Below are 56,601 nucleotides of genomic sequence, written 5' to 3'. Positions count from 1 at the left end.
CCGCAAACCGCCTTCGCGCTGCCGGACTCGATGAACAAGGTGACCGGCAACCTCGACAACGCCAATGACGTCGATTACTTCGACTTCAAGGCGGTGCGTGGCCAAAGCGTGAGCATGTACCTGGCGGGCGATGAGAGTGGCAGCCGTAACCAGTGGATCTTCGACCGCTTCGATGGCGTGAACTGGATCACCGTACCGGCCGGTTCCACCTCGACTTACCCGAGCGTCACGCCGGGCTCTACCGTCAAGGTGCGCGTACGCGCCAATCCGGCCGTGACACAGGACCCGACCAAACAGTACAGCCTTAGCCTGGGCTCTACGCCGCGGTTGAACAGCTCGGATGTGAAGGGCGACAACATCGTGCGGGTGCCGGCCTCGGTATTCTGGATGGCAACCCAGGCGGGGCGGACGTTGACCTGGAGCACCAACTGGTCCGATTCCACGGGCGCACCGCTGTTGGGTGTCACGCCGATCCTGCGCGTCGACAAGCACTTTGTAGGCACCGAGTACAACTGGACCGACTACAAGGCCACCACCAACAGTGCGGGCACGTCCCTGGCCAGTGCCGCGCTCGGTACCTGCTTCGGTGAAAACCGTGTGCGGTACCCGGATAGCAGCACCGGTGTGAAGTACAACTGGGAGACCACCTTCAACTTCGGTGGCTGGCGTATCGAGCTGGACGAATACCCAGGCGTGGGTGTCGGTGGTGACAATGTGTCCTATGTGACCTTCGGGCACATCTGCACCCAGGATATCGTTCACTGATCCATTGCTGCAGGCGTGAAGGGGCAGTCCATGCGGACTGCCCCTTTTTTATTCGCGGGTGTTATTCGTGGGCCAGTGCGAGCTTCAAGGGCAGGCGCGCCATGCTCGTGCTGTTCAGCGAACCCAGGTACAACCAGTCGCCATATTCGCGCGCGGTGGTGATGGGCGAGTAATTGCCCGCGCTGCCATCCTGCAAATTGGCGATGACCTTGCCGTCGGTGTCCAGCCCCAGCACGAAGGCTTTGCGCTCGATGGGCTTGGGCACCACCATCAGCGCGCGCACCATCACCTTGCGCATCAGCGGATAGCCGGCGAACCCATCCAGCAACGGGTTGCGCGGCGAATACAGGGCGACCCAAAAGCGCTCGTTGCCGTTGAAACTGAGGTTGTCCGGCAGGCCTGGCAGGTTGTCGATAAACAGGTCGTGGCTGCCGGTGCGCTCGCCTTTGAGCCAGTAGCGGCTGATGCGGTAGGCGCCGGTTTCATTCACCAACACGTAGCTTTCATCTGGGCCGAGCGCCACGCCGTTGGCGAACTGCAGGTGGTTCAGCAACACCTCGGTGGTGCGGGTTTTGAAGTCGTAGCGCAACAGCCGGCCATCGCCGCCGTGCTCGATCACGGCTTCGCCATCCTGGCCGTAGCCCCAGCGGCTGGAGGCGTCACTGAAATAGGCAAAGCGCCCACTGGCATCGATGGTCACGTCATTGGTAAAACCAAAGGGCAGGCCGTTCGCGCTGCTGCTCAACGGCGTGAGTTGGCGATGGGCATCCAGTGCGAGCAAGCCCTTGACGCCGTCGGCGATGATCAAGCGCCCATCCGGGTGCAGTGCCAGGCCGAGTGGGCGCCCACCGGTATTGGCGAGCACCTCCAGGCTGTGGCTGTCGGGCGATGTGCGGATGATGCGCCCGTCCTGCAGGCCGCTGACCAGAAAGCCCTGGGCATCCAATAACAACGCCTCAGGCCCGGCGATGTCCGGTGCGCCAATGCGTTGTACCGCCTGAAGCCGCTGGTTCTCGGCGTAGGTGCCGTGTTTCAGCGAGGGCGCCTCGGGCGGGGCCCAGTTCACCGGTTGTACGTGGGTGGGCATCAGCAGCAGAAAGGCAATCAGCGCCAGTGACAGTACAAACAGCCCATGGCGAAGATTTTTGCGGCGGTGGTTCATGACTATTCCTGGTTGTCGTGGGCGTTAGGTTCCCAATGCAGAGTGCCGAACAGGTAATCCATCAGCGGAAGAACGATATTGAAATTGCGCCCCTGCATCAGCTCACGGCGATGATGCAAAGCGTGCAGTTGGTGCATCTGGCGAATCCAGGGCAGGCGCGCCACGGGGTGATTGGCGGGCAGGTGCTCGCAGGCGTGAAACACTTCGTAAAGTAAATAACCGAGGATCATGCAGCCGGCAAATAGCCCGGCGATGTTCGGGCTCAGGTGCGCGAGCAGCCACCAGGCGGGCAGGGTGATGGCCAGGCTGTGCAGCACGATCAGCCACGCCGGGAACAGGATCACGCGCCAGTCCCGTGGGCTGTCGTAGGTCATGTGACCGGGCGTGAAGAAACTGTGGTGGTCGCCGGTGTGGCGTGCATAAAACAGCTTGGCGAGGCTGTGTTTGTGATGGCCCAGGTGGCGGTGGACGAGGTAGATGCACAGGTTGAAGAACACCAGCGTCAGCGGCACCGTCAGCCACTGCAGCGGGGTGATGGCCGCGGTGGTGGACCAGGCCAGGGTGATGCAGAAAATACCGTAGGCAAGGACGAAACCGGCGTGCAGCCATGGGTGGTAATGGCGGCTTATGGCGGCGCGATAGCGGGCGCGGAAGGTCTCGGTAGGGTCGGCCATGGCGGTTAGCTCGGTATTTTTGTTGGAGGCTGAGCTTAGTTGGTGGCGGGGAATGTGCGAGTTTTTGTGCAGTACACAGATCAAATGTGGGAACTGGCTTGCCTGCGATGCAAACACCTCGGTACATCAGGCACACCGGGTTGATGCCATCGCAGGCAAGCCAGCTCCCACATGCGCCGCGTAACCCGAGGCGACCAGCGGGGGCTTGCACAGCCCCGATTTACTTGCTAGCTTCTCGCAAAATGTTAACGATAACATTTGCTCTAAAAATAAAAACAAAACAGAGAATCACGCCATGAAAATGCTCCCGAAAACCCTGTGTTTACTGGCTGTCAGCATCACCCTCGGCGCCGCGGCCCCAGCCTTTGCCGATGCCGCCAAGCCCATCCGCATCGGCGCCTCCTTCCAGGAAATCAACAACCCCTATTTCGTCACCATGAAAAACGCCCTGGAAGAAGCCGGCGCGACCATCGGTGCCAAACTGATCATCACCGACGCCCGCCATGACGTGTCCAAGCAGGTCAGCGACGTCGAAGACATGCTGCAAAAAGGCATCGATATCCTGCTGATCAACCCCACCGACTCGGTCGGCGTGCAATCGGCGGTCAAATCCGCCCACGCCGCCGGTGTCGTCGTAGTCGCGGTAGACGCCCAGGCTGACGGCCCGCTGGACTCCTTCGTCGGTTCGAAGAACTTCGACGCCGGCTTCCAGGCCTGTGAATTCCTGGCCAAGAACATTGGCGACAAAGGCAATATCGCGATCCTCGACGGCATCGCCGTGGTGCCGATCCTTGAGCGTGTGCGCGGCTGCAAAGAGGCCGTGGCCAAGCACCCGGACATCAAGATCGTGAGCATCCAGAACGGCAAGCAGGAGCGTGACCAGGCGCTGACCGTCACCGAAAACATGCTGCAGGCCCAGCCCACGCTCAAGGGCATTTTCAGCGTGAATGACAACGGCTCCCTCGGCGCACTCTCGGCCATCGAAGCCAGTGGCCTGGACGTGAAACTGGTCAGCGTCGACGGCGCGCCGGAAGCGATCAAGGCGATTCAGAAACCGGGCAGCAAGTTCATCGCCACTTCGGCGCAATACCCACGCGACCAGATCCGCCTGGCCCTGGGCATTGCCCTGGCCAAGAAGTGGGGCTCCCAAGTGCCGGCCACCATTCCGGTGGACATCACCTTGATCGATCAGGCCAAGGCCAAGGACTTCAGCTGGTAACTCGCCCGGGCCCCACCTAACCCGTGGGGCTTGAGCTCTCCTTCTGAATACGAGGTCGGCGGTATGAGCAGTCTTCTGAAGCTGGAAAATATCTGTAAGCGTTACCCAGGCGTACAGGCCCTCAAGTCCATCAACCTGCAAGTGGAGCGCGGCGAGATTCATGCCCTGCTCGGGGAAAATGGCGCGGGCAAGTCGACCCTGATGAAGATCCTCGGCGGTGTCGAGCATCAGGACGAAGGGCACATCCTGATCGATGGCCAGGCGCAGCAGTTCGCCACCTACCGCGACGCCATTGCCGCGGGTATCGGCATCGTGTTCCAGGAATTCAGCCTGATTCCCTACCTCACTGCGGTGGAAAATATCTTCCTCGGTCATGAACTGAGCAACCGTTTTGGCCTGTTGCGCAAACGCGCGATGGTCGAAGCCTCTGAGGCGTTGTTCAAGCGCCTGGGCGTGAGCATCGACCTGCAGTGCGCGGTCAAGCACTTGAGCGTGGCCGAGCAGCAGTTTGTCGAAATCGCCAAGGCGTTGGCCCTGGACGCACGCTTGCTGGTGCTCGATGAGCCGACCGCGACCTTGACGCCCAGCGAAGCCGAACTGCTGTTCGAGATCATGCGCGAGCTCAAGCGCCAGGGCGTGGCGGTGATTTTTATCTCGCACCACCTGGAGGAGATTTTCCAGGTCTGCGACCGCATCAGCGTGTTGCGTGACGGCGGTAATGTCGGCGTGACCGATGTGGCCGACAGTGACATCGACCGCCTCGTCGAGATGATGGTCGGTCGGCGCCTGGAAAGCAGTTTTCCACCCAAGCCGAGCAAAGCACGTGGCCCGCTGTTACTCGAGGTCAAGGACATCCAGTTGGTGCGCAACGGCCCGCGCAACAGCTTCCAACTGCACAAAGGCGAGATTCTCGGCTTTGCCGGGCTGGTCGGCTCAGGCCGCACCGAACTGGCGCTGGGCATGATGGGTGCGCTGCCGTCAGTGAGCAAAGAGGTGTGGCTGCGCGGTGAAAAAGTCACCCTCGATGATCCGGCCCAGGCGTTGGCCCACGGCATCGGCCTGCTGCCGGAAAGCCGCAAGAGCGAAGGGCTGATCACCGACTTCAGCATTCGCGAAAACATCTCCCTGAACAACCTGCCCAAATACCAGCACGCTTGCGGGTTGATCGACAAGGCCAAGGAATGCGCCAGCGTTGAAGACCTGATGCGCCAGCTGTCGATCAAGGCGCCCAGCGGCGAAAGCCGGGTGTTCAACTTAAGCGGCGGCAACCAGCAGAAGGTGGTGATTGCGCGCTGGATCAACCACCACTGCGACGTGCTGGTGTTCGACGAACCCACGCGCGGCATCGACGTCGGTGCCAAGGCGCAGATCTACGCACTCATGCGCAGCCTTACCGAACAGGGCTACGCGATCATCATGATTTCCTCCGAGCTGCCGGAAGTCATCGGCATGTGCGACCGCGTCGCCGTGTTCCACAAGGGCGCCATCGTCAAGCTGCTCGAAGCGTCCGCCGTCAACCCACAAGAGGTCATGCGCCATGCAACAGGGGGCTCAAGTGAATATGTCCATTAACACCGGCGACACCGGCCGGCTGCGCCTGAACCTGGCGCGGCTGGTGCGTTCGCCGGCGTTCTACCCCTTTGTGGGGTTGGTGGTGGTGACGCTGGTGATGATCTTCGCCAGCGATAACTTCCTCACTGCCAGCAACCTGTCGAATATTGCGCGCCAAGTGTCGATCAACGCGATTATCGCGGTGGGCATGACCTGCGTGATTCTCACCGGCGGCATCGACTTGTCGGTGGGCCCGGTGATGGCGTTGTCCGGCACCCTGACGGCGGGGTTGATGGTTGCGGGCCTGCCGCCCGGCCTGGCGATTGGCGCCGGGATGCTGATCGGCGTGGCCTTCGGCATCGGCAACGGGTTGTTCGTCGCCTACCTGCACATGCCGCCGATCATCGTCACCCTGGCGACCATGGGCATCGCCCGAGGCCTGGGCCTGATGTACACCGACGGCTACCCGATTTCCGGGTTGCCGGAATGGTTCGGTTTCTTCGGCCGCCAAAGCCTGTTCGGCATTGAAGTGCCGATCCTGATCATGCTGATCACCTATTTCGCCGCCTACGTGCTGCTGCAACACACGCGCATCGGGCGCTACATCTACGCCATCGGCGGCAATGAAGAAGCGGTGCGCTTGTCCGGCGTGCGCGCCGCGCGTTTCAAGCTGCTGGTGTATGGCATCAGCGGCCTCACGGCGGCGATTGCCGGGCTGGTGCTGACTTCACGCCTTATGAGCGGCCAGCCGAATGCCGGCGTGTCATTCGAGCTGGATGCGATTGCGGCCGTGGTACTCGGCGGCGCCTCGATTGCCGGTGGGCGCGGGGTCATCGTCGGCACCTTGCTCGGCGCCATGCTGCTCGGCGTGTTGAACAACGGCCTGAACATGCTTGGCGTTTCGCCCTACGTCCAGAGCGTGATCAAGGGCGGGATCATTTTGCTGGCGATTTTTATCAGCCGTCAGCGCCATAAATAAACTCCTACAAGACAGGACCGAACACCATGGACAAGCACACCGAAATGCAAGCCGTCGTCTGCCACGGCCCGAAAGACTACCGCCTGGAGCGCATCGGCAAACCCAAGGCGCGCCCTCATGAACTGGTGATTCGCATCGCCGCCTGCGGCATTTGCGCCAGTGACTGCAAATGCCATTCAGGCGCGGCGATGTTCTGGGGTGGCGACAACCCGTGGGTCAAGGCGCCAGTGGTGCCGGGCCATGAGTTTTTCGGCTACGTGGAGGAAGTGGGCGAGGGCGCCGAGGAACACTTTGAAGTCGCGGTTGGCGACAAGGTGATTGCCGAGCAGATCGTACCGTGCGGCAAGTGCCGCTTCTGCAAGTCGGGCAAATACTGGATGTGCGAGGTGCACAACATTTTCGGCTTCCAGCGTGAAGTGGCCGAAGGCGGCATGGCCCAGTACATGCGCATTCCGAAGACTGCCATCGTGCACAAGATTCCCGAGTCGGTGTCGCTGGAAGACTCGGCGCTGGTGGAACCGATGGCGTGCTCGATCCACACCGTCAACCGTGGCGAAATCCAGCTCGATGACGTGGTGGTGATTGCCGGCGCAGGCACCCTGGGCTTGTGCATGGTCCAGGTGGCCGCACTGAAAACCCCGAAAAAACTGGTGGTGATCGACATGGTCGACGCGCGCCTCGAACTGGCCAAGCAGTTCGGCGCCGACGTGGTGATCAACCCGTCCCGCGACAACGCCCGCGACATCATCAACGGCCTCACCGACAACTACGGCTGCGACGTGTACATCGAAACCACCGGCGTGCCGGCTGGCGTGACCCAGGGCCTGGACCTGATCCGCAAGCTCGGGCGCTTTGTCGAGTTCAGCGTGTTCGGCGCCGAGACCAGCGTCGATTGGTCGATCATTGGCGATCGCAAGGAACTCGATGTACGCGGCGCGCACCTTGGCCCGTATTGCTACCCGATTGCCATCGACCTGTTCGAACGCGGGCTGGTCACCTCCAAGGGCATCGTCACCCATGACTTCCCGCTGGATGACTTTGCCGAAGCGTTCGAGTTGGCCAATTCGACCAAGTCGATCAAGGTGCTGTTGAAGCCGGTGGTCTGAGCTATGAACTATGTAATGGGCGTCGACATTGGAACCCAGAGCACCAAGGCACTGCTGGTGGATGGTCAAGGCACGATCATCGCCCAGCACAGCCAGGGTTATCGCGTGGATACCCCGAAAGTGCGCTGGGCCGAGCAATGGCCGCAGGTCTGGCTGGACGCCGTCGAGGCCTGCGTCGCGCAGTGCATGGCCAAGGCTGGCGTCGCGGCCGCGCAGGTCAAGGCGCTGTGTATCAGCAGCCTGTACGGCGGCTCGGGGATTGCCGTGGATGCGCAGATCACGCCGCTGCACCCGTGCCTGATCTGGATGGACCGCCGCGCCGGTGAGCAAGTGGCGTGGGTGCGTGAGCATGTCGACCTGGAGCGTTTGTTCGCGGTCACCGGCAACTCGGTGGACAGCTACTACGGCTTCACCAAGATGCTCTGGCTCAAGCAGCACCAGCCGCAGGTGTGGGCCGAAACCCGCTACCTGCTGCCGCCCAACAGCTATATCAACTGGTGCCTGACCGGCGAGTTGGCGGTGGACCACAGCAGCGCCGGCAATATCGGCGGTGTCTACGATGTGGCGCAGCGCGGCTGGTCCGAAGAGATGCTCGCGGCACTGGGCATTCCCTTGGCGATGATGCCCGAGCGGCTGGTGTATTCCGGCGACGTGGTGGGCGGGCTGTTGGACAGCTGGGCCGCGCGCCTGGGCCTGCAGGCGGGCACGCCGATTCTTGCCGGTGGCGTGGACGCCGCCATGGCGACGTTGGCAGCGGGTGTCACGCAACCGGGCAACCATGTGGCGATGATTGGCACCAGCATGTGCTGGGGCTACTTGAACCAGCACGTCGATGCACGCCATGGCTTGGTGAGCATGCCGCACGTCTACAACGGCCAGCGCGACCTGTACATCTTCGGCGGGGCGATCACCGCCGGCGCGTCGGTCAGCTGGTTTCGCGAGCAGTTCTGCCAGGCCGAGGAACAGCAGGCCAAGGCCACCGGGCAGGACAGCCTGGTGTTGCTGGAGCAGAGCGCGATGACGATCCCCGCAGGCAGCGAAGGCTTGTTGTTCCTGCCGTACTTGATGGGCGAGCGCAGCCCGGTGTGGGATGACCGCGCCAGCGGCAGTTTTGTCGGGCTGAACCTGTATCACAGCCGTATACACCTGTACCGCGCGGTGCTGGAAGGGGTGAGTTTTGCCCTGCGCCACAACATCGAAGCCGGAACCCAGGGCGCACACTCGCTGGACCCGCGCTTGATTGTGGTGGGTGGCGCGAGCCATTCGGATTTGTGGATGCAGATTATTGCGGATGTCACGCGGTATCCGGTCTACACCATCGTGCAGGAGGTGGAAGCGGCACTGGGCGCGGCGTTGCTGGCGGCGCACACGGTGGGGTTGGTGAGTGATGGGGAAATGGAAAAGGGCTGGGTGCAATTGGCGTTGAGGGCGCAGCCCAAGCGCGAGAATGTCGCGGTGTACGACCAGGCGTTTGGCGAGTACTTGAAGTTGTATCCCGCGTTGAAACCCATCATGCACACCCTGCAAACCAACTGATTCAATTCGGTCCGGAAATGTGGGAGCTGGCTTGCCTGCGATAGCGGTGGGTCAGCCAGCTCATTTGTCATTGACCCACCGCTATCGCAGGCAAGCCAGCTCCCACAGGGATCTTCTCATTGTTTTTGGAATAGTGACCATGAACGCAGCCTTCAACTTCACCCACCAACGCATCCTCGTCACCGGCGCCAGCAGCGGTATCGGTCGTGAGATCGCGCTGCAACTGATCGCCAGCGGCGCCGAAGTATTCGCGCTGGGCCGCGACGCGCAGGCATTGGCAACGTTGGGCTGCCACAGCCTTTGCCTGGACATCGCCGACAGCCTCGCCCTCGACAACGCCCTGCAAGACCTACCCCCGTTGCATGGCCTGGTCAACTGCGCCGGCATCTCGCGCCTGGAGCCCGCCGCCGCCATCAGCGCCGAGGCGTTCGACCAGGTGATGCAGGTCAACGCCCGCGCTGCCGCCCAGGTCGCCAGCCGTGTCGCGGCAAAGATGATCGAAGCGAAGATCGCCGGCAGCATCGTCAATGTCTCAAGCCAAGCCTCACTGGTTGCGCTGGATGATCACCTCGGCTACTGCGCCTCAAAGGCTGCACTCGATGCGATCACCCGCGTGCAATGCGCCGAGTGGGGCCGCTTTGGAATTCGTGTCAACAGCGTCAACCCCACGGTCACCCTCACGCCCATGGCCACCATGGCCTGGTCCGACCCGGCCAAGCGCGACCCGGCGCTGGCGGCGATTCCACTGGGGCGATTTGCTGAAACGGTGGAAGTCGCTTTGCCGGTGCTGTTCCTGCTCAGCGATGCCGCGAGCATGATCAGCGGCGTCAGCCTGCCGATTGATGGCGGTTACACCAGCCGCTAGCCGTTTTCCAATACGCCTGCGATCACCACTTTGTCGCGTGGCTTGTACGGGTCTTCCAGGCGATCCAGCAGCAGGCGCACCGCGCTGCTGCCGGCCAGGGAGGCGTCGTGGGCCACGCAGGCGATGGGCACGCCGAAGATATCGGCGAAGGGCAGGCGGTCGATGCCGCAGATGGTCAGGCTGTCGTGGGCGATGTTGTGCATGCGCAGCGCGCGCAACGCGCCGAGGGTGATCAACTGGTTAAAGCCCATGATCGCGTCCGGCGCCGAGTGCTCGGCCAGGTAGTCGAGGGTGTGCAGGTAAGACGGCATCAGCGTGTAGTCGCCGGCCTGCACTTCGACCTGGATGTGTGGGTGTTCGGCGAGCACTTCACGCAGACCCTTGAGGCGTTCCACGGTAATGCGTGAATGCTCGGGGCCGGTCAGCACCAGCAGGCGCTTGAGGTCCGGCGTTTGGCGCAGCAAGTAGTGCGCGGCCTGGATGCCGCTGTGATAGTTGTCGAGCACCACGCGGCTGAACGGGCTGTCGTGGATCGTGCGGTCAAGCAGCACCACCGGGGTTTTACCGTTGCCCAGGCGCTCCAGATAGTCGGGCTGGTAGCTCGGCTCGTCGGAGACCGGCGACAGGATGATCCCCGCCACGCGGTAGCCCAGCAAGGTATCGACGGCCTTGCTTTCCAGCTCTTCCAACTCATCGGTGTCGACCAGCATGATGGTGTAGCCGTGCTTTTTCGCCTCGCGGGAAATTGCCTTGATCATCTCGCTGTAGAACGGGTTGTCCACCGATGCTGTGATCACGCCGATGATCAGGCTTTCACTGCGCTTGAGCCCGCGCGCGAAGGCGTTGGGCACATAGTCCAGCTCCCGCGCCACTTCGAGAATGCGCGCCAGGGTGGCGGGCTTGACCAGGTCGGGTTTGCTCAGCGCGCGGGACACCGTGATGGTGGTCATGCCAACCCGTTTGGCGATGTCGCTGATGGTGACGGACTTTTTCTTGTTCATCGGTAAGGCTGCAAGAGGAAACACCCGCAGGCTAGCATGTGCGCAGGCGCAGGGTGATTCAAATCAGCGGGTCCCAGCGTTGCGACCAGTCACTTTCGGCCTTGACCACCTCGCGCAGCAACGCCAACGCCTGTTGCAACACCGCCGAATCCCGCGCCCGTGAATACACCAGGTACGTCGGGAAACTGAACTCCGGCGCCTTCGGCACGCGCTGCATCACGCCGCTGTCCAGGTAGCTCTGCACGACACGCGTGCGGAAATACCCGGCGCCGCCATTTTCCAGAATGTACTGCAACGCCAGCGGCCCGAGGTTGAAGCTCAGCGCGGCGCGGGCTTTGTCGGGCAGGGCGGCGTCATGCTGCTGGCGGAAACCTGGGCCCCAATCGATATACACGTAAGGGGCCGGCTTGCTCACCAGCTGCACCAGAATCAGCTTTTCTTCCAGCACCTGCTCCACTTGCAGCCCCGGCCAGTACTGCGGCTGGAACACCAGGGCGGCATCGAGCACACCCAATTCCAACTGGCGCAGCAGGTATTCGCCCTCGCGTATTTCAGTGCGCAAGGCGTGCCCGGGGATGTGTTCACGCAGGGCCTGGGCCCAACCGAGCATCAACGGGTTGCACAGGCTGACCTCACCGCCAATGTGCAGCACGTTGCGGTAGCCATCGGGCAGCGGCAGGTCACGTTTTGCGGCTTCCCAGGTTTGCAGCAACTGGTTGGCGTACACCACAAAGGCCTCGCCATCGGCGGTCAGGCGTGCACCTGCACGATTGCGGATGAACAGCGTGCTGCCCAGCTGGCTTTCGAGGTTTTTCACCCGGGCGGTGATGGCGGTCTGGGTGACGTGCAGTTTCTCGGCGGCGGCGGCCAGGCTGCCGCAGCGGGTGATTTCGAGGAAGGTGCGTGCCAGTTCGATGTCCATGAAGCCCCCAAGGATGATGGACGGGCATTGTAGACCAGAGGGTTTACTCCCCGGCCCCTGTTTAGCGAGAGGCGGTTTAGTCTTGTTACACAAACTGATGCAACTGGCGCTGGAAAAAGTCCACACAGGGTAAGTAAGACATCACCCTTAGACCTATCAAGAGACCATGATCCTTATGATAAATCCTTCAACGCACTCCCCAATCGACCTGGCCATGTCAGGGCCGCGTCTTGATGAGCAGCCTGCCTCTGAGTCACAAGTAAATACCGCAGGTGCGAACGAAAATGCAGGACCAGCAGCGTATGAGCAGGCCATTCAGAAATTTGTACGCGATGGTAAAAATCCCGAGCTGCTTCAATTAAGGGAGGGGCTCGTGGACGTGTTGGAACAATATAATAGGGTTATAAGGGATTATTTCAAATCGCCTGTGAATGATGAAGATGAAAATGGGCCCTTCTTACGTTTACTTATGAACAATGCAAGCGTGAATCTGGTGGAACCCAAAGTTTTGACCTACCTGGGCCGAGTTATACATTCTGAATCGGAAGTGGGCATTGCAGAGTTTATGGGTAAGGCAGGTTTGAAACCGCCTGTTAACAGACGCGAACTGCAGCAAGTAATCGACGCGTTGCCTTCAAAACCTGAATTACCTCCACGTACATCCGCGGGCGGCTTGCGCGCATTGATTCAGTTGGGAAATAAATCGGTGTGACTGCTTGGTAGTGGAATGCGATTAAAAACTGTGGGAGCGGGCTTGCTCGCGAATGCAGTGGGTCAGTTACAAATGAGCTGACTGAAGCACCGCCTTCGCGAGCAAGCCCGCTCCCACAGTAAAAGGCATTTCAGCTAAAGGTCGACTGACCGTTACTGAATCCCGATAGACCAACTGTGTGTCGTCTGGTCGTCGTGGCGCTGCTCCAGGTCATCTTCATACTGGCAGCGCGGGCCTTTACAGGTGTAGTCGAATGTCACCGGCGGCTTGGTCGTCACCGGGAATAACGATTTGGCCGTAGCCGGCGCAGCCTGAGGTACAGCCTCGGTAACAGGCGCTTCATAGGTCAAATCCAGCGCTGTAGCGAAGGCTACGGTCGGCAGGATGGCGAGCACTGCGCTCGCCAGAACGATCCTTATGAATAGCATTTGAGACAATCCGCGCAACAAAAATGAAGCGCGAATTATAAGCCAGGTGCGTGCGCAGATGCACAGCGCGATCCGCGGTCGAACGCCGCAGTTCAGAGCCCGCGCGGTGCTTCAAGGTGTTCGGTGGGGAACGCCTTGGCATACACCTGGCACACCCGCAGCACCTGCTCATCGGCAAACCGCGCGCCCACCACATGCAACCCCACCGGCAAGCCATTCGCCGCCAGCCCGCACGGCACCGACGCGGCGGGTTGCTGGGTGAGGTTGAAGGGATAGGTAAACGGCGTCCACTCCATCCACTCATTCATGCCCGAGCCCGGCGGCACGTTGTGCCCGGCCTCGAACGCGGTGATCGGCATCATCGGCGAGACCAGCACGTCGTAATGCTCATGGAATGCCGCCATCCGCGCGACCAGTGCAGCGCGGGCTTCGAGGGCGTCGTTGAAGTCGCGCAGGCTGAGTTGTTCGCCGCGTTGCGCAATGCGCAGCAGGCCCGGGTCGAGCAGCTGTTTTTGCGCCTCGCTCATCGAGCCGGTCAGGCGTGCGGCGCCCGCCGCCCACAAGGTGCTGAACACCTCCAGCGGATCGCTGAAACCCGGGTCGATTTCCTCGACCTGCGCGCCCAGTTGCACCAGACCGTCAACGGCTTGGGCGACGACTTTGGCGACCTGCGGGTCGACATTCACATAACCGAACGTGGGGCTGTAGGCCACGCGCAAGCCTTTCAAGTCCGTACCCGGCGTGAGCCATGGCGTGGTGCGTGGCGCACCGATCAGGCCATCGCGCGCATCCGCTTGTGCCACGGTTTGCAGCATCAGCACGGTGTCTTCCACCGTGCGTGTCATCGGCCCCAGGTGCGACAGAATCGTCATGGAACTGGCCGGCCATTGCGGCACATAACCGAAAGTCGGCTTGATGCCGAAGGTGCCGGTAAACGCACAGGGTATGCGGATCGAACCCCCGGCGTCGCTGCCCTGGTGCAACACGCCCAGGTTCAGCGCCGCCGCCGCGCCCGCGCCACCGGACGAGCCGCCCGCCGTGGTGCGGGTGTCCCACGGGTTGCGGGTGATGCCGTACAACGGGTTATCGGTGACGCCTTTCCAGCCGAATTCCGGCGTGGTGGTTTTGCCCAGCAGCACTGCGCCGGCCTTGCGCATCAAGGCCGAGAAGGGCGCGTCCACGTCCCACGGCCCTTCGGCAGATGAGGTGCGCGAGCCCTTGCGGGTCGGCATGCCGATGGTCAGCGTCAGGTCTTTTATCGACGACGGCACGCCATCCAGCGCGCCACAGGGTTGGCCTTTGAACCAGCGTTGTTCCGAGGCGCGTGCCGCGTTGAGTGCCCCTTGCGGATCGACATGGCAGTAGGCGTTCACCACCGGGTTGTAGCGCTCGATACGCAGCAGGGCGTCTTCGGTGACCTCCACCGGCGACAAGCTCTTGTCGCGAAAATGCTGCAGCAGTTGCACCGCTGTCAGTTGGCCGATCTCACTCATGCCTGTTCCCCCTGCGCCGCGTTGACCATGGCGCGCAGCAATACCGCGCAGCCCGCCGCCAGGTCATCCGGCGCGGCGTTTTCGATTTCGTTATGGCTGATGCCGCCTTCGCACGGCACGAAGATCATCCCGGCCGGGCCGAGTTCGGCGACGAAAATTGCGTCATGCCCGGCGCCGCTGACGATGTCCATATGGCTGAAGCCCAGGGCACTCGCGCCGTCGCGCACGGCGTTGACGCAGGCGGGGTTGAAGTCCAGCGGCGGGAAGTCGGCAGTCGGCGTCAATTCAAAACTCAGGCCGTGGCGCTTGGCGCTGGTCTCGATCACATCGCGTACTTCATCGACCATGGCCTGTAGCTTGTCGGCATGCAGGTGGCGCAAGTCGAGGGTCATGTGCACCTGGCCGGGAATCACATTGCGCGAGCCGGGGTGCAGGCTCAGGCAACCGACCGTGCCGCAGGCATGCGGCTGGTGCTGATGGGCGATACGGTTGACCGCGCTGACCACCTCGGCGGCGCCGACCAAGGCGTCCTTACGCAGGTGCATCGGCGTGGGGCCGGCGTGGGCTTCGACGCCGGTGAGGGTCAGGTCGAACCACTTCTGGCCCAGGCAACCCATGACCACGCCGATGGTGGTGGCCTGGTCTTCCAGCACCGGGCCTTGCTCGATATGCGCCTCGAAATATGCACCCACCGGGTGGCCGAGCACCGCACGCGTACCGGCGTAACCGATGCGCTGCAATTCAGCACCCACCGACAGGCCGTGCTCGTCCTGTTTGTCGAGGGTCTCCTGCAGGTCGAACTTACCGGCAAACACCCCGGAGCCCATCATGCACGGCGGGAAGCGCGAGCCTTCTTCGTTGGTCCACACCACCACTTCAATCGGCGCCTGGGTCTCAATGCCGAGGTCGTTCAAGGTGCGGATCACTTCCAGCCCGGCCATCACCCCGTAGCAACCGTCGAACTTGCCGCCCGTAGGCTGGGTGTCGATATGGCTGCCGGTCATCACCGGCGCCAAGGCGGGATTACGCCCGGCACGCCGGGCGAAAATATTGCCGATAGCGTCGACACTGACGCTGCACCCGGCCGCCTCGCACCATTGCACAAACAGGTCGCGGGCCTGACGGTCGAGGTCGGTGAGGGCCAGGCGGCACACACCGCCTTTGACGGTGGCGCCGAGTTGGGCCAGGTCCATCAGCGATTGCCACAGGCGGTCGCGGTTGATCAGCGGGGCGTTGCTCTGAAGCGGTTGCGCAAAGCTATTCATCTGCAATCTCCGGTCAGGCACTCAGGGCCAAATAACGGTTTTTGATGCTCGGGTCGGCGCGGAAAGCAGCGGCGCTGCCCTCATACACCACGCGGCCCTGTTCGAGCACGTAATGGCGGTCGGCGAGCTTGTCGCAGACCATCAGGTTCTGTTCCACCAGCAGCACCGGCAGGCCGTCGTCCTTGACCTTGCGCAGGATCTTCACCAACTCGTCGACGATCACCGGCGCGAGGCCTTCGGTAGGCTCATCGAGAATCAGCAGCTTGGGGTCGTTAAGCAGCGCACGGGCGATGGCGAGCATTTGCTGCTCGCCACCGGACAGCGTGTGGCCGGCGTTTTTGCGCCGCTCCTTGAGGCGCGGGAACATGCCGTACACGTCCTCCAGCTGCCAGCGGCTGGTCTTGCGCACGGCGATGCGCAGGTTTTCCTCGACCGTAAGCAGGCGGAAAATCCCACGATTTTCCGGCACCAGGGCCAGCCCCTGGCGAGCGATTTCAAAGATCTTCTGGCCCACCAACGCCTGGCCATTGAAGTGAATCTGGCCCTGGCGCGGGCAGATAATCCCGAGAATGCTGCGCAGCGTGGTGGTCTTGCCGGCGCCATTACGCCCGAGCAAGGTCACCAGCTCGCCAGGGTTGACGGTCAGCGACACGCCTTCGAGCACGTGGCTTTTGTCGTAGTAGGAATGGATGTTCTCGACGATCAGCATCAGGCAGCCTCCCCAAGGTATGCAGTGCGCACACGCTCATCGGCGCGCACGAGTTCCGGCGTGCCTTCCACCAGAATCTGCCCGTGGCTCATCACGGTGATGCGTTGGCTGATGGACATGACGATGCTCATGTTGTGTTCGATCAACAGCACCGTGTGGTCGCGGCCGAGGTCGCTGATCAGTTGGGTCATGATCGGAATATCATCGATGCCCATGCCCGAGGTGGGCTCGTCGAGCATCAACAGTTTGGGCTTGGAGCAGATCGACATGCCCACCTCCAGCACCCGCTGTTGGCCGTGGGACAGTTCGCCGGCAAGGGTGTTGGCGCGGGGCGTGAGTTGCAGGCGTTCGAGTACCTGGTCAGCCATCTCCAGGTGCTCGCGTTGGCTGTCGACACGGCGCCAGAAGTTGAGGGCGCGCGCGCCGTCGCGGCCTTGGGCGGCCAGGCGCAGGTTCTCGCGCACGCTGAGGTTCTGGAACAGGCTGGTGAGCTGGAACGAACGCGCCATACCCAGGCCGACGCGGGCGTGGGCGGGCTTGCGCATCAGGTTCTTGCCGTCGAAATGGATCGCCCCGGCCGTGGCCTGGCGCTCGCCGGTGAGGCAGTGAAACAGGCTGGTCTTGCCCGCGCCATTGGGGCCGATGATGGTGTGGATGGTGCCGGCTTCGACCTTGAGGTTGACGCCATTGACCGCATGGAACGCGCCGTAGGCCAGTTCCAGGTTTTGGGTTTCCAGCAGGATGCTCATAACACTTCCTCCTTGGCGACGACGGCAGTTTTACGGCTGCCGCGCAGGCGTTCGAACAGCGACGACAGCCCGCCCCACAAGCCACCGCGCATAAAGATCACCACGAAGATCAGGATGATTCCGAGCAACATCAGCCAGCGCGGCCACAGATCAGAGAGGAAATCCCCCAGCAGCACGATGGAGCCGGCGCCCAGCAACGAGCCGAACAGCGAGCCGGTGCCGCCGACGATGGTCATGATCAGAATGTTTTCGGACATTGCCAGGTCGATGTTCGACAGCGGCACAAAGTGCAGCAGCATCGCGTACAGCGCCCCGGCAATGCCGGTGACCGCGCCGGACAGCACGAACACCAGGATCTTGAAGTGGCGCGTGTCATAACCGATGGCCGAGGCGCGTGTTTCGTTTTCACGGATCGCCATCAAGGTGCTGCCGAACGGCGAGGCGATGACCCGGCGTGCGCCGATGAAGATCAGCAGGAACAGCACCGCGACAAACCCATAGAACGCACGGGCGTCGGCCAGCGACAGCAGCACGTTGTCACCGATGCGGATTTCCGGGCGCGGCACGCTGAGCAGGCCGTTATCGCCGCCGGTCCAGTCGCTCAAGGTGTAGGCGACGAAGTAGGCCATCTGGCTGAACGCCAGGGTCAGCATCACGAAGTAGATGCCGGTGCGCCGGATCGCCAGGGCGCCCACCAGCAGCGCCAGGAAACCACCGGCCACGGCGGCGCCGAGCAAGGCCGGGAACAGGCCCAGTTGCAGGTGGATCATCAACAACGCCGCGCAGTAGGCGCCGGCGCCGAAGAAGATGCCTTGGCCGAAGGACAGCAGCCCGGTGTAGCCCAGCAACAAATTGCAGGCCAGGGCCGCCATGGCGAAGATCAGGATCTCGGTGGCCAGGGTCGCCGAAGGCAGGATCAACGGCAAGCCGATCAGCACGGCCAGCACCCACAGCAACATCGCGCGCGATTGCGTCTTGGCAAACGGCAGGGGGTTTTTCTCGCTCATGTCAGGCTCTCCCAAACAGGCCGTAAGGGCGTACCAGAATCACCACGGCCATTGCGCCGTAGATCATCAGGCTCGCGCCTTGGGGCCAAAGTGTGGTCATCAGGCTTTGCACCACGCCCACCAGCAAACCGCCGACCAGCGCCCCACTGAACGAGCCCATGCCGCCGATCACCACCACCACGAAGGCCACGCCGAGAATCTCCGGGCCGACAAAGGGCTGCGCACCGCGCAACGGCGCGAACAACACGCCGGCGACACCGGCCAGGGCCACGCCGAGGGCGAAGGTCATGGAGAACAGGCGGAAGATATTGGTGCCCAGCAGCGACACGGTTTCAGTGCTTTCACTGCCGGCGCGCACCAGGGCGCCGAAGCGCGTGCGTTCCAGCAGCAGCCACAGGCCCAGGCCGACCAGCCCGGAAAACACAATGAGGAACAGGCGGTAATAGGGGTAGACGAAATCGCCGACCACCAGCACGCCGCGCAGCAGTTCCGGCACGGCGACGCTTTTGCCCACCGGGCCCCAGATCATCACGCTGGCTTCCTGGATGATCAGCGCGATCCCCAGGGTCACCAGAATCTGGAACATGTGCGGCAAGTGATAAATCCGCTGGATCAACAAGCGCTCGATCACCCACGCCAGTGCGGCCACCACCAGCGGCGCAATCAGCAGCGCGAGCCAGAAGTTGCCGGTAAGGCTGACGGCGGTGTAGCAGATGTAGGCGCCCAGCAGGAAGAACGCGCCGTGGGCGAAGTTGACGAAGTTGAGCAGGCCGAAAATGATCGTCAGCCCAACCGCGATCAGGAAATAGATCATCCCAAGCCCAAGGCCGTTGAGGATCTGGAACAGGTAAAGATTAAGCATGCAGAAGCCCTCGGCAGGAAGCTGCTCGCGCAGCCCTGCGGTGCACTGTTTCGGGGGATCAGGCGAGCGTGCAGCCCGTCGCCTCGACCGGCGGGAACGACTGGCCGGCGCTGAGCACCTTGGCCAGGTCATCCTTGTCGGCCATGTCGCCGCTGGCCTTGCCGATCATCAAGTAGTAATCCTTGATCACCTGGTGGTCGCCGGCGCGGATCGATTCCTTGCCGGTCGGGCCGTCGAAACTCAGGCCTTGCATGGCCTTGGCCACCGTCGGCCCGTCGAAGCTGCCGGTGGAGATGATGGTGTCGAGCATGACCTTGGTGCTGATGTAGTCGGCAGCCAGCGGGTAGGTGGGGTTGATGCCGTATTTGGCCTGGGTCAGCTTGACCAGCTCGCGGTTGAGCGGGCTGTCGACCTGGTGCCAGTACTGTGCGCCGAGGTACACGCCTTCGAGCACGTCGCTGCCCAGCTCCTGGAACTGGTCGAGGCCGGCGGACCACACCAGCAGCACTTTCATGCGCTCCTTGATGCCGAAGTTCACCGCCTGGCGCAGGGTGTTGGACGACTGGCTGCCGAAGTTGAGCAGCACCAGCACGTCGGGTTTGGCGGCGATGGCGTTGGTCAGGTAGCCGGAGAATTCCTGCTCCTGCAACGAGTGGTAGCTGTTGCCGACATGCTCCAGGCCGTTTTCCTTGAGCACGGTCTTGGCGCCTTCGAGCAAGGCTTCGCCGAACACATATTGCGGGGTGATGGTGTACCAGCGCTTGGCGTCCGGCAGCAGCTTGATCAGCGGCACCATGGTTTCGCGGATCGCGCCGTAGGTGGGCACCGACCAGCGGAAGGTGGCTTTGTTGCAGTCCTTACCGGTGACTTCATCGGCGCCGACCGGGGTCATGAACACGCCACTGACCTTGTCGACCTCCTTGGCCACCGCCAGCGCCGATGACGACAGCGTGCAGCCCTGGAAGAACCGTGCGCCGTCCTGTTGGATCGCCTCCTGCACTTTGCGCACCGCCTTGCCGGCGTTGCCTTCGGTGTCGATGACTTTGTAGTTCAGCGGGCGCCCGAGAATTTCGGGGTGTTGTTCCACCGCCAGGCGCGAACCCATGTCGGCAAACTTGCCATAGCTGGCAAAGGCGCCAGACATGGACTTGAGGCCGTAAAAGGTAAAGGGCTCGGCGGCGAATGCAGAGCGCACACTCAGCGGAAGGCTGAGCGCGGCGGCGGCGGTGAGACTGGCTTTCAACAACGTACGACGCTGCATGGGGTGACTCCCTGGTTTAGTTATTGGCAGGAGCGGCAATGGCGATACGGTGGAGCAAGGGCCTGTGGGCAGGCCTGTTATTGGATGGGGCAAACGCTGTCTAGCGGTTGGAACTGAATCTGAATGTGGGAGCGGGCTTGCTCGCGAATACGGTGGGTCAGCTATGCATTCGGTGACTGATACACCGTCTTCGCGAGCAAGCCCGCTCCCACATTAGATCTGTGGTGTTCATCAGCGATGATCGAACTCCAATAGGAAGTGCGGGCTGACTTCGCCTTCCAGTGCGGTCATATGGTGTTCGGCGTCGCACATGTGTTCATGCATCAAGCTGCGCACCGCACTTTCATCACCTGCACGAAAGGCCAGCAGCAACTGCTTGTGGTAGTCGAGGTTGGCCGCGTCGAACTGCTTGCGCTTGGGTTTGTAGGCTTTTTTCAGCACCACCAGGTCGCGCAGCAGGTCGTTGAGAAACTGCGCCATGAAGCTCAAGAGCGGGTTGGGGCAGGCCTTGGCCAGCAGGTTATGGAACTCCAGCTCCGCCAGGCGCTGTTCGCGCTGGCCGGCTTCGCTGTCTTCCGGCGCGCTGCAAAAATCCACGTTGTCTTGCAGGGCCTGGTAGTCGTCTTCGCTCAACCGCCCGAGCACCGACACCGCCAGTTCCACTTCGATGACCTTGCGCAGCTGGTACACCTGCTCGCCATCGAGGTGCTGGAAATGCAGGTAGTTACGCAATGCTCGGCTGGCCGGCTCGGTGCCCGCCTGGTTCAGGTAGGCGCCGCCGCTGGGGCCGGTGCGCGTACTCACCAGGCCTTCCACTTCCAGGGCCTTGAGCGCTTCGCGGGCCGAGCCCTTGGAACACTGAAAACTCTCCATCAGCTCACGCTCGGTGGGCAACCGGTCACCGGGCTTCAGCGCGTCGGTGACGATGGAGCGCTTGACCGACTCGACAATCACATCGGAGAGCTTCTGGCGTTTGCGTCGTAACGGGCGACTGAGCATGCTGGTCTATTGATCCTATTAATGCGGATTAATAGCACTTAATAACGATTGGGCAGGAGCGTCAACGCAGGGTGTCGTTTTCGACGCGAAGAGGTCGTAAACGTGCGGGTTATTCCCAACTGCCAAGGTCGACGCAGCGGGTGGCGGGGGGCGGTTGCTTGCCGCTGACCAGAAAGTCTGCGACCCAACGCTTGATGCACCCGGCACCGTCGGGCCGAGACGACTCTTTGAGCAACAGTTGCTCGACGCCGGTGTTGAACGCTTCACTGTGCCCGGCGTTGACTAAAACCATGCGTGCCACGTGCTCGGAAAACAATGCCGCATACCGGCTACCGATCCGGGTGGCTTCAGCGTTACCCAGGTAGTTGAGCTGTGCCTCACCCAGTTGTGCGCGCACAAACTCCATATCGCGCGCCGCCTGCTCGACGCCGTTCTCGTGGCTCAGGTCGCGCGGTGTCAGTTCGATGACGTCATAACGGTTGACCAACTGTTTGTAGGCTGGCGTGGCATAGGACTCCCAGCGGCTGACCAGGTGGACACCAAAGGTGGCACCTTGGCCCAGTTGCGGCTCGCCGGCCTGGATAAACACCACGCCTTCACGACTGAGCGGATCCCGGGCGCCGACACGGGTCAGGGCCAGGCGCACGTTGCCACGCTTGGGCGCGGCATAGTCGCGGGGCACGCTGACACTGGCGCATTGAGTACGCTCCAGTACCTCGGGGTCTGGTTGTTTGAAGGCGGGAAATGGGCAGTCCAGCAGCCAGTCAATCGCGGTGGGCGCGATCAGGGGCTCGGCAAAAGCCTGGCCTGCGAACAGCCATAGGCTGATGCACGCCAGGCGTTTTACAAGAACGCTGGGTTTCATCAAGAGATACCGGGCAGCCGTATGAAGGTGGCTTTTTTACCAAGTACCAGGGGTAGACGAATGTAGGTTTAATAAACGGAATGTGTAGGAGTTTTGAGTTTTGTTATCGGAAATCGGCATTCCAGCCGCCACCCAAGGCCTTGTACAAGGCGATACTGGCTTGCAGGCGTGACAGCCGCAATTGCACATTCAGGTCCTGCGCTGCGTATAAGGTGCGCTGGGTTTCCAGAACCGTCAGCAAGTCGGCGGCACCTGCCTGGTAGCGGCTTTCGGAGATCTGGAAGGCGGTTTGCGCCTGCCGCAGTTCCTCGCTCTGCCAATCGCGTTGCTCATCCAGGCGCGTGATGCTGCTGAGGGCTTTCTCCACGTCGGCAAAGCCGTTGATGATGGCGCCGCGGTAGGTTTGCAGCAGCTCATCCTGGCGGGCGCGGGCCTTGTCGCGTTCGGCGCTCAAGCGGCCATTGTTGAAAATCGGCGCCACCAGGCCGGAGGTCAGCGTGTAGAACGGGCTGCGCAAAATGTCTGCGGCCCTGTCGGAGCCCGAGCCCAGGGTCGCGCCCAAGGTGACCGTGGGCAGCATCGCCGCGCGTGCCACCGTGACGTCGGCACTGGCCGCCGCCAGCTGCGCTTCGGCCCGGGCCAGGTCGGGGCGGCGGCTCAGCAGTTGGCTGGGTACGCCCGGGCCAATGGCCGGCCAGGTCAGTGCCTGGAATGGCTCGTCGGTCAGGTTCAGGGCTTGCACCGGCTGGCCGAGGAGGGCCGCCAGGGTGATCAGCGACTCCTCAGCCACCTGCTGAATCTGCGGCAGTTGCCGTTGCTGGCTGGCCACCAGGCTTTTCTGCTGGGCCAGCTCCAGGGCAGTGGCGGAGCCGGCCTCGTAGCGGGCCTGGACCAGGTCGAGCACACTGCGCGCATTCGCCAGGTTCAGCTCGGCGATCTGTCGTTGTTGGCGCGCGGCGAGGGTTTGTGCATAGCGGTCGGCTACGTTGCTGAGCAGGGTCAGCTCCACGGTGGCCTGGTCGAACTCACTGGCGCGCAGGGTTTGCACGGCGCTGTCGCGGGAGGCGGCGCGGCCACCCCAGAAATCCACTTCATAGCTGGCGGTCAGGTTGGCGCCGAAGCTGTCGACGGTGTTGTCACTCTCCGTGGCGTCCAGTGTCGAGTTGCCGCTGCCGCGCAGCAGTTTTTGACGGCTGGCGGAGAGGTTGAAATTAACCTCAGGCAACAATGGCGCGCCGGCAATTACCGCGCTGGCCTGGGCCTGGCGCACCCGCGCCATGGCGGCGCCTACGTCATAACTGTCACGGCGCGCCTGGTCGATCAGGCGGTTGAGTTGCGGGCTGCCGAACTGCGTCCACCAGCGCTGGTTGGTGACTTGGGCGGCATCACGCTCGGCGTACTGCCAGGCGGCAGGCGCTGCGATGCCGCTGTCGACGGCGGGCGGGTTGCCGGTGCAGGCGTTGAGCAACAGACACAGGCTGAGCACCGACAGGCGCGGTGCGATGGATGGTTTATTCACTGGTCAACGCCTTAACCGGATCGAGCCGGGCAGCTTTACGGGCCGGCATAAAGCCGAATACGACACCGGTGACCAGCGCACAGCCAAACGCGCCAAGCACCGCCACCAGGGAGAACTGCACCGCCACCTCGGCCAACACCAGCACGCCGCCCACCAGCAGGGCCAGGGCAATACCGCACAGGCCACCGACTACCGAGAGCATCACCGCTTCCGTGAGGAACTGGCGCAGAATGTCGCGCTGGCGCGCCCCGGTGGCCATGCGGATACCGATTTCGCGGGTGCGTTCACGCACGGTCATCAGCATGATATTCATCACGCCGATCCCGCCCACCAGCAGGGAAATCGCCGCAATCGAACCGAGCATCAACGACAGCGTGTTCGCCGTGCGCGCCTCGGCCTGGATCATGGCGGCGTCGTTGGTCAGGTGGTAGTCGCGCTTGCCGTTGTGCAGCTTTTGCATGAGCTGATCGATGGCCTTTTCGGTTTCATTGACCTTGCGCGCATCGGCGGCGGCAATCACCACGTATTCGGGGTTATAGGTGCCGAACAGGCGCACGCTGGCGGCGGTGTAGGGGATCGCGACACGGTCGTCGCTGTCTTGCATGCCGGAGCTGGAGCCTTTTTCAGCCAACACGCCAATCACCTGGAAGGGCACGTTTTCTATCAGGATGTATTGGCCGATGGGGTCGACTTCGCCTTTGAACAACTTTTCGCTTACGCGATGACCGATCACCGCCACCGTGGCGCCCGCGCGTTCGTCGGCCTCGGTGAAGTAGCTGCCTCGGGCCACTGGCCAGTTGAAAATGGTCGGGAAGTTGGTGTCGTTACCGCCCACATAGGCCATGTAGTCGACGTTGCCGAAGCGTACACCGGCGTAGGTGCCGTTGACGGGCATGATGCGCTTGACCTGCGGCAGTGTGGCCAAGGCTGCGACGTCATTGGGGGTCACGATACCCTGCGGTGTACGCGGGTTGGGCGAGAAACCGCTGAGGTAGATGATGTTGGAGCCGAACGCTGCCATCTGCGCCATGACCTGGCGCTTGCTGCCTTCGCCCACCGCCAGCATGACCACCACCGACGCCACGCCGATGATGATCCCCAGCAGCGTCAGCGCGGTGCGAAAGCGATTGATCCACATCGCCCGCCAGGCCGCGAGCACCGCGTCCAGCAGTTCGGCTTTCCAGGCACCGTTGTGTTCGGCACCGTCGGCCAGGCGCTGGCGCAGGTCCACGGCTTGCAGTGCGTCACTGTTGGCCGTGACGGGCACGTGGGTGTCACTTTGTGCCGAGTCGCTGACGATCAGCCCGTCGCTGATCTCGATGATGCGGTTGGCGTGCGCGGCAACTGTGCGGTCGTGGGTAATCAGGATAACCACGTGGCCCTGGCTCGCCAGTTCATCCAGCAGCACCATCACCTCGGCACCGCTGTGGCTGTCGAGGGCACCGGTGGGTTCGTCGGCGAGGATGATATGCCCGCCGTTCATGAGTGCGCGGGCAATCGAGACACGCTGTTGCTGGCCACCGGAAAGCTGATGCGGACGGTTGGCGGTGCGGTCGGCCAGACCCAGCCGGGTGAGCAGGGCCTTGGCGCGGGCATGGCGTTCGGCGGCGCTGATACCGGCATAGATCGCTGGCATCTCGACGTTTTCCTGGGCCGAGCCGGACGGGATCAGGTGGTAGCCCTGGAACACGAACCCAAAGGCTTCGCGGCGCAACCAGGCCAGTTCGTCGCTGTCCAGGTGGGCAACGTTTTCTCCGGCGAACAGGTAGTCACCGACAGTGGGGCGGTCGAGGCAGCCGAGGATGTTCATCAGCGTGGACTTGCCGGAGCCCGATGCACCGACGATGGCGACGAATTCCCCGGCATGGATCGACAGGTCGATCCCGCGTAATACATCGACTTGCGGGCTGTCGCCGCCGCCGTAGGATTTGCGGATGTTCTTGAGTTCGATCAGCGGCGTGGTCAAATCAACCTCCGCTGCCATCGGTTGGGCCGATCAGCAGGTTATCGCCTTCGTTGAGACCGTCCAGCACTTCGACTCGCAGGCGGTCGCTGATCCCCAGGCGTACTTCACGTTCCTGGACGCTGCCATTTTTGGCCACAACCCGGGCCACCTGTTTATCGTGGCCTTGGCTGCCCATCAATGCTGCGACTGGAACGGTGAGGGCGTCCTTGACTTGGCTGGCGACGAAAAATACCTGGGTGGTCATTTCGGCCATCAGCGCGTTGTCGGTGTTGTCTACATCCAGCAGCACGGTGTACAGCACCACGCGGCCGCTGCCGGTTTTGCTTGTACTGCTGGGGCTGCCATTGCCCTGGCTGGTTTCATTCAGCGGCTTGGGCGGAATCGGCAGGATCTGGCGCACGGTGCTGGTCCAGCGCCGGCTGCCACCGGCGAGGGTGGTGAAATAGGCGGTCATGCCCGGTTTGACATGACTGATGTCGGCTTCGGAAACCTCGGCCCACACAGTCATCGGCGACAACTTGGCGATGCGCAGGATCAGCGGCGTCTGTTGCTGGGCGTTGAGGGTCTGGCCGACCCGTGCGTCCACCGCCACCACGGTGCCGCTCATGGGCGCATAGATGCGGGTGTAACCCAGTTCTGCCTCGTCACTGCGCAGGCTGGCCTGGGCCTGGCGAATCTGTGCCTGGAACATATTGACGCGGGCCTGGGTGGCACTCAGCTCGGCCTTGGCGGTTTGTACGTCTTCTTCGCGGGTGGCGTTGCCGGCGACCAGGCGCTGCTGGCGCTGGTACTTCTGACGGGCCAGTTCGTGCTGGGCTTTCTGCTCCTGCAACTGGGCCTGCAGGTTTTCGATGGCGTAGCGGCTGGCGTCGAGCTTGGCCTGCTGTGTGGCAGGGTCGATTTCCACCAGCAACTCGCCTTCCTTGACCTGATCACCGGCCTCCACGTGGATCTTGCGGATTTGCCCGGACGCCTGGGCACCCACATCGACGTACCGGCGCGGCTGCAGAGTGCCCAATGCGGTAACGCTGTTTTCTATGTTACCGCGCGTTACGGTGACAGTCGGCAGGCTATCGCGCCCAGGCTGCAGCAGTTGCCAGGCAGCCACCGCAAGGATGGGGATCAGGCACGCGACAGCAAGCAGGGCGCGTCGGGCGGGGCGTGGGCGTTTCATGCGTTGGTTCCAGCCAGAAGTTTGGGCCGCAGTTGCGGAGGGCTGACTGTTATACGAGAAAATTGCCCGAAGATTTAGACGTTTACATACGCCGTAACAGCTCTGTCGAATAAAAAAATCGTGCGTGGGTGCAAGACTTCTTTAAAAGTAGATGAGAATTACTATAAATTGCACGCACTCAAACTGCCATCACCGATGGCCTGTCTTCTTTAGCACTCAAGGATCTGATACCGCTTCCCCAGGCGGTCGGGAGTCATGTTGGAAAACTACTATCGCGAGCTGGTGTGTTTCCTCAACGCCAAGCTGGGCAACCGTCAGGTGGCCGAGGATGTGGTGCATGACGCTTATGTCCGGGTGCTGGAGCGCGCAAGCGACACGCCAATCGAACAGCCGCGGGCGTTTTTGTATCGCACGGCGCTGAACCTGGTGATCGACGGCCATCGGCGCAACGCCCTGCGCCAGTCCGAGCCCCTGGAGGTGCTGGACAGCGAAGAGCGTTTCGCCCCCAGTTCACCGCATGCCAGCCACGATCAGGGCCAGCGCCTGGAAATGCTCGAACGCGCCCTGGCCGAGTTGCCGACGGCCTGCCGCGACAGCTTCCTGCTGCGCAAACTCGATGGCCTTTCCCACCCGCAAATCGCCGAACGCCTGAGCATTTCCCGCAGTGTGGTGGAAAAACATATCGTCAACGCCATGAAGCATTGCCGGGTGCGCATGCGTGAGTGGGACGCGCACTGATCACTGATTAGTTAAATTTTATTTCACTGTCCTCGTTTCCTATCAACACATGACCTGTTGTTCAGGTCTTGAAAGGTATTCCCGCCCCACCGCCAAGGGGCTTATCCAGAGGACACTGGAATGACACAGGCAATTGCTTCGCCCGCGGTTCACGACCTGATCGGTATCGGTTTCGGCCCTTCGAACCTGGCGCTGGCCATCGCCCTGCAGGAGCGTGAGAAAGCCCAGGGCAAACTCGATGTGCTGTTTCTCGACAAGCAGGCCGACTACCGCTGGCACGGCAATACCCTGGTGACCCAGAGCGAACTGCAGATTTCGTTCCTCAAGGACCTGGTGACCTTGCGCAACCCCACCAGCCCGTATTCCTTCGTCAATTACCTCAAGGCCCACGACCGGCTGGTGGACTTCATCAACCTGGGCACTTTTTATCCGTGCCGCATGGAATACAACGACTACTTGCGCTGGGTCGCCGGGCAGTTCCAGGCCCAGGCGCGCTACGGTGAGGAAGTGCTGGCCATCGAGCCGATCCTGCAACAACAGCAGGTTGAAGCGTTGCGCGTGATCTCCCGTGATGCGTCTGGCGAACAGCATGTGCGCACCACCCGTTCGGTGGTGGTCAGTGCCGGTGGTACGCCACGCGTGCCGGAGGCGTTCAAGGCGCTCCGGGATGACGGCCGGGTGTTCCACCACTCCCAATACCTGGCGCGCATGGCCCAGCAGCCGTGTGTTGAAGGCAAGGCGATGCGCATTGCGATCATCGGCGGCGGCCAAAGCGCGGCGGAAGCCTTTATTGACTTGAACGACAGCTTCCCGTCGGTGCAGGTCGACATGATTCTGCGTGGTTCGGCGCTGAAGCCGGCCGATGACAGCCCGTTCGTCAACGAAGTGTTTTCACCGGCGTTTACCGACTTGGTATTCCAGCAAGTCGGCGCCGAGCGTGAGCGTCTGGTGGCCGAGTACCAGAACACCAACTATTCGGTGGTGGACCTGGACCTGATCGAGCGAATCTACGGGATTTTCTACCGCCAGAAAGTCTCCGGCGTCGCCCGCCAGGCCTTCCGCACCATGACCGTGGTCGAAAAAGCCAGCGCCAGCCCGCTGGGCATCGAACTGGTGCTGCGCAACAACGCCAACGGCGAAACCAGCGTCAGCCATTACGACGCGGTGATCCTGGCCACCGGGTACGAGCGCCAGATGCACCGCGAACTGCTTGCGCCGCTGGAAGCCTATATGGGCGACTTCGAGGTGGCGCGCGACTATCGCATCGTCACTGACGAGCGCTGCAAGGCCGGGATCTATATCCAGGGGTTCAGCCAGGCCAGCCATGGTTTGAGCGATACGCTGCTGTCGGTGCTGCCGATTCGCGCGGATGAGATTGCGGCGTCGCTGTATGAAAACGATCGCCATCGGGGCAAAGCGTGTTCGGTGCAGGATTTGCTACTCGCCACCGCGAGCTGACAAGCTGCACTTGTGACACGCAGGGCTGCCTGATACTGTACAAAAAACCAGTATCGGTAGCCCTTCATGCAGTTGATCGAAAAACTCAGCATCCTCGCCGACGCCGCCAAGTACGACGCTTCCTGCGCCAGCAGTGGCGCGCCCAAGCGCAGCTCCGAAGGCAAGGCCGGGCTGGGTTCTACCGATGGCATGGGCATCTGCCACAGCTACACCCCGGACGGCCGCTGCGTGTCGTTGCTCAAGGTGTTGCTGACCAACTTCTGCCTCTACGACTGCCAATACTGCGTCAACCGCCGCTCCAGCGACGTGCCCCGCGCGCGTTTCAGCCCGGAGGAGGTGGTCACCCTGACCCTGGATTTCTACCGGCGCAATTGCGTCAGCGGGCTGTTTCTCAGTTCCGGCATCATCCGTTCGGCCGATTACACCATGGAGCAACTGGTCCGGGTCGCCAAACTGCTGCGCGAAGAGCATGACTTTCGCGGCTATATCCACCTCAAGACCATTCCCGAAGCCGATCCGGCACTGATCGCCGAGGCCGGGCGTTACGCCGACCGGCTCAGCGTGAATATCGAACTGCCCACCGATGCCAGTCTGCAAACCCTGGCGCCGGAGAAGCAGATCGTCTCGATCAAGCAAGCCATGCAAACCATCTACACCGGTGAGCAAACCGTACTCAACGAGCCGCGCGCGCCGCGTTTCGCCCCGGCCGGGCAGAGTACACAGATGATCGTCGGCGCCGATGACACCGACGACAGCACCATCCTGCACGGCGCCGAGGCGCTGTATGGCAACTTCAAGTTGCGTCGCGTGTATTACTCCGCGTTCAGCCCCATCCCCAACAGCCCGAAAAGCGTGCCCCTGGCCGCGCCACCGCTGATGCGCGAACACCGTTTGTATCAGGCGGACTTCTTGCTGCGCAGCTACGGTTTCAGTGCCAACGAACTGTTTGAAGGCCCCGGCCACCTGGCGCTGGATATCGACCCCAAGCTGGCCTGGGCGCTGGAGCATCGCGAGGTGTTTCCGCTGGACTTGAATCGCGCCGAACCGACCCTGATTGCTCGCATCCCCGGCATCGGCCTGCGCACCACCCAGCGCCTGGTCGACCTGCGTCGCGAACGCAAGATCCGTTTCGAAGACCTCGCGCGTATGCGTTGCGTGCTGGCCAAGGCCAAGCCGTTTTTCATCACCAGCGACTACCACCCGCAACAGGCCGACAGCACCAGCGTGTTGCTGCGCGAGCAACTGCGCGACCGCCCTCAGCCGCAACAAATGGGGCTGTGGGGATGATCAGCCTGGAATGCGACAACCTGTTCAGCACCTGGCGCGAACAGGCGCGCTGGCTGCTCAGCCATCAGGTCGACCCCAGCCAGGTGAGTTGGGGCGAGGCCGAGGTGGCGGACCTGTTTGCGACCGACGAGCCGATTCCTGAGCAGCTTGGGCCGTTTCAGGCGCGAATTCCCAAGGCGCTGCTGGAGCTGCTGGAGTCGGCCGCCTGTTACCACGGTGACCAGCGCTGGAGCCTGTTATATGAGGTGTTGTGGCGAGTCAGCCATGGCGACCGCACCGCGATGCTTGCGGGCGACAAGCTGGGCAGCGAGTTGCAGCGGCGGATTAAACAGGTCAGTCGTGAAGCCCATCACCTGCATGCCTTTGTGCGGTTTATCGCGTTGCCGGCAGAGGCGGGCAGCGAGTTGCCGGAGTATGTGGCGTGGCACGAGCCGGCGCATGACATATTGAAATCAGCCAGCCAGCACTTCGTCGGGCGCATGGGCCGTCATCGCTGGATGATCGCCACGCCTCTGGACGGGGTTTATTACGACGGTGAGCAGTTGATTCATCAGCGCGAATGCCCCGAGGCGTGGCGGCAACTGGCGCAAAATGTCGAAGACCCGCACAGCGCCATGTGGCTGACCTACTACAGCCACATCTTCAACCCGGCGCGGTTGAACCCCAAGGTGATGGAAGGGCACTTGCCCAGCCGGTTCTGGAAGAATCTGCCGGAGGGCAAATTGATTCCGGGGCTGATCAGCGAGGCGCGCACGGGCAAGCAGAAGGATGGGCAGGCGAAGCTGATTGGCGCGCGGCCCGGGAAGACAATTTCAAGCCGGCACGGTTAAAAATGTGGGAGCGGGCTTGCTCGCGAATGCGGTCTGTCAGTGACAAATTAAGTGACTGATACGCCGCCTTCGCGAGCAAGCCCGCTCCCACATTGGATTTTCATTGTTGTGGCGGGCAGGGCTCAAACCAACTCAGTCGCAGTGCTTCACCACCGCCAACTCCGGGTGCGCCACCAATTTGATGCTCGTTCCCACGCTCCGCGTGGGAATGCTGCGCCGGACGCTCCGCGTCCGCTTTGAGGTCGTGACGCGGAGCGTCACAGGATGCATTCCCACGCGGAGCGTGGGAACGATCTGCGATCTGTCGATCGGTCTTTTGTGTTTGAGAAATCAGGCCAACTCAGTCGCAGTGTTCTTCACCACCGCCAACTCCGGGTGCGCCACCAACTTATCAATGTGCAACTCGTCGTTGTTCAACCAGGTCTCCGTCAGCACGCGGTAGTGTTCCATGTCCCGGCAGCGCATGCGCAGGCTGTAATCAAACGGCCCGCTGATCAGTTGGCATTCGAACACCTGCGGGCAGGCTTTGACGCAGGCTTCAAAGGCCTTTTGCGCCGAGCGCCCGCTTTGATTGGACAAGGCCACCAGCACCAGCAGTGACAGCCCCGGCGAGACCATCTGCACATCGATGATCGCCCCATACCCGCGAATCACGCCGCGTCGCTCCAGCTTGCGCACGCGCTCCAGGCAGGGCCTGGGTGTCAGGTGCACCAGCGACGAGAGTTTTTCGTAGGTGATACGCCCCTGGTGCCGCAACACGTCGATGATGGCCTCATCGATGCGATCCAGCGCAGGGGAAGAATGGGGTCCGTTGGCCTTGGTATCCATGAGTTCACTTCAAACGGTTGGAAAGAAATTGCTGCAAGCGTTCGCTGCTGGGGTGGTCGAGGATTTCGGCGCCGCCTTGCTCTTCGACCCGGCCCTGATGCAAAAACAGCACTTGGCTGGACACCTGGCGGGCAAAGCCCATTTCGTGGGTGACCATCAACATGGTACGACCTTCCTCGGCCAACGTCTGTATGACTTTGAGGACTTCTCCTACAAGTTCCGGGTCCAGCGCGGAGGTCGGTTCGTCGAACAAAATGATTTCCGGCTCCATCGCCAGCGCCCGTGCGATGGCCACGCGCTGTTGTTGGCCGCCGGACAGAAACGCCGGGTATTGATCTGCCACACGGCCCGGCAAACCGACTTTGTCCAGGTACATTCGTGCACGTTTTTCAGCCTCTGCCGCGCTCACATTCAGCACGCGGCGCGGGGCCATGGTGATGTTTTCCAACACGGTCATGTGGCTCCACAGGTTGAAGTGCTGGAACACCATGGCCAGGCGCGTGCGCAGGTTCTGCAGTTGCGCCTGGTGGGGCGCGCGGGTACCGGCGCGGCCTTGCTGCATCTCGATGCTGATGCCGTCGAGGGTGATTACTCCAGCGTCCGGCTGCTCGAGAAAGTTGATGCAACGCAGCATGGTGCTTTTGCCCGAGCCGCTGGCGCCGATCAGGCTGATCACATCGCCCTGGCGCGCATTGAGGGACACGCCCTTGAGCACTTCGTGGTCGCCGTAGCGTTTATGAATGCCTTCGACCTGGAGTTTGACGGCTGCCGTGACCGCCTTGGCGGAGGGCGCGGTGTTTACATCGGCGGGATAAGTGGCCAGGGCCTGCGCGGACTGATTCATGGGTTAGCCTCGGGTAGGAACAAGAAAACGCATCCAGCGACGTTCGGCCAGTCGAAACAGGCCCACCAGTGCAAAGGACAGCAGCATGTAGAGCAGGGCGGCGATACCGAAGGCCTGGAACGTCAGGAACGTTTCGGCGTTGGCATCGCGGGCCACCTTGAGGATGTCGGCGACGGTGGCGGTGAACGCCAGCGAGGTGGCGTGCAGCATCAGGATCATTTCGTTGCTGTAGGCCGGCAACGCGCGGCGCAGTGCGGCGGGCACCACCACAAACAGGTTGAGCTGCCAGCCGTGCAGGCCGTAGGCGCGCGCCGCTTCGATTTCGCCATGGGGAATAGTGCGGATCGCCCCGGCGAAGATTTCCACGGTGTAGGCGCATGTGTTGAGCACAAACGCCAGCAGGGTGCAGTTCAGCGCGTTACGGAAAAACTGGTTGAGCAGGGCGTTGTCCTGCACCACCTCCAGGCTGTACAGCCCGGTGTAGCAAATCAGCAGCTGGATATACAGCGGCGTGCCGCGAAACAGGTAGGTGTAGACCTCCACCGGCCAGCGCAGCCAGAAGTGCTCCGAGACGCGCGCCAGCGCCAGTGGGATCGACAGCACAAAACCCAGGACCACCGAGATGATAAACAGCCACAGCGTCATGGCGACCCCGGACAAGCCGGCGCCATCGCTGAACAGGTAGGCCAGGCCGTATTGCTGGAACAGTTCGATCATCGCGCCATCCCCTTGATGCCGAGGTTATAGCGCCGCTCGAGGCGCTTGAAGATGCGGTTGGAGAGGGTGGTGATCACCAGGTACACCACGCCGGCGAGGATCAGAAAATACAGTGGCTCGTTGGTGCTCTTGCCGGCGTTTTGCGCAGCCTTGACCAGGTCCGACAGGCCGATGATCGACACCAGCGCAGTGGACTTGAGCAGCACCAGCCAGTTATTGCCCAGGCCCGGCAGCGCAAAGCGCATCAACTGTGGGAACAGCACCAGGTGGAAGCGTTGCCAGCGGCTCAAGCCATAGGCGGTGGCGGCTTCAAGCTGCCCGGCCGGCACACTGAGAATTGCGCCGCGAAAGTTTTCGGTGAAATACGCACCGTAGATAAACCCCAGGGTGATCACCCCGGCGGTAAACGGGTCGATTTCGAAGTAGTCCCAGCCGAACACTTCGCTGAGGTCGTTCAGCCACAGTTGCAGGCTGTAGAAAATCAGCAGGATCAGCACCAGGTCCGGCACGCTGCGGATCAGCGTGGTGTATAGCGTGGCCGGCACCCGCAGCCATTTGACGCTGGAGAGCTTGGCGCCGGCCGCAATCAGGCCCAAGGCGAGGCTCAGGGCCAGCGCCAGGAACGCCAATTTGACCGTCATCCAGGCACCCTGGGCGAGCATGGGGCCGTAGCCTTGCAGGTTGAGGAATTCGTTCATGGGAAAGATCTCGATGGAGCACACAGATTTACTGTGGGAGCTGTTTATTTGTGGCGAGGGAGCTTGCTCCCGCTCGGGTGCGCAGCGCCCGAAAGCTTTTTAGGGCCGCTTCGCAGCCCAGCGGGAGCAAGCTCCCTCGCCACAAAAAGCCAGCTCCCACAGGGGACAAGGCGTTACTCGTTGTAGATATCCTGATCGCCGAAGTACTTCTTCTGGATCTTTGCGTAGGTGCCATCGGCCTGCACGGCGGCGATGCCTTTGTTGATCAGCGCGCGCAAGTCTGCGTCGTTTTTGCGCAGGCCCATAGCGATGTCCAGGGGCAGGGTCGGGTCCTTGAAGGCCGGGCCGGTCTTGAAGTCGGCGCCTTCAGGCTTGGACAGGAAGTTGAGCTGGGCTTCGAGCTTGTCGGTCAGGGTGGCGTCGAGGCGACCGTTTTGCAGGTCGGCGTAGTTCTGTTCCTGGGACTGGTACGCCTTGATCTGCGCGCCGAGCTTGGCCAGGTGGGCACGTGCGTAGGCTTCTTGCAGCGAACCTTGCAGCACGCCGACCTGTTTGCCTTTCAGGGATTCGGGGGTGTCGCCGAAGTCGGCGCTTTTGCGGGTGATCACCGAGGTCGGGCTGAGGAACAGGCGGTCGGTGAAGTCGATGACTTTTTCGCGCGCCGGCGTCACGGCCATTGACGACATGATCGCGTCGAACTTGCGTGCGCGCAGGGCCGGGATCATGCCGTCGAATTCGTTGTGCACCCAGGTGCATTTCACGTCGAGCTTGGCGCAGATCGCATTGCCCAATTCGATATCAAAGCCTTGCAGGCTGCCGTCGGCGGCCACGGATTCGAAGGGTGGGTATTCGGGGAATACGCCGAAGCGGATTTCTTTCCAGTCCTGGGCGTGGGCGGCGCTGGCGCACAGAGGCAACAGCAATGCAGCGAAGAGTGATCGCAGTGGAGTCATGGGGCGTCCCTATATTTTGTAATTGATGTCAGGGCAGTGAAAGGGTGCAGCGTGCATTCATTTGCTGACTCTTTGGTCGGGCTCAGAATGCTTCATGGTGGTGCGTTTTTTGTGTCGTTTACCCGGTGCATAAAGCGCGAATTGCGCTGTTAAAAAGCGCAATGCAGCGGAATCGGCTGCTGCACGCGCTAAATCGGCTTTTTACCGGTGAAGTTCAGGCCTGCCCTGGGCGCAAAGCGGCAGGCCAGAGCGGTCTCAGGCGCGCTTTTTCTGCTGTACGCGCGGCTGTTGGGCCAAGCGTGCAAACAGGTCTTTCGGGTCGGCCAGGTCTGGCACCAGTTCGAGTGTGCTGCCCACATCCAACGCGTTGGCCACATCGAACACATAGCGCAGTGCCGAGTAATCTTCGATGGCAAAACCCACCGAGTCGAACAGCGTCACTTGGCGTGCGTTTTCGCGGCCGGGCTTCTGGCCGTTGATGACCTGCCACAGTTCGGTGACCGGCGAATCTCCCGGCATGTGCTGGATTTCGCCTTCGATGCGGCTTTGCGGTTCGTACTCGACGATCACGCGGGCGCGTTCGACGATACGTCGGTCCAGCTCGGTCTTGCCGGGGCAGTCGCCGCCCACGGCATTCAGGTGCATGCCGGGCTCGATCATGTCGTCGGTGAGGATGGTCGCGTAGGCCTTGTCGGCCGTCACGGTGGTGACGATGTCCGCGCCTTTCACCGCTTCGGCGACGCTGCCGGCCAGGATCACTGTGATTGCCGGGAAGGCCTTGAGGTTGGCAGCCAGTTTGGCGGTGGCCTTGGCGTCGATGTCGAACAGGCGGATTTCGTTGATGCCGAGCATGGCGTGGAAGGCCAGGGCCTGGAACTCGCTTTGCGAGCCGTTGCCGATCAGCGCCATGCTGCGGCTGTTGTCGCGAGCGAGGTAACGAGCCACCAACGCCGAGGTGGCGGCAGTGCGGATGGCGGTGGTCAGGGTCATTTCCGCCAGCAATACGGGTTTGCCGGTGTCCACGTCGCCCAGCGCGCCGAAGGCCATCACCGTGAGCATACCGGCCAGGGTGTTCTTGGGGTGGCCATTCACATATTTGAACGCGTACAGCGAAGCGTCGGACACCGGCATCAGCTCGATCACGCCATCCGGCGAGTGGTTGGCCAGGCGTGCGCATTTTTCGAAATCCTGCCAGCGCAGGTAGTCGGCGCGGATGTACTCGGCCATTTCGGTGATGCAGGTTTGCAGGCCTTTTTGCGAGACCAGGTAGCTGAGATCGTTGACGTCGATATAACGGGTCATGGCAAGACTCCTTATTGAAATGAGGGGCGGGCAGGCAGGTGCACTTCCGCCAACATGCAGCGGGCACTGCCGCCGCCGATGCGTTCGATGTTGTCGATGTTCACCACCACCGGCCGGGTGTGGCGTTCCACCTGTTGGCGCTGGGCAGGGTGCAAGGCGCCCCAGGCGCTGGCGGACATCACCAGCAGCGGCTGGCCGTCGCGGTCGTGGACTTCGAGCATGTTGCCGGCGAAGGCTTCGAGCTGGTTGAAGTCGAGGGCGAGGATGTCTTTGCCGGTGTCGCGCAGTGAGCGTTCCAGGCCCAGGCGTTCGCTCGCGTCGGGCAAGGCTTGCAGGCACACCACCGAGAGGTCGCGGCCGACGCTCATCATTACGTTGCTGTGGTAGATCGGCGCGTGATGGCGGTCGACGGCGTGGAACACGCAGAGTTGGTAGTCGAGGCGTTCGGCGAACTGGCGCAGGGCGTCCTGGTGGGTGCGCCCGGAGTGGCAGGCGTAGCTGATGCGATGCTGGCGGTCGAGCACCATGCTGCCGGTGCCTTCGAGGAAGATGTTCTGTTGTTCGAGGTGGCTGAGGTCGATGGTGTGGTGGATCGCAAAGCGCTGCTCCAGCACTTGCAGAACGCCTTTGTCGCGCTCCAGGCGTCGGTTCTGGCCTTCCATCGGGTACAGCACCAGGCTGCCGTCGGCGTGGCTGCTCCACCAGTTGTTGGGGAAGATCGAGTCGGGGGTGTGCGGCGCGGGAGTGTCCTGCACTACCAGCACTTCGACGCCGTGTTGGCGCAGGGTGTCGACATAGCCGTCAAATTCTTCCAGCGCTTTGTGCTGCGCGCTGAGTGGGTCGAGGGGCGGGCGCTGGAAGCGGTTGTTGATCGCGGTATCCGGGTTGAAGGCAAAGCGCGCCGGGCGAATCATCAGGACAGTGTTTGTTGTTTGCATGGGTGCACGGGTCCATGGGGGGCTGAGCTGTGGGGGTATTTTGTGCGTTGTGGTGGGGGAATCCCGGCTGAAACAGAGGGGCGGCTCAGCCGGGAAAGCTGAAAAGTGGGGTGGGGCAGCCGAATCGGCTGGAGAGGTTGGAATGAGGTCAAACTGTGGGAGCGGGCTTGCTCGCGAAGGCGGTGGGTCAGGTTCAGATGCATTGACAGGAAGACTGCATTCGCGAGCAAGCCTGCTCCCACATTGGTATTGTTGCGTCTGTTGTAACGCCGTCAGCCAGGAGGAATCATGTCTACCGCTGTTCGTCTTGCCCAAACCACCGATGCCGAAGGGATCAGCCAGGTCATCCTGGCTGCCTTGCACAGCAGTAATGCGCGGGATTACCCGGCGGAGGTGATTGCTCGGGTCGCGAGTAATTTTACGCCTGACGCTGTGCTGGCTTTGCTCCAGCGGCGGGTGGTGCTGGTGGCGGTTCAGGAGCAGGTGATCGTCGCCACTGCGGCACTCGACGGCAATGTGGTGCGCTCGGTGTTCGTCAACCCGTCGCTGCAAGGGCAGGGGATTGGGCGGCTGTTGATGATCGAAATCGAACTGCGTGCCCGCGAAGCCGGGGTGACGGTCTTGAGCGTGCCGTCTTCGCTGACAGCCGAGCCGTTCTATACCAAGCTGGGGTTCAACGCGGTGCGCAATGTCTACCACGGCAACGAGCGCACGTTGGTGATGGAGAAGGCGTTGTTATCTCGCCATCCCATTGGGCCGTATCGCGACCGTCAGCACCGCGCGCAAGTGGTGGCCCTGTGGCAGGAGGCGTTTGGCTATGACACTGCGCACAACCTGCCGACGTTGGCGATTGATAAGAAACTGGCGGTCAACGATGGCTTGTTCTTTGTGGCGACGGATAAAAAAGCCGTGGTCGGCAGCATTCTCGCCGGCTACGACGGGCATCGTGGCTGGCTGTATTCGGTGGCGGTGCACAGCGATTATCGGCGGCAGGGTTTGGGCGCGTCGTTGGTGCGGCATGCCGAGCAGGCGTTGACGGCGCTGGGGTGCATGAAGATCAATTTGCAGATTACTGGCGGGAATGACGCGGTGGTGGGGTTTTATGAGGCGTTGGGGTATGGGGTGGAGCCGAGGATTAGTATGGGGAAGAAGATTGGTGTAAATATCCCGACTCAATCTTGAAAACACTGTAAATCAAATGTGGGAGCGGGCTTGCTCCCACATTGGGTTATGCGTTTTGGCTGTTAGACCTTGACGATCCAGCCTTCTGGCGCTTCGACGTCACCGGTTTGCACGCCGGTCAGCTCTTTGTAGAGCGCCTGGGTGATCGGGCCCACTTCGGTTTCGCTGTGGAACACGTGCAGTTTGCCGTTGTACTGGATGCCGCCGATCGGCGAGATCACCGCAGCCGTGCCGCAAGCACCGGCTTCCTTGAACTGATCCAGTTTGTCGATGAACACTTCGCCCTCGACCACTTTCAGGCCCAGGCGCGACTGGGCCAGTTCGATCAGCGACAGGCGGGTGATGCCTGGCAGCACCGAAGGCGACTTCGGCGTGATGAACTGGTTGTCGTGGGTGATACCGAAGAAGTTGGCCGAACCGACTTCTTCGATTTTCGAATGGGTCATCGGGTCCAGGTAGATCGCGTCGGCGAAACCGGATTTCTTCGCTTCAGCGCCCGGCATCAGGCTGGCGGCGTAGTTGCCACCGACCTTGGCGGCCCCGGTGCCTTGTGGCGCGGCGCGGTCGAAGGTGGAAATCTGGAAGTTGTGGGGCACCAGGCCGCCTTTGAAATAGGCGCCGACCGGGATGGCGAAGACCGAGAAGATGAACTCCGGCGCGGTCCGCACGCCGATGTTGTCACCGGTGCCGATCACGAACGGGCGCAGGTACAGCGCACCGCCGCTGCCGTACGGCGGGATGAACCGCTCGTTGGCCTTGACCACTTGTTTGCAGGCGTCGATGAAGTCTTCGGTCGACACGTGCGGCATCAGCAGGCGTGCACAACTGCGCTGCATGCGTGCGGCGTTCTGGTCCGGGCGGAACAGGTTGATCGAACCGTCTTTGCAACGGTAGGCCTTGAGGCCTTCAAAGCATTGCTGGCCATAGTGCAGGGCAGTCGAGCCCTCGCTGATGTGCAGCACGTTGTCGTCGGTCAGGGTGCCTGCTTGCCATTCGCCGTTTTTCCAGACTTGGAGAAACCGCTTGTCGGTCTTGATGTAGTCAAAACCCAGCTTGTCCCAATTGATGCTTTCGTTACCCATGACACCCTCTATCTCTGGTCAACCGCCTGGTCGAAGGCAGGCTTGTCGGTTTTTTTCTGGATGGGCGCAACAATACTTCATTCTTGCTTTGTGTGGGAGCGGCGGTGCGACGGTTCGACTTGCTCGCGAATGCAGGGTGTCAGTCAATACATCTGTGACTGATCCACCGCATTCGCGAGCAAGCCCGCTCCCACAGGGGATTTGCGTCAGTTTACATATGCAGCGCGTGGCCCAAAGCTCTTAAAGCGGCTTCCTGTACCGCTTCGCCGAGCGTCGGATGGGCGTGGACGGTGCCGGCCACGTCTTCCAGGCGCGAGCCCATTTCCAGGCTCAGGCCGAAGGCCGTGGACAGCTCGGACACGCCAACGCCCACCGCTTGCCAGCCGACGATCAGGTGGTTGTCACGCCGCGCCACCACGCGCACGAAGCCGGTTTTCGACTCCAGGGTCATCGCCCGGCCATTGGCCGCGAATGGGAAGCTCGACACGATGCAGTCCAGGCCGGCGGCCTTGGCTTCGTCCGGGGTCTTGCCGACCACCACCAGTTCCGGGTCGGTAAAGCACACCGCCGGGATCGCTGCCGGGTTGAATTCGCGGGACTTGCCGCTGATCAGTTCGGCAACCATCTCGCCCTGGGCCATGGCCCGGTGCGCCAGCATCGGCTCGCCACTCAGGTCACCAATGGCGTACACATTGCGCATGCTGGTCTGGCAACGGTTGTCGATCTTGATCGCCGAACCGTTCATGTCCAGGTTCAGTGCTTCGAGGTTCCAGCCCTGGGTGTTGGGTTTGCGGCCCACGGCCACCAGCACTTGATCGGTTTCCAGCGACAAGGTGTCGCCATTCGGTTCGCGCACTTGCAGGCAGTTGTTTTCAAAGCCAGTGACGCTGTGCTTGAGGTACAGCTTTACGCCCAATTGCTTGAGGGATTCGGCCACCGGCAATGTCAGCTCTGCGTCGTAGGCGGGCAGGATATGTTCCTGCGCCTCGACCACACTGACCTCGGCGCCGAGCTTGCGATAAGCAATGCCCAGCTCCAGGCCAATATAGCCGCCGCCGACCACAATCAGGCGCTTGGGCACACGGGTGGGCGCCAGCGCTTCGGTGGAGGAGATGATCGGCCCGCCAATCGGCAACATCGGCAGGTTGACGCTTTTCGAACCGGTGGCCAGCAGCAGGTGTTCGCATTGGATACGCTGGTCGCCAACGTCGACGGTCTTGCCGTCGACCACCTTGGCCCAGCCGTGGATCACTTGCACTTTGTGCTTCTTCAACAGCGCAGCGACGCCGGTGGTCAAGCGGTCGACGATGCCGTCTTTCCATTCCACACTTTTGCGAATGTCCAGCGTCGGCACATCCACTTCGATGCCCAACTGCGAGCCCTGGCTGTGGTGCACGGTTTGCTGGAACTGCTCGGCCACGTGGATCAAGGCTTTGGAGGGAATGCAGCCGATATTCAAGCAGGTGCCGCCCAATGCCTGGCCTTCGACCAGAATGGTTGGGATGCCCAACTGGCCGGCGCGAATGGCCGCCACGTAACCGCCAGGGCCGCCGCCGATAATCAGCAGCGTGGTGTTCAATGTCTCAGACATGCCTTACTCCAAAAACAGGCTGGCGGGTTGTTCGAGCAGGCCGCGAATGGCCTGGATGAATTGCGCCGCGTCCATGCCATCGACCACGCGGTGATCGAACGAGCTGGAGAGGTTCATCATCTTGCGGACCACGATCTGGCCCTTGATCACCATCGGCCGCTCAACAATGCGGTTGACGCCGACGATGGCCACTTCCGGCAGGTTCAGCACCGGCGTGCTGACGATGCCGCCCAAGGCACCCAGGCTGGTCAATGTAATCGTCGAGCCCGACAGCTCATCGCGGCTGGCCTTGCCATTGCGTGCGGCAGTGGCCAAGCGCGCGATTTCCTCGGCATTGCCCCACAGGCTGCGGGCTTCGGCGTGTCGCACCACCGGCACCATCAGGCCGACGTCGCTCTGGGTGGCGACGCCTACATGCACCGCGCCAAGGCGGGTGATGACCTGGTTTTCGTCGTCATAGCGTGCGTTGATCTGCGGGAAGTCGCGCAACGCCACGACCATGGCGCGCACGATAAATGGCAACAAGGTCAGCTTGCCGCGTGTAGCACCGTGTTTCTCATTGAGGTGCACGCGCAGTTCGTCGAGGGCGGTAACGTCGATCTCTTCCACATAGCTGAAATGCGCGGCGCGCCGGGTGGCGTCCTGCATGCGCTGGGCGATCTTGCGGCGCATGCCGATCACCGGGATTTGCTCTTCGTCGTTGCGCTCGGCGTAAGGGTTGGCGGCCGTTGATTTTTTGCCCGGACGATCGAGCAAGAATGCCTCCAAATCTTCGTGCAAAATCCGGCCCGCCGGACCAGAGCCCTGGACCAGGCGTAGCTGGATGCCAGCATCCAACGCATGTTTGCGTACGGCCGGGGAGGCCAGCGGACGTTCGTCGGCTTCACGGGCCACCGGGGCTTGCGCCTGGGTCGCCTGAGGTTTTGTCACTGCCGGCGCGGGCTTGCTTTCAACCGGCGCGGGCTTGGCTTCAACCACCGGCGCCGCCTTCGCAGGCGCCGCCACTGGCGGTACATCCTTGGCGTTGCCCGCGCCTTCCACTTCAATGCTGATCAAAATACTGCCCACGGCCATGACTTCGCCCGGCTCGCCGCCGAGGGAAATCACTTTGCCGTGCACCGGCGAGGGAATGTCCACCATCGCCTTGTCGGTCATCACATCCGCCAGCACCTGGTCTTCAACCACCAGGTCGCCGACCTTTACGTGCCATACCGACAGTTCAACTTCTGCAATGCCTTCGCCAATGTCCGGCATCTTGATAACGTGCGTGCCCATTCAGACCTCCATGACCCGTTTCAACGCCGCGCCCACGCGGGACGGCCCTGGGAAATACGCCCACTCTTGCGCGTGCGGATAGGGCGTGTCCCAGCCGGTGACGCGTTCGATTGGCGCTTCCAGGTGGTGGAAGCAATGCTCTTGCACCAGCGACACCAGCTCGGCACCAAAGCCGCAGGTGCGCGTGGCTTCGTGCACCACCACGCAACGGCCGGTCTTTTTCACCGACTTGACGATGGTTTCCAGGTCCAGTGGCCACAGGCTGCGCAGGTCGATGACCTCGGCGTCGATGCCGGTTTCTTCGGCAGCAACTTGCGACACATACACGGTGGTGCCGTAGGTCAGCACGGTGACCGCCGAGCCCGGACGGACGATGGCGGCCACGTCCAGCGGTACGGTGTAGTAACCGTCCGGCACTTGCGCTTGCGGGTGTTTCGACCACGGCGTCACCGGGCGGTCGTGATGGCCATCGAACGGGCCGTTGTACAGGCGCTTGGGCTCCAGGAAGATCACCGGGTCATCGTTTTCGATGGAGGCAATGAGCAGGCCTTTGGCGTCGTACGGGTTGGACGGCATTACCGTGCGCAGGCCGCAAACCTGGGTGAACACCGCTTCGATACTCTGGCTGTGGGTCTGGCCGCCGTAGATGCCGCCGCCGCAGGGCATGCGCATGGTCAGCGGCGCGGTGAACTGGCCGGCCGAGCGATAACGCAGGCGAGCGGCTTCGGAGATGATCTGGTCGGTGGCGGGGTAGACGTAGTCGGCGAACTGGATTTCCGCCACCGGGCGCAGGCCGTAGGCGCCCATGCCCACCGCCACTCCGACGATGCCGCTTTCCGAGATCGGCGCGTCAAACACCCGCGAGCTGCCGTATTTGTTCTGCAAGCCTTCGGTGCAACGGAACACGCCGCCGAAGTAACCGACGTCCTGGCCGAACACCACCACGTTATCGTCACGTTCGAGCATCACGTCCATGGCCGAGCGCAGGGCCTGGATCATGGTCATGGTGGTGGTGGTCATGGCGGTTTCCAGTTCAATACTGTTGTTGTGATCGTTCATGTCAGATCCCCAACTCTTGACGCTGGCGCTTCAAATGCTCCGGCATCTCTTTATAGACGTCTTCGAACATGGTCGCGGCGCTTGGAATCTGGCCACCGGCCAGGGTGCCGTACTGTTCGGCTTCCTTTTGTGCCTTGACCACTTCGGCCTCAAGTTCGGCGCTGACCGCCGCGTGTTCCTCTTCGGACCACTGGCCAATCTTGATCAGGTGCTGCTTGAGACGGGCAATCGGGTCGCCCAACGGGAAGTGGCTCCAGTCATCGGCCGGGCGATATTTCGACGGGTCATCGGAGGTGGAGTGCGGGCCGGCGCGGTAGGTGACCCACTCAATCAGGGTTGGCCCAAGGTTGCGGCGAGCACGCTCGGCCGCCCAGGCGGAGGCGGCGTACACCGCGATAAAGTCATTGCCGTCCACGCGCAGGGAGGCGATGCCGCAACCGACGCCGCGTCCGGCGAAGGTGGTGGCTTCACCACCGGCGATGGCCTGGAAGGTGGAGATTGCCCACTGGTTGTTAACCACATTGAGGATCACCGGCGCGCGGTAGACGTGGGCGAAGGTGAGGGCGGTGTGGAAGTCGGATTCGGCGGTGGCGCCGTCGCCGATCCAGGCCGAGGCGATTTTAGTGTCGCCCTTGATCGCCGAGGCCATGCCCCAGCCCACGCCTTGTACGAATTGGGTGGCGAGGTTGCCGGAAATGGTGAAGAAGCCGGCGTCCTTGACCGAATACATGATCGGCAGCTGGCGACCCTTGAGCGGGTCGCGCTCATTCGACAGCAGTTGGCAGATCAGGTCTACCAGCGGCACTTCGCGGGCCATCAGGATGCTTTGCTGGCGGTAGGTGGGGAAGCACATGTCGTCGATGTTCAAGGCCAGGGCCTGGGCACTGCCGATGGCTTCTTCGCCAAGGCTTTGCATGTAGAACGACATTTTTTTCTGACGCTGGGCGACCACCATGCGGTTGTCGAAGATTCGCGTCTTGAGCATGGCGCGCATGCCTTTGCGCAGGATCTCGACGGGAACGCCTTCGGCCCATGGGCCGAGGGCCTGGCCCTGGTCGTCGAGCACGCGGATCAGGCCTTTGGCGAGGTCGGCGGTGTCGGCGGGTTCTACGTCGATGGCGGGTTTGCGCACCGTACCTGCGTCAGTCAGGCGCAGGTAGGTAAAGTCGGTCTTGCAGCCTGGGCGGCCCGAGGGTTCGGGCACGTGCAGGCGCAGTGGTTCGTACTGCTGGGTCATGGCTTTCTACGCTCTATCTTGTGAATTTCTTGTAGTGGGCGCGCTAGCTGACAGTCAGTCTCCGGATAGGAGAAATCTTGTCCTACAACAATCATAGGCGTGGCGTAGAAGAATATTTATCTCTGTTTCGTTGCGCTCGCGATCATTTGCGGATAAAAAAACTGCATAACCATAATAAACAGGTGATTTTGTCTCATGCGTAAACTGGACCGTACCGATATTGGCATTCTCAACGCCCTGCAGGAGAACGCCCGCATCACCAACGCTGACCTGGCTCGCTCGGTCAACCTGTCGCCCACGCCGTGTTTCAACCGGGTCAAGGCGATGGAAGAACTGGGCCTGATTCGCGACCAGGTCACGCTGCTCGACGCCGACCTGCTGGGCCTGCACGTCAACGTGTTCATCCATGTAAGCCTGGAAAAGCAGAACGAGCTGGCATTGCAGCAGTTCGAAGGCGCGATCTCGGACCGCCCGGAAGTGATGGAGTGCTACCTGATGGCCGGCGACCCGGACTACCTGATCCGCGTGCTGGTGCCGACCATCCAGTCGCTGGAGCGCTTCATGATGGATTTTCTGACCAAGGTCCCAGGCGTCGCCAACATCCGCTCAAGCTTTGCGCTCAAGCAAGTGCGCTATAAAACTGCATTGCCCCTGCCAGCCAACGGCATCAGCCTCGGTACATGACCTCAGCCGCGCCGCTGTAAAAATGTGGGAGCGGGCTTGCTCGCGAAAGCGGTGTACCAGGCACAGAATTAGTTAACTGACCCACCGCTTTCGCGAGCAAGCCCGCTCCCACATTTAGATCCCATTTCAGAGCTGATTAAGCGGGATCTTCAGGTAAACCACCCCATTCTCCTCCGCCGGCGGCATATGCCCCGCCCGCACATTCACCTGAATCGCCGGCAGCAACAACGTCGGCATCCCCAACCCGGCATCACGTTGCGTGCGCATCGCAACAAACGCCGCCTCATCCACCCCGTCATGCACATGAATATTCCCCGCGCGCTGTTCAGCGACGGTGGTCAGGCACTTGGCCTCTCGGCCTTCGGGCGGGTAGTCATGGCACACGTACAGCTCGGTCTCCAAAGGGAAGGCCAGCAACTTGCGCATCGACGCATACAGCTGCCGCGCATCGCCGCCAGGAAAGTCGCAGCGCGCCGTACCCACATCGGGCATGAACAGCGTGTCACCCACCAGAATCAACCGATCTTCGATCAGGTAGGCCATGTCTGCCGGAGTATGCCCCGGCACATGCAGCGCCTGGGCTTTGAGGTTGCCGATATAAAAGACCTCGTCCGGCGCGAACAAATGGTCGAACTGCGAACCATCGACGCGAAACGCCGGTTCCAGGTTGAACAGGTTCTTGAACACGCCCTGGACCTTGCTGATCGACTGACCAATCGCGATTTTGCCGCCCAACGTGCGCCGCAGGTAAGGCGCGGCGGACAGGTGATCGGCATGGGCGTGGGTTTCCAGCAGCCATTGCACCTGCAAGCCGTGCTCACGCACAAAGGCGATGACTTTGTCGGCTTGGGCTGTGTCGGTGCGCCCCGAGGCCGGGTCGTAATTGAGCACCGAGTCGACAATAGCGCATGGACCGCCGTCATTTTCATGGATGACGTAGGTGAAGGTCGACGATGCCTCGTCCAGAAAGGCGTGAATCAACGCTGGCATGGCGGCTGTCCCTGTTTAAAAAAATACGATGAAAAAAGTGGTTACAATCAGTTTATGTTTACACATAATGTTTTGAGCTTAAGTGACGTAAAGGACCCGAAGCAAATGGAATCTACTCTGAGTGAGGGCGAAGTCGCCCAGTTGCGCGCATCGGCGTCCAAGGCCTGCTCCTTGCTCAAGGCGCTGGCCAACGAGGATCGTTTATTGATTCTGTGCCAGTTGACCCAGGGTGAGCGCAATGTTGGCGAATTGGAAACCATGACCGGCGTAAGACAGCCTACGCTGTCACAACAGTTGGGCATTTTGCGCGACGAAGGGTTGGTCGCCACCCGTCGGGAAGGCAAATACATTTTCTATGGGCTGGCCAGCCATGAAGTGATTCAAGTAATGAAGACCCTCTCCGGGCTGTACTGCGGTGCGGTCATCAAAAGCTGGGCGTGACGCCATCCGGCAGCGACCCTTGTGTGCATGTATAAAAAGGCGATCGACATGAACGACCAACACTGTGGCCCCACCATCAGTGGCGATATCGTAGTCATTGGCGGCGGTTCGGCAGGCATCGGCCTGCTGGCCAGCCTGCTCAAGCGTGATCCGCACCTGAACATCACCCTGATCGAACCGAGTGAATACCACTGCTACCAGCCGGCCTGGACCTTGGTCGGCGGCGGCGCCTACGACGTCAAGAAGACGCGGCGGCCCATGGCGGATGTGTTGCCCAATGGCGTGAGCTGGGTGCAGTCCGCCGTCAGCGAGTTGCTGCCGGATGAGCAAACCTTGGTGCTCGACAGCGGCCAGCGCGTCACCTGGAACAACCTGATCGTGTGCCCCGGTTTGCGCCTGGCATGGGAAAAAGTCGAAGGCCTGCAAGACACGCTGGGCCAGAACGGCGTGACGTCCAACTACAGCTACGAGCACGCCGCCTACACCTGGCAACTGGTGCAGCAGCTCAAGGGCGGCAAGGCGATCTTTACCCAGCCGGCCATGCCGATCAAATGCGCGGGCGCGCCGCAAAAGGCCATGTACCTGTCCTGCGATCACTGGCTCAAGCACGGCAACCTGAACAATATCGACGTCGAGTTCGACCTCGCGGGCGCCGCGCTGTTTGGCGTAGCGACCTTTGTGCCGCCCTTGATGAAGTACGTCGAGAAATACAACGCGCGCCTGGCGTTCAACTCCAACCTGGTCAAGGTCGATGGCCCGGCGCGCAAGGCGTGGTTTGAGGTCAAGGACGCCGAAGGCAACGTCACCGTCGCGGAAAAAACCTTCGACCTGCTGCACGTGGTGCCGCCGCAAGTCTCCCCGGACTTTATCCGCCAAAGCCCGCTGGCCGATGCCGCCGGCTGGTGTGAAGTGAACCCCCACAGCCTGCAACACCTGCGTTACCCGCACATCTTCGGCCTGGGTGATGTGTGCGGCACCACCAACGCCAAGACCGCCGCCGCCGTGCGTAAGCAGATCGTGGTGGTCGCCGAAAACCTGCTGGCCCTGCGCAAACAGGCGCCGCTGCCGCTCAAGTACGACGGCTACGGCTCCTGCCCGCTGACGGTGGAGAAGGGCAAGGTGGTGCTGGCCGAGTTCGGCTACGGCGGCAAACTGTTGCCGACCTTCCCGCTGGACCCGACCCAGGCGCGCCGCTCGATGTGGTTCCTCAAGGCCACGCTGCTGCCGTGGTTCTACTGGAACGGCATGCTCAAGGGCCGCGAGTGGCTGACCCGCCTGAGCAAGGTGGATTAAATGCTGCTGGCAAGTCTGTTGGGCGTGTTGATGGGCCTGGTCATGGGCCTGACGGGCGCAGGCGGTGGCATCCTCGGGGTGCCGGCGTTGGTGTTGGGGTTGGGTTTGACCATGACCCAGGCGGCGCCGGTGTCGCTGCTCGCCGTGGGCGCGGCGGCGGCAGTCGGCGCCATCGATGGGTTGCGCCATGGCCTGGTGCGTTATCGCGCGGCGATGTTGATCGCGTTGCTGGGTGCATCGTTTTCGCCGTTGGGGGTGTTTGTCGCTCACCAAATGCCGGAACCCGCGCTGATGGCGCTGTTCAGCGCGCTGATGGTGCTGGTGGCCTGGCGCATGTTGCAGCGCGAAAGGGTCGAGGCCGGGCCGAGTGACCATGGCGCCGCGTCCTGGGGCCAGAAGAATTGCATGCTTGATCAGCAGACCGGGCGCTTTGCCTGGACCGCCAAGTGCAGCGCCACCCTGGCCGCCCTCGGCGCGGTGACCGGCGCGGTGTCGGGCTTGCTCGGCGTAGGTGGCGGCTTTCTGATTGTGCCGGCATTCAAGCAACTGACCGATGTGCAGATGCGCGGCATCGTCGCCACCTCGTTGATGGTGATCAGCCTGATCTCGCTGATCGGCGTGGCCGGCGCGTTTCATGCCGGTGTGAGCATTGAGCCCATGGGCTGGGTGTTTATCGGCGCAAGCATCGTCGGCATGCTGATCGGGCGGCGCCTGTGTTCGGTAATCAAGGCGCGCACCCTGCAAGTCGGCTTTGCCAGCCTGTGTGTACTGGTGGCTGCCGGCATGCTGCTCAAGGCCGCGCTCTAACCCGACCTGAAATACATCCCAATTGTGGGAGCGGGCTTGCTCGCGAAAGCGGTGTGCCAGATACGGAATGAGTCGACTGACCCACCGCCTTCGCGAGCAAGCCCGCTCCCACAGTTTTGACCATGCCCGCTCAAGCAATCAATTGCGGCCCTGACATGGCAAGATGAACTCTGCTCAGGTTTACTACTCCCTGAGTAACGGATTTACCGACCTTGCACGTCGGCTCATCAAGGCCACCGAATGGACAACAAATACACCCCCCACACCTGGCAGCCCCACGAGCGACCGAGCCTGCCTGGCTCGCCGTCGACGCCGCTGCACAGCAACCCGAAGCGCTGGGCCTTTGCGCTGGTGGGTGTGCTGGTGGCAATCACCGGCGGGCTCGGCAACGCGTTGGTGATCGCCAACCTGCAATACCTGCAAGGCGCCTTGGGCGCAACGACCGCCGAGATGGCCTGGCTGCCCGCCGCCTATGTAATGACCAACGTGTGCATGAACCTGCTGCTGGTGAAGTTTCGCCAGCAGTTTGGCCTGCGCGCGTTTACCGAGGTGTTCCTGGTGCTGTACGCGCTGGTGACCTTTGGCCACTTGTTCGTAAACGACCTGAGTTCCGCCATTGCGGTGCGGGCGGCCCACGGCATGGTGGGCGCGGCGCTGAGTTCGCTGGGCTTGTATTACATGATCCAGGCGTTCCCGGCCAAGTGGCGCATGAAAGCCCTGGTGCTGGGCCTTGGCACCGCGCAGTTGGCGCTGCCGCTGGCGCGGCTGTTCTCCGAAGACTTGCTGCAAATTGCCGAATGGCGCGGGCTGTACCTGTTTGAACTGGGCCTGGCGCTGATCTGCCTGGGCTGCGTGTTCCTGCTCAAATTGCCGCCGGGCGACCGCTTCAAGACCTTTGAAAAACTCGACTTCCTCACCTTCGGCATTCTCGCCACCGGCGTCGCCTTGCTGTGCGCGGTGCTGTCCCTGGGGCGTATCGACTGGTGGCTGGAAGCGCCGTGGATCGGCGTGGCCTCCGCCTGTTCGCTGGTGCTGATCATGGCCGGCCTGGCCATCGAGCATAACCGCGCCAACCCGTTGCTGATGACCCGTTGGCTGGGCAGTGGGGTGATGATTCGCCTGGCGCTGGCGGTGGTGTTGATTCGCATGGTGCTGTCGGAGCAATCCACCGGCGCCGTGGGCTTCATGCAAATGCTCAACATGAGCTATCAGCAGATGCACACGCTGTACGTGGTGATGCTGGCCGGGGCGATTGCCGGGCTGGTGGTCAGTGCACTGACGATCAACCCCGCGCACCTGCTGATGCCGCTGATCATCTCCCTGGCGTTGATGGCCACGGGTTCGGTGATGGACAGCTTCTCCAGCAACCTGACCCGCCCGCAAAACCTCTATATCAGCCAGTTCCTGCTAGGCTTTGGCGGCACCTTCTTTCTCGGCCCGACCATGGTGCTGGGCACGCGCAACGTGCTCACCAACCCGCGCAACCTGGTGAGTTTTTCGGTGATGTTCGGTATCTGCCAGAACCTCGGCGGCTTGATTGGCGCGGCCTTGCTCGGGACGTTCCAGATCGTGCGCGAGAAGTACCACTCCAGCATGATTGTCGAGCACCTGACCTTGCTCGACCCGCGTGTGGCCGCGCGGGTGCAGAGCGGCGGTTCGGCATATGGCGGGGTCATCGCCGACCCGGAGTTGCGCAACCTGATGGGCATTCGCAGCCTGGCCACGGCGGCCACGCGTGAGGCGAATGTGATGGCCTACAACGATGTGTTCATGCTGATTGCGATCATCGCGATCCTCACCATGCTCTGGATCTTCACCCGCAGCCTGTGGCTGATGAGTACCACCAAGGCAGCAGCCCCTCCCGTTCAACCCAGCGGCGTTACTTCATGACCGAACCGACTACCAGTACTACGACAACCACCAACGCCATCGCCTCCACCCCGGAAGGCACCACGCCGCCGGGCGCCTCGGTCACCGAGCCGCGTTCGCTGCGGGTACGCATCATCTCGTCGTTGGGCTTTGCTGCGATTGCCATCGTCGGCGTACTGATCGTGCTGTACGCCTGGCAATTGCCGCCGTTCAGCAGCGCGGTGGAAACCACCGAGAACGCGCTGGTGCGCGGCCAGGTGACGATTATCGGCCCGCAACTCGCCGGCTATGTGTACGAAGTGCCGGTGCAGGACTTCCAGTTCGTCAAGGCCGGTGACCTGCTGGTGCGCCTCGATGACCGCATCTACAAGCAGCGCCTCGACCAGGCGCTGGCGCAACTGGCGGTGCAGAAAGCCGCGCTGGCCAACGTGGTGCAGCAACGCAACAGCGCCGAAGCCACCATCAAGCTGCGCCAGGCCGCGTTGGTCGACAGCCAGGCCCAAGCGCGCAAAAGCACCGCCGACCTGCGCCGCAATGAAGAACTGATCAGCGACGGCTCGGTGTCCAAGCGCGAGCTGGACGTGACCCGCGCCGCCAATGCACAAACCATCGCCGCGGTAGCGCAGGCCCAGGCCAGCCTGGAAATCGCCCGGCAGGACCTGCAAACCGTGATCGTCAATCGCGGTTCATTGGAAGCCGCCGTGGCCAGCGCGGATGCGGCGGTGGAGCTGGCGCGCATCGACCTGTCCAACACGCGCATCCTCGCGCCGCGTGACGGCCAGTTGGGGCAGATCGGCGTGCGGCTCGGCGCCTACGTCAACTCCGGCGCGCAATTGATGGCGCTGGTGCCGCCGCAGCTGTGGGTGATCGCCAATATGAAGGAAACCCAGATGGATAACGTGCAGGTCGGCCAGCCGGTGACCTTCACCGTGGATGCGCTGAACCACCGCAAGTTTCATGGCACGGTGCAGCATATTTCCCCGGCGACCGGCTCGGAGTTCAGCCTGCTGCAGGCGGACAACGCCACCGGCAACTTTGTGAAGATCGCCCAGCGCGTGCCGGTGCGGATCACGGTGGACCCGGATCAGGCCGAGAGCGAACGCTTGCGACCGGGGTTGTCGGTGGTGGTGAGTATCGATACCGCCGGGCGCCTCAAAAACACCCCACCCTGACCGACGCCAACCCTGTAGGAGCTGGCTTGCCTGCGATGCAGGCACCTCTGTCTGTCAGGTAAAAGTCGATGCCATCGCAGGCAAGCCAGCTCCCACAGACCCCGGCACTCGCGGATAACCGCATCACCGCTAGAGCACGAAGCTGGGTTCGGGCAACCCTTGCACGCCTGGGTTGAGGGCAAATACGCCACCCGACAGCGACTGCTCACTCTGGTCATCACGAATCGAGGTGACGAACAGCGTGTCCAGGCGACTGCCGCCAAAGGCGCACATGCTGGGTTTTTTCACCGGAACGCTGAGGGAGCGATCGAGGCGACCTTCCGGGGTGAAGCGGTGAATCAGCCCGGCGTCGTTGGCGCAGATCCAGTAGCAGCCGTCGGCGTCGACCGCCGCGCCGTCGGGGCGGCCGGGCAGCGGCTGCATGTCCACAAACACGCGGCGATTGGAGGGCGTGCCGGTCTCGGTGTCGTAATCGAACGCCCAGATCTGCTGCACCAGCGGGTGTGAGTCCGAGGCGTACATCGTGCGGCCATCCGGGCTGAACGCCAGGCCATTGAGGGTGATAAACCCGTTCAGCTGGGCGTGCGGCGCCGAGCCCGATGTGTAGCGATAGAGCGTGCCCTCGGCTGCGTTCAAACCCATGTTCAGCACCATGCTGCCGGCCCAGAAACGGCCCTGGCGATCACAGCGGCCGTCGTTGAGGCGCATGTCGGCGCGCGGGTGCTCGACACTCGCCAGGGGCGTGGTGTCGAGGCTGCCGTCGTTGTGCGGGGTGAGCTGGAAAAAGCCGGTTTCCATCCCGGCGACCCAGTTGCCCGCGGTTGTGCGGGCGATACAGGCGAGCATCTGCGGGGCGGTCCAGGCGGCGATGTGGCCGGTGGCGGCGCTCCAGCGTTGCAGGCCGCCGTTGGGAATATCCACCCAATACAGCGCGTTTTCCTCCGGCACCCACACCGGGCATTCGCCCACGGCATTGCGGGCGTCGACGATCAATTCAGCAGTCATGGCCACTCATTCCCTTGGGTTGCTGTGCACTCAGTCACCGAACGGCCCCGCCGCGCAGAACGCGCCGCCCTGATAGACCTTGGCCGGATCATCGGCGGCCACCGGTGGCTGGGTTTCGACCTGAGCGCGGAACACTTCGGAGCTGTCTTTGGGCGCGTAACCCAGGTGCGCGGCGTAGCGGTTGTCCCACCAGGTATCGAGGTTATCCGACATGCCGTAGACCACGGTGTGCCCGACATTTGGCGTGTACAGCGCGCGTTCGAGCAGTTGAGTGAGGTCGTCGAAGCTCAGCCAGGTGTGCATCATTCGACGGTTTTGCGGTTCCGGGAATGAGGAGCCGATGCGGATGCTCACGGTTTCGATGCCGTAGCGATCAAAGTAGAAACTCGCCATGTCTTCGCCATAGGATTTGGACAAGCCGTAGTAGCTGTCCGGACGACGCGGCGAATGGGCGTCGAGTTTTTCGCCCTGCTTATGAAAGCCGATTACATGGTTGGAGCTGGCGAAGATCACACGCTTCACACCATGGCGGCGGGCGGCTTCGTAGATATGGAAGATGCCGCTGATATTCGCGCCGAGAATCTCTTCGAACGGGCGCTCCACCGAGACACCACCGAAATGCAGGATGGCATCGACGCCTTCCACCAGATGGTGCACGGCTTGTTTATCGGCGAGATCGCACGGTTGCACTTCTTCGCTGGCATCGGCAGCCGGGGCCATCGAGGCGATGTCCGACAGGCGCAACACCTGGGCATAAGGGCGCAGGCGTTCGCGCAAGACTTTGCCGAGGCCGCCGGCGGCACCGGTGAGCAACAGGCGGTTGAATGGAGCAGGCGTGGTGGTGGTCATGGGAATTCCATTGTTGTTGTAGGTTGTCGTATGACTTGTCGGAAGTATCGTTTTGGACTCCCCAGGTTGTCAACGCCTTGCCAGACGACAGGTTTCAAAAGGTGGGAGCAGGCAAGCCTGCTCCCACATGCCTGCTCGTTCGCACGCTCTGCGTGGGAACGCCTCTTGTGACGCTCTGCGTCACGCTTTGGACGCGGAGCGTCCAGGGCTGCATTCCCACGCGGGAGCGTGGGAACGATCAGCCAGCTCCCACATTGACCGAGTTATAAGAGTGAGACTGCTCGTTCCCACGCTCTGCGTGGGAACGCCTCTTGTGACGCTCTGCGTCACGCTTTGGACGCAGAGCGTCCAGGGCTGCATTCCCACGCGGGAGCGTGGGAACGATCAGCCAGCTCCCACATTGACCGAGTTATAAGAGTGAGACTGCTCGTTCCCACGCTCTGCGTGGAAACGCCTCTTGTGACGCTCTGCGTCACGCTTTGGACGCGGAGCGTCCAGGGCTGCATTCCCACGCGGGAGCGTGGGAACGATCAGCCAGCTCCCACATTGACCGAGTTATAAGAGTGAGACTGCTCGTTCCCACGCTCTGCGTGGGAACGCCTCTTGTGACGCTCTGCGTCACGCTTTGGACGCAGAGCGTGCAGGGCTGCATTCCCACGCGGGAGCGTGGGAACGATCAGCCAGCTCCCACATTGACCGAGTTATAAGAGTGAGATCGGATAGCTGATAAAAATCCGATTCTCATCGAACTCATTGTTGCTGAAATCCCGGCGCATGCTCGAATTCCTCCAGCGCACGTTCAAGTCCCTCAGCGCGCCGCTCTGCACCGTGTAGGCCAGTTCCGATTCGCGGCCCCATTCCTTGCCGTCGGTAATCGCCCCGGTGTGCACGTTACTGCCGCTGATATAGCGGTTCATCATGGTCAGCCCTGGAATGCCGAGCACCACAAAGTTGAAATCATGGCGCACCTGCCAGGATTTTTCCTTGGCGTTATCGTAGCTGGCGTTGTAGCTGTCGTTGGCCAGGGTGCCGCCGCTGGTGCCATTGACCCTCATCCACAGGCTGTCGCCGGTGAGTTTCTGCAGGCCCACGTAGAACGTGTTGCCGTTGTAGCGGGCCGAGAGCAGGGCCGAGACGGTCTTGTTGTCGAGGTCGCCGGCCAGTGCGCGGCCATCTTCCTTGCCGTTGAAATAACCGAGGTTGGCGCCCAGGGTCCAGTCGCCGACGGGTTGGCTGTGGGTCAGGTTGAAGTATTGCTGCTGGTAGATATCGGTTAATTCGGCGTACCACACGCCGACCTGGGTGCGCTTGTCATTGAAGCTGTACTCGCCGCCGCCAAAGTTGAAACGGTCGGAAGTGAAGGCCGCTTTGCCGTTCATGAACATGTCTTCCATGCTCGCGTCGTTGCGCGGGCTGTTGCCGCGAAACTGCCCGCCGTAGAGGGTCAGGCCGGCAATTTCGTTGGACGTGACCTGGCCGCCGCGAAAGGTCTGCGGCAGCGAGCGACCATCGTCTGAGCGCAGGATGGGCAACACCGGCATCCACTCGCCGACCTTGAGTTCGGTCTTTGACAGCTTGGTTTTCAAGGCCACGCCCAGGCGCCCGAAGTTGTCGGCGGGGCGCCCGTCGCTGTGGATCGGCAATAGTTGCGTGCCACCGGTGCCTTTGCCGCCGTCGAGCTTTTGCGAGTACAGGCCCAGCACATCAAGGCCGAAACCCACGGTGCCCTGGGTGAAGCCGGATTTGGCATCGAGGATGAAGTTCTGCGTCCACTCCTCGGCCTTGGCCTGCGGATAGGTCGGGTTGGTGAAGTTGCGGTTGAAGTAGGCGTTGCGCAGGTTCAGCGTGGCTTTGGCGTCCTCAAGGAAACCGTCGGCCTGGGCGTTGTGGGGCAGGGCGAAGGCCAGGCTGCTGAGGCCGATAAGGCGGATGCACGAGGAGGAATTGCGGGCGAATGGAGACACTGTGAAGCTCCCTTTTATTTTGTTGTTTTTATTATTTGTTATACGTTGTCGTACAACATCGTGCGGGATATTTGCGGGGTTTTACTGGAGTGTCAAGCAGAAGTTATACGATGACTTGGCATTGCGCGACCTGAAGTGGGCACCGTCACTGTGGGAGCGGGCTTGCTCGCGAAGGCGGTATGCCAGTCATTGGATGTATTGACTGACACACCGCCTTCGCGAGCAAGCCCGCTCCCACATTTGACTGAGTTCGACTTGAACTTGTTGCCTGCCTAGGGCCATGACCATCGGTGGCAGGGTGCCAAGCAAGGAAACCGCCGCCACCGCCGCGACACCCAATACCCATTCCAGCATCACGCTGGCCTTCAAACTGCCCAAGCGCTCTTCACAGCGCTCAATGCGCAGCCGGTTCAGCAGCGCCAGGGCCAACATGCCCAGCACCAGCAGCACTTTGATCAACAGAATCAGCGCAAAGCCGTTGAACAGCGGCGTAGGCCACAGCTGCCCGGTCAGCACACGCACATTGATCAAGCCGGTCACCAGCAAACCGGCGACCAGCCCGTACCCCACGCCGCTGAAGCGCCGGAGGATGGTCTCCAGCGCAGGCCGTTGCGGCTGCCTGAGGATCAACACCAGCAACAGCAACCCGCCGAGCCAGGCACCGACGCAGACTAAGTGCACCACCTGGTTGAGGATCAGCAATTGCCCGCTCAGCCCAT

Annotated in this window: 52 protein-coding genes and 1 pseudogene (2 of these 53 cut by a window edge); 19 read left to right on the top strand and 34 right to left on the bottom strand. The window is 62.0% G+C overall.

Annotated elements, in window-relative coordinates; translation table 11 throughout:
• Positions 1–765: the 3' portion of a hypothetical protein gene (locus tag HX783_RS24120; RefSeq protein ID WP_177018496.1), read on the top strand. 678 nt of this gene lie to the left of the window's left edge; only the last 765 of its 1,443 coding nucleotides appear in the window; its start codon lies off the left edge, out of view; it ends in the stop codon at positions 763–765.
• A 61-nt stretch (positions 766–826) separates the two neighbouring features.
• Here HX783_RS24120 and HX783_RS24115 read toward each other — a convergent pair whose 3' ends face one another.
• Complete coding sequence (locus tag HX783_RS24115; protein WP_177018495.1) at positions 827–1,927, bottom strand: SMP-30/gluconolactonase/LRE family protein; 1,101 nt, start codon at positions 1,925–1,927, stop codon at positions 827–829.
• Positions 1,928–1,929: 2 nt separating this feature from the next.
• Entirely contained in the window at positions 1,930–2,601 is a 672-nt protein-coding gene (locus tag HX783_RS24110) for a sterol desaturase family protein (protein ID WP_177018494.1), read from the bottom strand.
• Positions 2,602–2,896: 295 nt separating this feature from the next.
• Here HX783_RS24110 and HX783_RS24105 point away from each other — a divergent pair, with 295 nt between their 5' ends.
• The 6 genes from HX783_RS24105 to HX783_RS24080 all read left to right on the top strand — a co-directional run bounded on the left by HX783_RS24105 (position 2,897) and on the right by HX783_RS24080 (position 9,857).
• The gene (locus tag HX783_RS24105) at positions 2,897–3,820 is read left to right on the top strand and encodes a substrate-binding domain-containing protein (RefSeq protein WP_159957895.1); all 924 of its coding nucleotides are present in this window, start codon (positions 2,897–2,899) and stop codon (positions 3,818–3,820) included.
• Between the two features lie 63 nt (positions 3,821–3,883).
• Entirely contained in the window at positions 3,884–5,392 is a 1,509-nt protein-coding gene (locus HX783_RS24100; RefSeq protein WP_177018493.1) for a sugar ABC transporter ATP-binding protein, read from the top strand.
• Complete coding sequence (locus HX783_RS24095; protein ID WP_159957891.1) at positions 5,358–6,350, top strand: ABC transporter permease; 993 nt, start codon at positions 5,358–5,360, stop codon at positions 6,348–6,350. The genes HX783_RS24100 and HX783_RS24095 overlap by 35 nt, the downstream gene beginning before the upstream one ends.
• Positions 6,351–6,376: 26 nt before the next feature.
• On the top strand, positions 6,377–7,456 hold the full coding sequence (locus tag HX783_RS24090) for an alcohol dehydrogenase catalytic domain-containing protein (protein WP_177018492.1): 1,080 nt from the start codon (positions 6,377–6,379) through the stop codon (positions 7,454–7,456).
• Between the two features lie 3 nt (positions 7,457–7,459).
• Positions 7,460–8,992 (top strand): FGGY-family carbohydrate kinase, encoded by a 1,533-nt coding sequence (locus tag HX783_RS24085; RefSeq protein ID WP_177018491.1) that lies wholly within the window; start codon positions 7,460–7,462, stop codon positions 8,990–8,992.
• A gap of 139 nt (positions 8,993–9,131) precedes the next feature.
• On the top strand, positions 9,132–9,857 hold the full coding sequence (locus HX783_RS24080; protein ID WP_159957886.1) for an SDR family oxidoreductase: 726 nt from the start codon (positions 9,132–9,134) through the stop codon (positions 9,855–9,857).
• Here HX783_RS24080 and HX783_RS24075 read toward each other — a convergent pair.
• Positions 9,854–10,858, bottom strand: a complete 1,005-nt coding sequence (locus tag HX783_RS24075; RefSeq protein ID WP_177018490.1) for a LacI family DNA-binding transcriptional regulator — start codon at positions 10,856–10,858, stop codon at positions 9,854–9,856. The two genes, HX783_RS24080 and HX783_RS24075, sit on opposite strands and share 4 nt — an antisense overlap.
• 58 nt (positions 10,859–10,916) lie before the next feature.
• Positions 10,917–11,780, bottom strand: a complete 864-nt coding sequence (locus tag HX783_RS24070) for a LysR family transcriptional regulator (protein ID WP_177018489.1) — start codon at positions 11,778–11,780, stop codon at positions 10,917–10,919.
• Positions 11,781–11,946: 166 nt separating this feature from the next.
• Between HX783_RS24070 and HX783_RS24065 the strand changes: the two genes are divergently transcribed.
• Positions 11,947–12,492 carry a hypothetical protein gene (locus tag HX783_RS24065; protein WP_177018488.1) on the top strand — a complete coding sequence of 182 codons (546 nt, stop codon included), beginning with the start codon at positions 11,947–11,949 and terminating at the stop codon, positions 12,490–12,492.
• A 152-nt stretch (positions 12,493–12,644) separates the two neighbouring features.
• Here the strand turns inward: HX783_RS24065 and HX783_RS24060 are convergent, their stop codons facing one another.
• From HX783_RS24060 to HX783_RS24000, 13 genes are all read right to left on the bottom strand, one after another.
• Entirely contained in the window at positions 12,645–12,920 is a 276-nt protein-coding gene (locus HX783_RS24060) for a hypothetical protein (protein WP_177018487.1), read from the bottom strand.
• Between the two features lie 92 nt (positions 12,921–13,012).
• Positions 13,013–14,413 (bottom strand): amidase, encoded by a 1,401-nt coding sequence (locus HX783_RS24055; protein ID WP_177018486.1) that lies wholly within the window; start codon positions 14,411–14,413, stop codon positions 13,013–13,015.
• Positions 14,410–15,678 (bottom strand): Zn-dependent hydrolase, encoded by a 1,269-nt coding sequence (locus HX783_RS24050; protein ID WP_177018485.1) that lies wholly within the window; start codon positions 15,676–15,678, stop codon positions 14,410–14,412. Before HX783_RS24050 ends, HX783_RS24055 begins: the two co-directional genes overlap by 4 nt.
• 13 nt (positions 15,679–15,691) lie before the next feature.
• A complete protein-coding gene (locus HX783_RS24045; protein ID WP_177018484.1) occupies positions 15,692–16,387 on the bottom strand; it encodes an ABC transporter ATP-binding protein in 696 nt (231 codons plus the stop codon).
• Complete coding sequence (locus tag HX783_RS24040; RefSeq protein WP_177018483.1) at positions 16,387–17,136, bottom strand: ABC transporter ATP-binding protein; 750 nt, start codon at positions 17,134–17,136, stop codon at positions 16,387–16,389. The genes HX783_RS24045 and HX783_RS24040 overlap by 1 nt, the downstream gene beginning before the upstream one ends.
• Positions 17,133–18,143, bottom strand: coding sequence for a branched-chain amino acid ABC transporter permease (locus HX783_RS24035; protein WP_177018482.1), 1,011 nt, complete (start codon positions 18,141–18,143; stop codon positions 17,133–17,135). Before HX783_RS24035 ends, HX783_RS24040 begins: the two co-directional genes overlap by 4 nt.
• A 1-nt stretch (position 18,144) precedes the next feature.
• Positions 18,145–19,005 carry a branched-chain amino acid ABC transporter permease gene (locus HX783_RS24030; RefSeq protein WP_015884776.1) on the bottom strand — a complete coding sequence of 287 codons (861 nt, stop codon included), beginning with the start codon at positions 19,003–19,005 and terminating at the stop codon, positions 18,145–18,147.
• Positions 19,006–19,063: 58 nt separating this feature from the next.
• Positions 19,064–20,266 (bottom strand): ABC transporter substrate-binding protein, encoded by a 1,203-nt coding sequence (locus HX783_RS24025; RefSeq protein ID WP_177018481.1) that lies wholly within the window; start codon positions 20,264–20,266, stop codon positions 19,064–19,066.
• A 231-nt stretch (positions 20,267–20,497) separates the two neighbouring features.
• Positions 20,498–21,265, bottom strand: a complete 768-nt coding sequence (locus HX783_RS24020; RefSeq protein WP_177018480.1) for a FadR/GntR family transcriptional regulator — start codon at positions 21,263–21,265, stop codon at positions 20,498–20,500.
• A 109-nt stretch (positions 21,266–21,374) separates the two neighbouring features.
• Positions 21,375–22,130 carry an alpha/beta fold hydrolase gene (locus HX783_RS24015; protein ID WP_177018479.1) on the bottom strand — a complete coding sequence of 252 codons (756 nt, stop codon included), beginning with the start codon at positions 22,128–22,130 and terminating at the stop codon, positions 21,375–21,377.
• 103 nt (positions 22,131–22,233) lie between these two features.
• Positions 22,234–23,649, bottom strand: a complete 1,416-nt coding sequence (locus HX783_RS24010; protein WP_177018478.1) for an efflux transporter outer membrane subunit — start codon at positions 23,647–23,649, stop codon at positions 22,234–22,236.
• Entirely contained in the window at positions 23,642–25,633 is a 1,992-nt protein-coding gene (locus tag HX783_RS24005; RefSeq protein ID WP_177018477.1) for a MacB family efflux pump subunit, read from the bottom strand. Before HX783_RS24005 ends, HX783_RS24010 begins: the two co-directional genes overlap by 8 nt.
• Positions 25,617–26,789: an efflux RND transporter periplasmic adaptor subunit gene (locus HX783_RS24000; RefSeq protein ID WP_177018476.1), complete on the bottom strand. Its 1,173-nt coding sequence runs from the start codon at positions 26,787–26,789 to the stop codon at positions 25,617–25,619. The genes HX783_RS24005 and HX783_RS24000 overlap by 17 nt, the downstream gene beginning before the upstream one ends.
• Before the next feature lie 255 nt (positions 26,790–27,044).
• Between HX783_RS24000 and HX783_RS23995 the strand changes: the two genes are divergently transcribed.
• The 4 genes from HX783_RS23995 (at position 27,045) to HX783_RS23980 (ending at position 31,102) form a co-directional block, all read left to right on the top strand.
• Positions 27,045–27,527: a sigma-70 family RNA polymerase sigma factor gene (locus HX783_RS23995; protein ID WP_159957860.1), complete on the top strand. Its 483-nt coding sequence runs from the start codon at positions 27,045–27,047 to the stop codon at positions 27,525–27,527.
• A 120-nt stretch (positions 27,528–27,647) separates the two neighbouring features.
• Positions 27,648–28,985, top strand: a complete 1,338-nt coding sequence (locus HX783_RS23990) for a lysine N(6)-hydroxylase/L-ornithine N(5)-oxygenase family protein (RefSeq protein ID WP_177018475.1) — start codon at positions 27,648–27,650, stop codon at positions 28,983–28,985.
• Between the two features lie 66 nt (positions 28,986–29,051).
• The gene (locus HX783_RS23985; protein ID WP_177018474.1) at positions 29,052–30,272 is read left to right on the top strand and encodes a putative DNA modification/repair radical SAM protein; all 1,221 of its coding nucleotides are present in this window, start codon (positions 29,052–29,054) and stop codon (positions 30,270–30,272) included.
• Positions 30,269–31,102, top strand: coding sequence for a TIGR03915 family putative DNA repair protein (locus HX783_RS23980; RefSeq protein WP_177018473.1), 834 nt, complete (start codon positions 30,269–30,271; stop codon positions 31,100–31,102). The genes HX783_RS23985 and HX783_RS23980 overlap by 4 nt, the downstream gene beginning before the upstream one ends.
• A 330-nt stretch (positions 31,103–31,432) precedes the next feature.
• On the opposite strand, the gene HX783_RS23975 is transcribed toward HX783_RS23980, so the two are convergent.
• The 7 genes from HX783_RS23975 to ctlX form a co-directional block, all read right to left on the bottom strand.
• Positions 31,433–31,930 carry an Lrp/AsnC family transcriptional regulator gene (locus HX783_RS23975; RefSeq protein ID WP_029296543.1) on the bottom strand — a complete coding sequence of 166 codons (498 nt, stop codon included), beginning with the start codon at positions 31,928–31,930 and terminating at the stop codon, positions 31,433–31,435.
• Positions 31,931–31,934: 4 nt separating this feature from the next.
• Positions 31,935–32,774, bottom strand: a complete 840-nt coding sequence (locus HX783_RS23970; protein ID WP_177018472.1) for an ABC transporter ATP-binding protein — start codon at positions 32,772–32,774, stop codon at positions 31,935–31,937.
• Positions 32,775–32,777: 3 nt separating this feature from the next.
• Positions 32,778–33,491, bottom strand: coding sequence for an ABC transporter permease (locus tag HX783_RS23965; RefSeq protein WP_177018471.1), 714 nt, complete (start codon positions 33,489–33,491; stop codon positions 32,778–32,780).
• Positions 33,488–34,189 carry an ABC transporter permease gene (locus HX783_RS23960; protein ID WP_159957851.1) on the bottom strand — a complete coding sequence of 234 codons (702 nt, stop codon included), beginning with the start codon at positions 34,187–34,189 and terminating at the stop codon, positions 33,488–33,490. Before HX783_RS23960 ends, HX783_RS23965 begins: the two co-directional genes overlap by 4 nt.
• A 173-nt stretch (positions 34,190–34,362) precedes the next feature.
• Positions 34,363–35,142, bottom strand: coding sequence for an ABC transporter substrate-binding protein (locus HX783_RS23955; protein WP_177018470.1), 780 nt, complete (start codon positions 35,140–35,142; stop codon positions 34,363–34,365).
• Positions 35,143–35,397: 255 nt separating this feature from the next.
• Positions 35,398–36,444, bottom strand: a complete 1,047-nt coding sequence (locus HX783_RS23950) for an ornithine cyclodeaminase (RefSeq protein ID WP_177018469.1) — start codon at positions 36,442–36,444, stop codon at positions 35,398–35,400.
• A gap of 11 nt (positions 36,445–36,455) precedes the next feature.
• Positions 36,456–37,382, bottom strand: a complete 927-nt coding sequence (gene ctlX / locus HX783_RS23945; protein WP_177018468.1) for a citrulline utilization hydrolase CtlX — start codon at positions 37,380–37,382, stop codon at positions 36,456–36,458.
• A gap of 288 nt (positions 37,383–37,670) precedes the next feature.
• Between ctlX and HX783_RS23940 the strand changes: the two genes are divergently transcribed.
• A complete protein-coding gene (locus tag HX783_RS23940) occupies positions 37,671–38,564 on the top strand; it encodes a GNAT family acetyltransferase (RefSeq protein ID WP_177018467.1) in 894 nt (297 codons plus the stop codon).
• A gap of 62 nt (positions 38,565–38,626) precedes the next feature.
• Here the strand turns inward: HX783_RS23940 and HX783_RS23935 are convergent, their stop codons facing one another.
• From HX783_RS23935 to HX783_RS23915, 5 genes are all read right to left on the bottom strand, one after another.
• The gene (locus tag HX783_RS23935; protein WP_177018466.1) at positions 38,627–39,646 is read right to left on the bottom strand and encodes a branched-chain amino acid aminotransferase; all 1,020 of its coding nucleotides are present in this window, start codon (positions 39,644–39,646) and stop codon (positions 38,627–38,629) included.
• Positions 39,647–39,857: 211 nt separating this feature from the next.
• Positions 39,858–41,237 carry a dihydrolipoyl dehydrogenase gene (gene lpdA / locus HX783_RS23930; RefSeq protein ID WP_177018465.1) on the bottom strand — a complete coding sequence of 460 codons (1,380 nt, stop codon included), beginning with the start codon at positions 41,235–41,237 and terminating at the stop codon, positions 39,858–39,860.
• Positions 41,238–41,240: 3 nt separating this feature from the next.
• Complete coding sequence (locus HX783_RS23925; protein ID WP_177018464.1) at positions 41,241–42,512, bottom strand: dihydrolipoamide acetyltransferase family protein; 1,272 nt, start codon at positions 42,510–42,512, stop codon at positions 41,241–41,243.
• Positions 42,513–43,571, bottom strand: a complete 1,059-nt coding sequence (locus tag HX783_RS23920; protein WP_159957835.1) for an alpha-ketoacid dehydrogenase subunit beta — start codon at positions 43,569–43,571, stop codon at positions 42,513–42,515. It lies immediately after the preceding gene.
• 1 nt (position 43,572) lies between these two features.
• Positions 43,573–44,808 carry a 3-methyl-2-oxobutanoate dehydrogenase (2-methylpropanoyl-transferring) subunit alpha gene (locus tag HX783_RS23915; RefSeq protein WP_177018463.1) on the bottom strand — a complete coding sequence of 412 codons (1,236 nt, stop codon included), beginning with the start codon at positions 44,806–44,808 and terminating at the stop codon, positions 43,573–43,575.
• 195 nt (positions 44,809–45,003) lie between these two features.
• Between HX783_RS23915 and bkdR the strand changes: the two genes are divergently transcribed.
• Positions 45,004–45,492, top strand: a complete 489-nt coding sequence (bkdR, locus tag HX783_RS23910; RefSeq protein ID WP_106578875.1) for a Bkd operon transcriptional regulator BkdR — start codon at positions 45,004–45,006, stop codon at positions 45,490–45,492.
• A gap of 126 nt (positions 45,493–45,618) precedes the next feature.
• Here bkdR and HX783_RS23905 read toward each other — a convergent pair whose 3' ends face one another.
• Positions 45,619–46,482: an MBL fold metallo-hydrolase gene (locus HX783_RS23905; protein ID WP_177018462.1), complete on the bottom strand. Its 864-nt coding sequence runs from the start codon at positions 46,480–46,482 to the stop codon at positions 45,619–45,621.
• A gap of 105 nt (positions 46,483–46,587) precedes the next feature.
• Between HX783_RS23905 and HX783_RS23900 the strand changes: the two genes are divergently transcribed.
• From HX783_RS23900 to HX783_RS23880, 5 genes are all read left to right on the top strand, one after another.
• Positions 46,588–46,923 (top strand): helix-turn-helix transcriptional regulator, encoded by a 336-nt coding sequence (locus tag HX783_RS23900; protein ID WP_017136253.1) that lies wholly within the window; start codon positions 46,588–46,590, stop codon positions 46,921–46,923.
• A 48-nt stretch (positions 46,924–46,971) separates the two neighbouring features.
• On the top strand, positions 46,972–48,216 hold the full coding sequence (locus HX783_RS23895; protein ID WP_177018461.1) for an FAD/NAD(P)-binding oxidoreductase: 1,245 nt from the start codon (positions 46,972–46,974) through the stop codon (positions 48,214–48,216).
• Entirely contained in the window at positions 48,217–49,023 is an 807-nt protein-coding gene (locus tag HX783_RS23890) for a sulfite exporter TauE/SafE family protein (RefSeq protein WP_177018460.1), read from the top strand.
• Between the two features lie 240 nt (positions 49,024–49,263).
• Positions 49,264–50,913 (top strand): MFS transporter, encoded by a 1,650-nt coding sequence (locus tag HX783_RS23885; protein ID WP_177018459.1) that lies wholly within the window; start codon positions 49,264–49,266, stop codon positions 50,911–50,913.
• A complete protein-coding gene (locus HX783_RS23880) occupies positions 50,910–52,064 on the top strand; it encodes an HlyD family secretion protein (RefSeq protein ID WP_159957823.1) in 1,155 nt (384 codons plus the stop codon). Before HX783_RS23885 ends, HX783_RS23880 begins: the two co-directional genes overlap by 4 nt.
• A 129-nt stretch (positions 52,065–52,193) precedes the next feature.
• Here the strand turns inward: HX783_RS23880 and HX783_RS23875 are convergent, their stop codons facing one another.
• From HX783_RS23875 to copD, 4 genes and pseudogenes are all read right to left on the bottom strand, one after another.
• Positions 52,194–53,069: an SMP-30/gluconolactonase/LRE family protein gene (locus tag HX783_RS23875; RefSeq protein ID WP_177018458.1), complete on the bottom strand. Its 876-nt coding sequence runs from the start codon at positions 53,067–53,069 to the stop codon at positions 52,194–52,196.
• A 30-nt stretch (positions 53,070–53,099) separates the two neighbouring features.
• Positions 53,100–53,918 (bottom strand): NAD(P)-dependent oxidoreductase, encoded by an 819-nt coding sequence (locus HX783_RS23870; RefSeq protein WP_159957819.1) that lies wholly within the window; start codon positions 53,916–53,918, stop codon positions 53,100–53,102.
• A gap of 701 nt (positions 53,919–54,619) precedes the next feature.
• On the bottom strand, positions 54,620–55,882 hold the full coding sequence (locus HX783_RS23865; RefSeq protein ID WP_177018457.1) for an OprD family porin: 1,263 nt from the start codon (positions 55,880–55,882) through the stop codon (positions 54,620–54,622).
• Between the two features lie 276 nt (positions 55,883–56,158).
• Positions 56,159–56,601: pseudogene (gene copD / locus HX783_RS23860) on the bottom strand (copper homeostasis membrane protein CopD) (its annotated part continues 409 nt past the right edge of the window); the annotation flags it as partial.

Source organism: Pseudomonas sp. D2002, from assembly GCF_013385735.1.
GTDB lineage: Bacteria > Pseudomonadota > Gammaproteobacteria > Pseudomonadales > Pseudomonadaceae > Aquipseudomonas.
This window is presented reverse-complemented; position numbering and strand designations above follow the sequence as displayed.

What these genes read in the sequence shown, in the direction of transcription:
- HX783_RS23885 (WP_177018459.1), top strand. Translation starts at nt 49,264, where the DNA reads ATGGACAACAAATACACCCCCCACACCTGGCAGCCCCACGAGCGACCG.
- HX783_RS23985 (WP_177018474.1), top strand. Translation starts at nt 29,052, where the DNA reads ATGCAGTTGATCGAAAAACTCAGCATCCTCGCCGACGCCGCCAAGTAC.
- HX783_RS23995 (WP_159957860.1), top strand. Translation starts at nt 27,045, where the DNA reads ATGTTGGAAAACTACTATCGCGAGCTGGTGTGTTTCCTCAACGCCAAG.
- HX783_RS24075 (WP_177018490.1), bottom strand. Translation starts at nt 10,858, where the DNA reads ATGAACAAGAAAAAGTCCGTCACCATCAGCGACATCGCCAAACGGGTT.
- HX783_RS23970 (WP_177018472.1), bottom strand. Translation starts at nt 32,774, where the DNA reads ATGAATCAGTCCGCGCAGGCCCTGGCCACTTATCCCGCCGATGTAAAC.
- HX783_RS23900 (WP_017136253.1), top strand. Translation starts at nt 46,588, where the DNA reads ATGGAATCTACTCTGAGTGAGGGCGAAGTCGCCCAGTTGCGCGCATCG.
- HX783_RS24055 (WP_177018486.1), bottom strand. Translation starts at nt 14,413, where the DNA reads ATGAGTGAGATCGGCCAACTGACAGCGGTGCAACTGCTGCAGCATTTT.
- HX783_RS23990 (WP_177018475.1), top strand. Translation starts at nt 27,648, where the DNA reads ATGACACAGGCAATTGCTTCGCCCGCGGTTCACGACCTGATCGGTATC.
- HX783_RS24080 (WP_159957886.1), top strand. Translation starts at nt 9,132, where the DNA reads ATGAACGCAGCCTTCAACTTCACCCACCAACGCATCCTCGTCACCGGC.
- HX783_RS24060 (WP_177018487.1), bottom strand. Translation starts at nt 12,920, where the DNA reads ATGCTATTCATAAGGATCGTTCTGGCGAGCGCAGTGCTCGCCATCCTG.
- HX783_RS24035 (WP_177018482.1), bottom strand. Translation starts at nt 18,143, where the DNA reads ATGAGCGAGAAAAACCCCCTGCCGTTTGCCAAGACGCAATCGCGCGCG.
- bkdR (WP_106578875.1), top strand. Translation starts at nt 45,004, where the DNA reads ATGCGTAAACTGGACCGTACCGATATTGGCATTCTCAACGCCCTGCAG.
- HX783_RS24105 (WP_159957895.1), top strand. Translation starts at nt 2,897, where the DNA reads ATGAAAATGCTCCCGAAAACCCTGTGTTTACTGGCTGTCAGCATCACC.
- HX783_RS23950 (WP_177018469.1), bottom strand. Translation starts at nt 36,444, where the DNA reads ATGACCCGTTATATCGACGTCAACGATCTCAGCTACCTGGTCTCGCAA.
- HX783_RS24025 (WP_177018481.1), bottom strand. Translation starts at nt 20,266, where the DNA reads ATGCAGCGTCGTACGTTGTTGAAAGCCAGTCTCACCGCCGCCGCCGCG.
- HX783_RS23920 (WP_159957835.1), bottom strand. Translation starts at nt 43,571, where the DNA reads ATGAACGATCACAACAACAGTATTGAACTGGAAACCGCCATGACCACC.
- HX783_RS23935 (WP_177018466.1), bottom strand. Translation starts at nt 39,646, where the DNA reads ATGGGTAACGAAAGCATCAATTGGGACAAGCTGGGTTTTGACTACATC.
- HX783_RS23965 (WP_177018471.1), bottom strand. Translation starts at nt 33,491, where the DNA reads ATGATCGAACTGTTCCAGCAATACGGCCTGGCCTACCTGTTCAGCGAT.
- HX783_RS23875 (WP_177018458.1), bottom strand. Translation starts at nt 53,069, where the DNA reads ATGACTGCTGAATTGATCGTCGACGCCCGCAATGCCGTGGGCGAATGC.
- HX783_RS23960 (WP_159957851.1), bottom strand. Translation starts at nt 34,189, where the DNA reads ATGAACGAATTCCTCAACCTGCAAGGCTACGGCCCCATGCTCGCCCAG.
- HX783_RS24070 (WP_177018489.1), bottom strand. Translation starts at nt 11,780, where the DNA reads ATGGACATCGAACTGGCACGCACCTTCCTCGAAATCACCCGCTGCGGC.
- HX783_RS24000 (WP_177018476.1), bottom strand. Translation starts at nt 26,789, where the DNA reads ATGAAACGCCCACGCCCCGCCCGACGCGCCCTGCTTGCTGTCGCGTGC.
- HX783_RS23870 (WP_159957819.1), bottom strand. Translation starts at nt 53,918, where the DNA reads ATGACCACCACCACGCCTGCTCCATTCAACCGCCTGTTGCTCACCGGT.
- HX783_RS23890 (WP_177018460.1), top strand. Translation starts at nt 48,217, where the DNA reads ATGCTGCTGGCAAGTCTGTTGGGCGTGTTGATGGGCCTGGTCATGGGC.
- HX783_RS24115 (WP_177018495.1), bottom strand. Translation starts at nt 1,927, where the DNA reads ATGAACCACCGCCGCAAAAATCTTCGCCATGGGCTGTTTGTACTGTCA.
- HX783_RS24040 (WP_177018483.1), bottom strand. Translation starts at nt 17,136, where the DNA reads ATGAGCATCCTGCTGGAAACCCAAAACCTGGAACTGGCCTACGGCGCG.
- HX783_RS23940 (WP_177018467.1), top strand. Translation starts at nt 37,671, where the DNA reads ATGTCTACCGCTGTTCGTCTTGCCCAAACCACCGATGCCGAAGGGATC.
- HX783_RS23980 (WP_177018473.1), top strand. Translation starts at nt 30,269, where the DNA reads ATGATCAGCCTGGAATGCGACAACCTGTTCAGCACCTGGCGCGAACAG.
- HX783_RS24100 (WP_177018493.1), top strand. Translation starts at nt 3,884, where the DNA reads ATGAGCAGTCTTCTGAAGCTGGAAAATATCTGTAAGCGTTACCCAGGC.
- HX783_RS24050 (WP_177018485.1), bottom strand. Translation starts at nt 15,678, where the DNA reads ATGAATAGCTTTGCGCAACCGCTTCAGAGCAACGCCCCGCTGATCAAC.
- HX783_RS24020 (WP_177018480.1), bottom strand. Translation starts at nt 21,265, where the DNA reads ATGCTCAGTCGCCCGTTACGACGCAAACGCCAGAAGCTCTCCGATGTG.
- HX783_RS23895 (WP_177018461.1), top strand. Translation starts at nt 46,972, where the DNA reads ATGAACGACCAACACTGTGGCCCCACCATCAGTGGCGATATCGTAGTC.
- HX783_RS24085 (WP_177018491.1), top strand. Translation starts at nt 7,460, where the DNA reads ATGAACTATGTAATGGGCGTCGACATTGGAACCCAGAGCACCAAGGCA.
- lpdA (WP_177018465.1), bottom strand. Translation starts at nt 41,237, where the DNA reads ATGTCTGAGACATTGAACACCACGCTGCTGATTATCGGCGGCGGCCCT.
- HX783_RS23955 (WP_177018470.1), bottom strand. Translation starts at nt 35,142, where the DNA reads ATGACTCCACTGCGATCACTCTTCGCTGCATTGCTGTTGCCTCTGTGC.
- HX783_RS24030 (WP_015884776.1), bottom strand. Translation starts at nt 19,005, where the DNA reads ATGCTTAATCTTTACCTGTTCCAGATCCTCAACGGCCTTGGGCTTGGG.
- HX783_RS23905 (WP_177018462.1), bottom strand. Translation starts at nt 46,482, where the DNA reads ATGCCAGCGTTGATTCACGCCTTTCTGGACGAGGCATCGTCGACCTTC.
- HX783_RS24095 (WP_159957891.1), top strand. Translation starts at nt 5,358, where the DNA reads ATGCAACAGGGGGCTCAAGTGAATATGTCCATTAACACCGGCGACACC.
- ctlX (WP_177018468.1), bottom strand. Translation starts at nt 37,382, where the DNA reads ATGCAAACAACAAACACTGTCCTGATGATTCGCCCGGCGCGCTTTGCC.
- HX783_RS23975 (WP_029296543.1), bottom strand. Translation starts at nt 31,930, where the DNA reads ATGGATACCAAGGCCAACGGACCCCATTCTTCCCCTGCGCTGGATCGC.
- HX783_RS24005 (WP_177018477.1), bottom strand. Translation starts at nt 25,633, where the DNA reads ATGGCAGCGGAGGTTGATTTGACCACGCCGCTGATCGAACTCAAGAAC.
- HX783_RS24090 (WP_177018492.1), top strand. Translation starts at nt 6,377, where the DNA reads ATGGACAAGCACACCGAAATGCAAGCCGTCGTCTGCCACGGCCCGAAA.
- HX783_RS24015 (WP_177018479.1), bottom strand. Translation starts at nt 22,130, where the DNA reads ATGAAACCCAGCGTTCTTGTAAAACGCCTGGCGTGCATCAGCCTATGG.
- HX783_RS24110 (WP_177018494.1), bottom strand. Translation starts at nt 2,601, where the DNA reads ATGGCCGACCCTACCGAGACCTTCCGCGCCCGCTATCGCGCCGCCATA.
- HX783_RS24045 (WP_177018484.1), bottom strand. Translation starts at nt 16,387, where the DNA reads ATGCTGATCGTCGAGAACATCCATTCCTACTACGACAAAAGCCACGTG.
- HX783_RS23880 (WP_159957823.1), top strand. Translation starts at nt 50,910, where the DNA reads ATGACCGAACCGACTACCAGTACTACGACAACCACCAACGCCATCGCC.
- HX783_RS24065 (WP_177018488.1), top strand. Translation starts at nt 11,947, where the DNA reads ATGATCCTTATGATAAATCCTTCAACGCACTCCCCAATCGACCTGGCC.
- HX783_RS23915 (WP_177018463.1), bottom strand. Translation starts at nt 44,808, where the DNA reads ATGACCCAGCAGTACGAACCACTGCGCCTGCACGTGCCCGAACCCTCG.
- HX783_RS23925 (WP_177018464.1), bottom strand. Translation starts at nt 42,512, where the DNA reads ATGGGCACGCACGTTATCAAGATGCCGGACATTGGCGAAGGCATTGCA.